This window comes from Pseudomonas sp. Leaf58 (genome assembly GCF_003627215.1).
In the GTDB taxonomy this organism is placed as follows: Bacteria; Pseudomonadota; Gammaproteobacteria; order Pseudomonadales; family Pseudomonadaceae; genus Aquipseudomonas.
The window spans coordinates 1,431,994-1,489,664 of the sequence record NZ_CP032677.1 but is presented as its reverse complement, the minus strand read 5'-3'; the positions used below and the strand labels follow the sequence as shown (position 1 = coordinate 1,489,664).

Below are 57,671 nucleotides of genomic sequence, written 5' to 3'. Positions count from 1 at the left end.
CGCTTCTGGCGGCGTAGCCGCATTCGCCTGCGCCGGGGGCGCGAGCTGAACCTGGCACCGCACCTGATGAAAAAGCATGATTGATCGTGTGTGTCGCCTGTGCGGGCCCCTTCGCGGGTAAACCCGCCCCTGCCGGGGAATCCCTGTACTGGCACAGGCTGCACAAGGCCCCACAGTCGCGTAAACTACGCCGCCCACGTGGAGGCATCATGCAAGACGACGATTTTTCCCTGTTCAAGGCCGAAGTGCGCGGTGTCAAACCGATCAAGCACGACCGCGCCGAAGTCGGCAAACCCAAGGCCGACCGCCAGCAACTGGCCGGTTTGCGCCAATCGGCGACCGTGCGCAGTGACAAGGCCCTGGTGATCGACGGCATGTCCGACCAGTTCGTTATCGACGTAGGTGCCGAAGACGAACTGATGTGGCGCCGCGATGGCGTGCAGGAAGGCCAACTGCGCAAGCTGAAGCTGGGGCAAATCCCGTTCGAGGGCAGCCTCGACCTGCATGGCATGACCGTGGAAAAGGCCCGCGAAACCCTGTGGGACTTCATTGCCGAAGCCACCAAGCTGGAAGTACGCTGCGTGCGGGTTACCCACGGCAAGGCGGCACGCCTGGACGGCAAGCGCCCGATGATCAAGAGCCACGTCAACACTTGGCTGCGCCAGCACCCGCAAGTGCTTGGTTTTGCCTCGTGCAGCGCCCGCCACGGCGGCACTGGCGCAGTGTATGTGATGCTCAAGCGAACCATGCTCGAAGGCCGCGACGAGTAACGCCGCGCTTGCAGCGCCGCCCTCACCGCCGTAACCTTCGTTTTTGCGATTTTTTCCCACAGGTAGATCCATGTCCCTGGAACAGAACTACACCGAGATCCTCAGCCAAATTGGCGAGGACGTCTCCCGTGAGGGCCTGCTCGACACGCCCAAGCGGGCTGCAAAGGCCATGAAGTACCTTTGCCGCGGTTATGAGCAAACCCTGGAAGAAGTCACCAACAACGCGTTGTTCAGCTCTGACAACAGCGAAATGGTGCTGGTCCGGGACATCGAGCTGTATTCGATGTGCGAACACCACATGCTGCCGTTCATCGGCAAGGCGCACGTTGCCTACCTGCCCAAGGGCAAGGTACTGGGCCTGTCGAAGGTGGCGCGCATCGTCGACATGTACGCCCGCCGCCTGCAAATCCAGGAAAACCTCAGCCGCCAGGTTGCCGAGGCCGTGCAGCAGGTAACCGGCGCCGCCGGTGTGGCCGTGGTGATCGAAGCCAAGCACATGTGCATGATGATGCGCGGTGTCGAGAAGCAGAACTCGACCATGATCACCTCGGTGATGCTGGGTGAGTTCCGCGAAAACGCCGCCACCCGCAGCGAGTTCCTCAGCCTGATCAAGTGATTGGCTGCAGCCCCCAAGCCGACCCTGCCGGGTCGGCTTTTTCATTTCAGGAGTTGCCCATGTTCGTCAAAGCCCTGCGGGTTGGCCTCGGCCAGCTCATCGTGTTCGGCGATTGGATCAGCCGCCCGGCCAAGCGCAAGCGCGACGCCGCAGCCCAGGCCCGCGTCGAGCAAGCGGCCAAGGGCCTGGCGCTGTACCAGTTCCATGCCTGCCCGTTTTGTGTAAAAACCCGCCGCACCCTGCACCGCCTGAACGTGCCGGTGGCACTGCGCGATGCCAAGAACGACCCGCAGCACCGCCAGGCCCTGCAGGACGGTGGCGGCCGGGTGAAAGTGCCGTGCCTGCGCATTGAAGAGGCGGGCAAGGTGACCTGGATGTATGAGTCCAAGGCCATCATTGCTTACCTGGATGAGCGGTTCGCGTCGGCCTGAGCGCTTTAGGCAGCCGGTACTGGCCCTTTCGCTGTAGGCGCGGGCTTGCCCGCGAAAGGGCCGGTACCGGTAACGATCAACCCACCATCGGCACATGCCGCGGGTGGCTGCTGACCCGCTCCAGCCAGGCCCTTACCGCCGGGTACTCGGCCAGGTCGAAGCCGCCCTGCTGCGCCACATGGGTGTAGGCATACAACGCCACATCGGCAATCGAATACTGGTCACCGACCAGGTACGGCGTCATCTGCAACTGCCGCTCCATCACCCGCAGCGCCTTGTAGCCGCCCTTGTGCAGCTTGCGGTACTCCTCCAGGCGGTCCTCCGGCAGCCCCAGGTAAAACTGGATGAAGCGCGCCACGGCAATGTACGGCTCATGGCTGTACTGCTCGAAGAACTGCCACTGCAACACCTGGGTGCGCAGGCGCGGTTCGCTGGGCAGAAACTCGCTGCCCTCGGCCAGGAAGTTGAGAATGGCGTTGGACTCCCACAAGTAGCTGCCGTCTTCCAGCTCCAGCACTGGCACCTTGCCGTTGGGGTTCATCGCCAGGAACTCGGGCGTTTCAGTCTCGCCCTTGAGGATGTCCACCGGGTGCCATTCATACGGCCGGCCCAGCAGGCTCAACATCAGCTTGACCTTGTAGCAGTTGCCCGACTGGTAGTCGCCATAAACCTTGTACATCGCCCCTTCACTCCCGTGCAGTTCTGCGTTTACGCCCAATAGTTGGCGACTGTACGGCTAAAAGCAATGGCCGCTGTATGGCAAGGATCAACCTTGCTCACGTTAGTCTGAAAAAACTGCTTACACCTTTACAAGGATTTTGTTCATGACCGACGCCACATCCGCACGCCTGCGGCCCCTGGCAGATACCTCCCCGTCAGCGGTCGTCGCCGGCTTCATTGCCATGCTTACCGGCTACACCAGTTCGCTGGTGCTGATGTTTCAGGCAGGCCAGGCGGCCGGGCTAACCACCGCGCAAATTTCTTCGTGGATCTGGGCGCTGTCGATTGGCATGGCGGTGTGCAGCATCGGCCTGTCGTTGCGCTACCGCACCCCGATCACCGTGGCCTGGTCCACCCCCGGCGCCGCCTTGTTGATCACCAGCCTGGGCGGGGTGAGCTATGGCGAGGCGATTGGTGCCTACATCACCTGCGCCGTGCTGGTGCTAATTTGTGGCCTTACCGGCAGCTTCGAGCGCCTGGTCAAACGCATCCCGGGTTCGCTGGCCTCGGCGCTGCTGGCGGGCATCCTGTTCAAAATCGGCAGCGAAATTTTTGTCGCGGCCCAGCACCGCACCTTGTTGGTACTGGGCATGTTCTTCAGCTACCTGCTGGTCAAGCGCCTGTCGCCGCGGTACTGCGTGCTGGCCGCGCTGCTGGTGGGCACGGCGTTGTCCGGCGCCCTGGGCCTGCTGGACTTCAGCAGTTTCCGCCTGGAAGTTGCCACGCCGGTGTGGACTACCCCGAGCTTCTCGCTGGCGGCGACCATCAGCATTGGCATTCCGCTGTTTGTGGTGGCCATGACCTCGCAGAACATGCCCGGCGTGGCCGTGCTGCGTGCCGATGGCTACCAGGTGCCGGCCTCACCGCTGATTTCGGCCACCGGCTTTGCCTCGCTGCTGCTGGCGCCGTTCGGCTCGCACGGGGTCAACCTGGCGGCGATCAGCGCAGCGATTTGCACCGGGCCGCATGCCCATGAAGACCCAGCCAAGCGTTATACCGCGGCGGTGTGGTGTGGGGTTTTCTACGGTATAGCCGGGGTGTTCGGCGCCACCTTGGCGGCGCTGTTTGCGGCGTTGCCGAAAGAGCTGGTGTTGTCGATTGCAGCGCTGGCGTTGTTCGGCTCGATCATGAACGGGCTGACGGTGGCCATGAGCGAAGCGCGCGAGCGCGAGGCGGCGTTGATTACCTTCATGGTCACCGCTTCGGGGCTGACCTTGTTCTCGATCGGCTCGGCGTTTTGGGGGATTGTGGCGGGGGTGTTGACCTTGCTGATCCTCAACCCGCGCAAGCTCTGAAGTTTTTCATAGCCTGAACCGGCCTCCTCGCGGGTAAACCCGCCCCTACACAGGTAGCACATCCCTCGTAGGAGCGGGTTTACCCGCGAAGAGGCCCGTACAGGCGACAACACGCGCGGGCCAGGCTCACAACCTGAAATGCCCGACCATCCCCTTCAGGTCGGTACCCAGCTGCGCCAGCTCGACACTCGACCGGGCATTGTCCTGCATCGCCAACGCCGCCTGGTCGGCACTGCCACGAATCTGCGTGACACTGCGGCTAATTTCTTCCGCCACCGAGCTTTGCTGCTCGGCCGCCGCGGCAATTTGCTGGTTCATTTGCTGAATCAATGACACCGCCGCAGCAATGCTGCCCAGCGCGCTTTCAGTTTGCAGCGCATCGGCCACCGCCAGGCGCACCAACTCGGTACTGCCGCGAATCTGCGTCACCGACTGTTGGGCATTGCCGCGCAAGCTGGCAACCAGGGTCTCGATCTGCTCGGTCGACTGCCGGGTACGCCGCGCCAGGGCGCGTACCTCATCGGCCACCACGGCAAAGCCACGCCCCTGCTCGCCAGCCCGGGCCGCTTCGATGGCGGCGTTCAGCGCCAGCAGGTTGGTCTGCTCGGCCACGCTCTTGATCACCTCCAGCACGTCGCCGATGGTGTGGATTTCGGCACTGAGGCTGTCGATACCCGCGCTGGCAGCCTCCGCCGCCACCGCCAGTTGTTCAATGCGCTGCATGCTCTGGCGCACCACCTGCTGCCCAGAGTCAACCTTTTCGTCGGCCACCTGGGCGGCCTGCGCTGCCTCTTCGGCATTGCGCGCCACATCGTGCACGGTGGCGGTCATCTGCTGCATGGCGGTGGCCACCTGTTCGGTCTCTTCCTTCTGGCTGCCCACCTCGCGGTTGGTCTGCTCGGTCACCGCCGACAACGCCTGCGCATTACCGGCCAGTTGCTCGATGCCCTGCTGCAAACCACTGACAATGCCCGACAGGCCCGCCGCCATCTGCTGCATGGCCTGCATCAGTTGCCCAACTTCGTCACGCCGTGGTGCCTGGGCGTCAAAGCCCAGCTCACCGGCAGCAATACGCTGGGCACGGCCAATCACCTGCTTGAGCGGCCCGACCACGGCACGGGTAATCAACCAGGCCGCCAGTACGCCCACCAGCAGCGCCAAGGCCGTGGCCAGGCCAATGGCCACGGCATTGCGTTGCAGGTCGCCCTGCAAGGCTTGCTCCTGCCCCTGGTAAGCCTGCTCGACCCGCCCGGTGACCTGCTCGGCGCTTGCCTGCAGCTGGGCCTTCAGCCCTTGCTCGCGGGCCAGCTGGTCGGTGTATTCGTTGAGCTTTTCCGAAAAGCTGCCAATGTGCGTCGCCACTTCGCCCAGCACGCTCTGGTAGCCGGCATCGCTAACGGCGCCCTGCAACTGGCTGACCAGGCTGGCCGCCTCGACGGTTTGGGCGATGCGCTCCTGGCTTACGCCCTCTTCGCCCTTGCGGCTTTTTTCTAGGCGTACGCGCGCTTCGTCCATGGCTTGCAGCATCAAGCGCGACACCTGCGCCACCTGCGCGGCCTGCTCCAGAAACGCACCGCCCTGCTGGCCCTGGGACTGCTTGAGGGTATACACACCATCGTCGGCCAGGCCGGCCTGCAACACATCGAGGTTGTTGGCCACGCTGGACACCGACCAGCTGGCCATGTCCAGCGCCAGCTCCTTGGCCTGCACCGTCTCGACGAAGGCTTCGAACGCCTGGCCATAAGCCGCCAGGTCGGTTTCGGCCGCCGCTAACGCCGGCAGCCCGCGGGCGCGTTCGGCCAAGCCCTGCAGGCCACTGCGCAAGGCGGCGGCCTGCTGCATGTCGGAGCGCAGGGCAAAGGCCTGCTCGTGCTGGCGCAAGCGCAACAGGTCGGTATTGAACTGCGCCAGCTGGCGCAAGCTGTCGAACCGCTGGCCCACGCTGTGCAGCGCCGCAACGCCGATGGCTGCCACCGCCAGGGTTAGCGCCAGCACCAGGGCAAAGCCCAGGCCGAGTTTGCGAGCCATGCCCAGGTTGGCCAGCACACCATGTTTGCTCGCGACCATTGCCGATCCCCTTTCAGCCTGTGAGGTTACCTCAAGCGCCAAGGGTGGCAACGTTGCCAGCCGCTGAACAAGGGGCTGGCGCCAGAATAGTGTCAAATAGCTATGGGCTGTCGCTTTTGGCTGGATAGAGGTCGGTTTTGATGTTCGCCGCCACTGCCCGTGGCAAGCCATTAATTTTAGTTGAGCAGTAGCGGGCGTATTAGCTAAGGGCTAATCAAATCGAAGCAAGCACAGCCGTAATTTATTCCAATCCTATATTTATAAAGTGACATTGACGCCATTAAATTTGCGCCAATAACGGGGCATTAAAAATTATTAAATAGCCACTATCGAATTTAAAAACACCGCTATCGTGATGCGTAACTGGCCCGCCCTCCGGACCCGTAGTGTGCCCCTGGAGTTCTTTATGAAAAGAGCCGCCCTTACTGCTGCGGTCGCCCCCTTGCTGCTCGTCATTGCCCCCAGTACTGGCCATGCAGCAACTTCCACAGCACCGCTGCTAACCGTTGGTGTGCAAGGCAGTTATACCTTGTTGGAACTTAATGGCCGTGGTGATGACACCGAACATATGCCCGAAGGCGGGTTGTTCATCAATTACGGCAACAAGATGACGGCCAGGGCGGGCCTGGTGTACCACGCGGAAGCCAGCGGTATGTACTCGAAAAAACAGAACCAGCGGCTCAAGGACGGCCAGGCCGAGCTAGACCTGGGCTGGCGGGTAGCACTGAGCGAGCGCCATTCGCTGGATGTACTGCTGGGCGCCGGCTACAAATGGAACCGGCTGCAACCCAATACCAGCCGCTATGACGTCGACCTTACCAACCGCACCCCGTTCGCCAAGATTGCCGCCGGTTACAACTACCGCTTCAATAATGCCACGCTGCGTTTCGAAGCCGGTATACGCCAAGTTATCAATGGCGATTCGCAACTGGAAATACATGGCATCAGCAGTGAAGACATGGATTTGAAAGATACCAGCAACCCCTTTGCCGAACTTAGCGTGCTGTTCAACCAAGACGGCAGCGTGCCTATACTCGCTTCGCTGTATTACAGCCGATACGACTATGAGCTGGACGGGCAGTTTCTGAGGACCGACTCAGACAAACAGACCCGCGATGAGTACGGGGTAAAACTGGGTGTCAGCTTTTAGCGCAACGGCTTCAGGCGTGCCCTGCCCATAAGCGACGGCCGCGGTAGGGCTGGCAGGGGCTCGCCGCAGGGTATTCAGCGCCTGTGAGGTCGAGCGCCGCCCGCGCGGCGCTTCGCGGGGCAAGCCCGCTCCCACATCTGTTTCAGGCGAGTTACTCCTGGGGCAGGTGGGTTGCAGCTTTGGTGCATGGCTGAAAATTGATGAAGAGCAGCGGCGCCCACTCGATATCGAATGGAACAAATAAGGCTGCCACCCACCTGACACAGGAATCATTTGCCCGAAACAAATGTGGGAGCGGGCTTGCCCCGCGAAGCGCCGCGCGGGCGGCGCTCGGTCTTAGAGACACCAAAGCGTGTGGGTTTAAGGTGGTCCGCATCATCACCCCACCGGTTGGGCTACCATGCCTGTCAGTGATGTTAAGGACCTGCCTTCATCAACAGGTTAGATTTACACGCTTAGCCCTCCATTGCCCCCAAGGACCCGCCATGACCCAGACCAACCGCCGTTTCCTGCTTGCCAAGCGCCCGGTCGGCAGCGTGCGCCGTGACGACTTCAGCTTCGAGAGCGTGCCTGCCGAACAACCCGGCGAAGGCCAGGTGCTGGTGCGCAACCTGTACCTGTCGCTAGACCCAGCCATGCGCGGCTGGATGAACGAAGGCAAGTCGTACATCCCGCCCGTGGCCCTTGGCCAAGTGATGCGGGCGTTGGGCGTGGGCGAGGTAATCGCTTCCAACCACCCCGGCTACCAGCCAGGCGACCATGTAAGCGGTGCCCTCGGCGTGCAGGACTACTTCACCGGTGAGCCACAGGGCCTGCACAAGATCGACCCGAGCCTGGCGCCCCTGCCGCGTTACCTGTCGGCGCTGGGCATGACCGGCATGACTGCCTACTTTGCCCTGCTGGACGTGGGCCAGCCCAAGGCTGGCGACACCGTAGTGGTGTCTGGCGCGGCTGGCGCGGTGGGTAGCATTGTGGGGCAAATTGCCAAAATCAAAGGCTGCCGCGTGGTCGGCATTGCCGGCGGCGCCGAGAAGTGCCAGTACCTGAAAGATGAGCTGGGTTTTGACGGGGTAATCGACTACAAAGCCGAAGACCTATTGGCCGGGCTGAAGCGCGAATGCCCCAAAGGCGTGGACGTTTACTTCGACAACGTTGGCGGTGACATTCTGGATGCCGTGCTAACCCGCATCAACTTCAAGGCGCGCATCGTGATTTGCGGTGCGATCAGCCAGTACAACAACAAAGAAGCGGTGAAAGGCCCGGCCAACTACCTGTCGCTGCTGGTGAACCGCGCACGCATGGAAGGCTTTGTGGTGATGGATTACGTCAAGGAGTACGGCAAGGCCGCGCAGGAAATGGCCGGCTGGCTGGCCAGTGGGCAGGTGAAGAGCAAAGAAGATGTGGTGGAGGGGCTGGAAACCTTCCCCGAAACTTTGCTGAAGCTGTTCAGTGGGGAGAACTTTGGCAAGTTGGTGCTGAAGGTTTGATTGGAGAGGGGTGTATTTGGGCTTTTAGGTGCATGCCTTGAGGTTTGGGGTGCATGCCTTGAGGTTTGGGGTGCATGCCTTGAGGTTTGTGGTGCATGCCTTGAGGTTTGTGGTGCATGCCTTGAGTTTGTGGTGCCTGTGAGATCGAGCGCCGCCCGCGCGGCGCTTCGCGGGGCAAGCCCGCTCCCACATCTGTTTCGGGCCAATTATTCCTGTGCCAGGTGGGTTGCAGCCTTGGTGCATGACTGAAGATTGATGAAGAGCAGCGCCCCCCTCTCGATATCGAATGGAACAAACAAGGCGGACAGAGGCGACCTAACAGGAGTGACTGGCCCGAAACAGATGTGGGAGCGGCCTTGTGCCGCGAAGCGCCGCGCGGGCGGCGCTCGATCTCACAGGCACCACAAACCTCAAGGCATGCACCTGTCAGCCCCAGCCATTTTCCAAATGGCGGACAGAGGCGACCTCACAGCAGTGACTGGCCCGAAACAGATGTAGGAGCGGCCTTGTGCCGCGAAGCGCCGCGCGGGCGGCGCTCGATCTCACAGGCACCACAAACCTCAAGGCATACACCTGTCAGCCCCAGCCATTTTCCAAATGGCGGACAGAGGCGACCTCACAGCAGTGACTGGCCCGAAACAGATGTGGGAGCGGCCTTGTGCCGCGAAGCGCCGCGCGGGCGGCGCTCGATCTCACAGGCACCACAAACCTCAAGGCATGCACCTGTCAGCCCCAGCCATTTTCCAAATGGCGGACAGAGGCGACCTCACAGGAGTGACTGGCCCGAAACAGATGTGGGAGCGGCCTTGTGCCGCGAAGCGCCGCGCGGGCGGCGCTCGATCTCACAGGCACCACAAACCTCAAGGCATGCACCTGCCAGCCCCAGCCATTTTCCAAATGGCGGACAGAGGCGACCTCACAGCAGTGACTGGCCCGAAACAGATGTGGGAGCGGCCTTGTGCCGCGAAGCGCCGCGCGGGCGGCGCTCGATCTCACAGGCACCACAAACCTCAAGGCATGCACCTGCCAGCCCCAGCCATTTTCCAAATGGCGGACAGAGGCGACCTCACAGGAGTGACTGGCCCGAAACAGATGTAGGAGCGGCCTTGTGCCGCGAAGCGCCGCGCGGGCGGCGCTCGATCTCACAGGCACCACAAACCTCAAGGCATGCACCTGTCAGCCCCAGCCATTTTCCAAATGGCTGAACCAGCCCCTTCAGAAAACGTCAGACTTTCCTGAACCTTGCCCCCACCGCTTCAACTCGACGCATCAAGCGAACTATCCTACGCAGCGGTCGGACGCAGCTGAATTGCCGGGGAAATCCCCCAGGTCTAACTTCACCGGGTCGCCATGTTGGTGACCGGGTGTGAGAACCTGTTGTGCACTGCTGCTCTACTGTTCAATGGCAGCCATTCGCGGGCAGGCTTCGGCCTGGCCGGCTTCAGTGCACCGGTTTCTCACCCCGCGCAATGGCTGCCACCTTTATCCGTGAGAAAGATCGAGGTGGTTGCTCCTATCACGCACTGGAGTGTCACCATGAAAAACAACGCCCCCTCCCCCGTCCTCACCGCAGGCATTGAGACCTTCCTGGAAGCCGGCAACCCCACCGTGGACCTGCTCCGCGTACAACCCGGCGTGCCGATCGATGATGCCTACGAGCACGTGTCAGTGCTGCTGGGCTACATCAAGCACCTTGTGCGTGAAGGCGACATGGAAGATGACCACAAGTTACTGGGCTCAGCCGACTACCTGCTGGCCATGGCCAAGGCCCTGATGAACGACATCGAGCTGGCCAAGAACAAGCTGCATTAAAACCGACAGGCTGCCGCGCCCGCAAAGTGCACGCCTTGAGATTTGAGGGGGTGCACAGATCGAGCGCGCGCGGTGTTAATTCACACCCTCCTTATTGCTTTGTTCGACCGCTTGACTGCGGCGCTTCTCGACCCGGATATCGAATTGGTCTTGCACCATTCTAAGCCCTTTAAATACGCCGAGGCTGCCGAATTTGTACATGGAATTTAGAATCCGGTAGCCCACGTCGGACGATGGCTTGAAAATGTCAAAGAGCAAAAACAAGATGAGCCCGAGCGCGAAAAAAAACAATCCGACGGTGAGAGACCAAATGAGCCGGATTATTGCGGTGATAATAAACAAGGCTTGATTCCTATCGTGTGTGTGGTGTGTGCATCAGGTGCTGGTGTTTCGTTCAAACAGGCTCAACAGGCGCTGGCACGGTCGTTGTAGGCGCGGGCTTGCCCGCGCCAGACACAGCACTTACCTCAATCGAGACATCGCGTCGGCCAGTACCTGGTCAGCACGGGCGGATTCCCCATCAGTGCCGGCCAAGGCCACTTCTGAAGCCCGCAGCTCATTGCGCGCCCCCTGGGCTTTCATCACGCGCCCTACGCAGTGGAGCGTGTCCTGGTAACCCTGCTCAATCCACGACGGGATCTTCTCGCCATCGAAACCGAGCATATCGCGAACACCCGCCACAGCCCCGGTTGCACGTGCCAGGCTTCGGGTGGGGCGAATCTCCAGGACGGTAGCGTTCGGAAAGCGCTGCCGGCTCCAGACAGAGCCGTCACTGAGGTGTGTGACGATAAGCAAATTACAGCCCGCGTCCAGCAAAGGGGTAATCGGCGTATTGCCCTGCATGGTTTGCCAGCCGCCCTGCCCGCCGTCTGACCAGCTTTGCCCGGCATGCCGACGTGTTTTGAACAGGACTGGTAGTGCCGCGGAGGCCAGCAGAACCCGCTTCTGCTCGGCCACATCAGCAATCGACTGGATATGAAAAAACTGCGACTGTGGCGTATCGCCCAGCCCAAGCTCCGCGCATACGGCACGGGCAATATCGGTGAACCCGCCCAAGCTTTCGTACAGCGAAACGTATAACGGCAGGCCCGTTGCCAGGTCTTTGCTGACCAAAAATTCATCCATCAATTGCTGCAGCGGCTTGTCATCCAGCACGCCGTCTTCCCAACCGTCCAGCCACTCGGGCAGTTCGACATCAAAGCGGCTGGCCAACTGCTTGGCACCCTGAGCTGCCGCAAAAATTGCACTGGCACCATTGATGCGTAGGCCTGCAGCCACCAGCAATGACACATAGCCAGGCATTTTCACGCTCAACGGCGAGCGTTCGGCCAAACGCCCCCACAACTGCTCCAGGCGCTCAATGGCAACATCCAATGAGGGCGCCGAGGCAAGAATGCCGCCGTTCAGCGCGCCGATACTGGCCCCCGAAACGGCGTCGATGCGAACACCTAGCTCACGCAAGGCTTTCAACACACCGACCTGATAGGCGCCTTTGGCGCCCCCGCCCGAGAGCACCAAGCCCACCTTCATGGCTGCGCTCATACGCAAGCCTCCAGGAACACTTCACTGACCAAGCCTTCCGTCATGCGCCGTGCAGACCCCAGCAACGGCACCTGCAGCGGTAGCTGTTCAGGCGACTGCGAAATGGCGTAGGTCATTGGCGAGCGATCAGGGCACGACCAGTCCCCCAGGTAAGCCAGGGTGTCTTCGCCAGCGCTCCACGGTTCGGCAAATGCTGGCCGTGCTAGCCAGCGGCTGCGCGTAGCAATACGCTCGCCCTGCCCCACCTGAGCATCCTGGCTCAACTGGATGATTGCCCGGTTAGCCAGGTCTTCCAGCAATTGCTGGCGTTCGGCCCCTGAAATGGCCAGGCAATGATCACCGAATGCCCCCCAGCGCAGTTCTTCCAGCACCGCATAGCAACGGCCGGTGAGGCTAAGGCCTGCAAACCGCCCGGCGCCCCACTTGCCCATCATGCTGTCAAGGTGCAATTGCGCACGTTGTGTGCTGTCAATCTGCGCAACCTTCAGCTCTAACGCGTTGCAGCGATCGCCCAGGTGTTGCGCAAGCCGTTCCAGCGCGTAGCGGGTATCGGCGGAGTAGTTGGCGACCGTAGCCAAGTCGTGCTTCAACCCATTGACCCGCAGCTGCACCTGATAAATCGCGCGGTTACTCTTGGCCAACGATTGAGTCAAATCGACCAGCCAATCCAACGCCCCCTCGACGCTATCGGTGAGGCTTGCATTGATTTCAGCCTGGTGTTGGGCGGCTTTGCCGGTAAACCCATCGTAAAGGCGGTCGAACAAGGCGGTGCGTGTCGACATGTGCCGCTGGCGCTCGCGCAGCACATCAATGCCGTTGGCGAAGTCCACCACGAACTTTTCTGGCAGGCAGGTAAACAGCCCGCTCATTTCGCCAAGCAGGTCTTGGTTGTGCGCATCGCTCATACCGACACCCCCGCATGGCTTACATCGCGCAGCAGTTCTTCACTGTCGCGCTTGATGGGCGCGACAACGCCTTTGCAATGGGTAAGCAAACCCGCCAGCGCGCTTTGCTCGTCCTGGCCGCGTTGCTGATCGCGAATACTTTGCTGCAGGTCGCTTCGAATACTCTCGATGCCGCCTTTAAGTTGCACGAAGAAGGTATTAAGCCCCTCTTGGAGCGGCTGGGCGATAGTGTCAGCGGCAGAGGCTTCCAGGTCTTTGAACAGTTGCTCGATTGACGCGTCGATGGCTGTGCGAACCTTGTTGATATCGACTGCGTAATAGCCCTGCTTGACGGTGTACTCTTCCCACCCCCAATCAGACGTACCAAACCAGCTGCACAGGGTGCCCCATGCACCTTTGCTGCGGCGACTACGGGTGACTTTGCGTTGCTTGCTGGCCACCGAATCACGCAGGATTTCACTGGCGGCATACTTAAGTGTCAGCGGGCTGGTGTCGGGGATTTTTACATCGATGGCGAACCCACCGCGATTAAGCCGTGCATTCAGGTCCGCAATCAGCTGGTTGGCTTTGGCTTCGATGTTTTCGGCGAATGACTTGCGGAAATCCTTGAGGATTTCGCCCATGCGCTTCACCAGTTCCACTTCACCTTCACTGATGATGCTTTGCACAGCGCTTTCAATTTTTTTCAGCAATGCTTCAGCCTGAGACTGCTTATCAAAATTGATAACAGGGCTGGCTTCATCAAATTCAAAGTCGAAACCTGTGCGCGCGGCACGTGCCCGCTCGCCACCAAACCAGACGTTAAGCGCGCCCTTGAGGAGCCCGCCCTTGCTCTGCCACGGCTGCTCCTGCATTCGCGCGGCGGCCTGTTTTTGCTCTTGTTGCTTTCCCGCCTTGAACCCTTTGCCGACCTCATCCTTGATGGCCACTGCCAGGTCGTTGAAGGCCAGGCTCATCTCGCCCTTGATTTCCGCCAGCGCGTCCTTTGAAGACGCTTCGCTGTCCTTTTCCAGGCGATCGATCCGGCCAATGTCGTCGCGCAGCGATCCAATCTGCTCTCGCAACTCTTCGGCACTCTTGGCCAGCGCGGTATCACGCACTTCCAAAAAGCGCGCCAGGCGGCTCGACGTGTCAACCAGCTTCGACGCCGCAGAAGACAACGCCATCACCGCTGCCTGCTTGTGGGCTTTGAAGATGACTTTTTCCAAGGGTTCGGCGAAATTGGATTTCTTCCACAGTATATTCGCGCCGCGCTGTACAGCATCCGGGTTGTGCAATGCGTCTTCCCAGTCCATGCCCAGTACCAGCTGGCCGAAGTCTTCGACCCACGTATTGCCCGCCTCCGTAAGCTCAGGCAATTTGCCATGGTTGGCAATTTCTTGCTGGGCACGGCTGGCCAAGTACCCCAGCCGCGAAGAAACGGGGTACACGTCTGCGGCATCGAGCCTGCCATTCATCAACGACTCGGCCACGAAGGCACGGGTTTGCTCGGCAGTGTCGCCGTTGCGGTCGCGTTGGTCGAATTTGTTCACCAAGGCAAACATGCGCCCTTCGGCGATGTCGGCAATTTCCTCCAACTCCTTTCGCACCTGCTCATCGGCGTCAGACTTAAGCTGCGTGAAGTCCATTACAGCCAGTACCGCCGAGGCCTTCTTCAACTGCTCCTTGAGCATTTTGCGCAGGTGCTGCTGGCCAGCTTCATTGGGGCCGGGTGTGTCGAGCAGGGCCAACTTGCCCTGGCCCGCCGCCTGCCCGATATGCGCGAACTCGATGCGGATGACCGGGTAATCTTCGATGCTGGAATAGCTGCCAAACGGGAACTCGACGCCCAGCCATGCAGCAAGCCGTACCAAGTCGTTAAGGCTTTTGAGGAACCAGAAGATGTTTTCTGACCCTTCATATAAGGCGTTGAAACTGCCGCGCTGGTCGATCAACCGCAACAGGTCAAGCATGTCATCGGTGCGTTCCAGGTTCTGCAACGCTGCGTCACCGCGCTCGGACGAGATCACCTTGCCCAACTGCACCATAAGGTCATTGATGGGCTTGCAGTTTTTCAGTTCCAACACCGGTTGGGTCTGGCCCGGGGTGTGTTCGATCAACGTCGGCAGGGCGGTCATCGGCCGGTTTCGGTTGGGCAGTACTTCATGCCCAACAATGGCATTGATGGTGGTCGATTTGCCGGCTTTCATGGTCCCTACAACCGCCAGCACCATCTTCAGTTCGCCGACCTTGGCCAGTTCCCCTTCGAGATAATCGATCTCTTTGAAGACACTGGTTTTGCTGAACGTCTGATGCTCATCACCCTGATCATCAGCCAGGACACCCCCGCTTTCCTGCAAGTGGTGCAGCAAGCCCAACCCCAAACTGAGAAGCCTGCGGGCTTCATCACGGAGCAGATCAATCGATTGTTCCTGCATCAAAAATCTCCTTGCATGAAGCCTCGAGGCCCCAGGCTGTCCCTATGTGCTCCCACAGCTAGCCAACTGCAGAAAATCTGGCAGCAGGATATCAAAATGATGGCACCAAGGCATGAGCCGATGATGCAGGCTGGCAGCCCGCTAGCCATGCCTGCAGGAGGAGATTGAGTGAGGCCGCGAGGGGTATGCCTACCGACCAACTGCCAATAAAAAAGGCCAGCACTCGCATGCTGGCCTTTCTCTACACCGCGGGCTAGTTACCCACGAATCTCCGCCACTACCGCAGCCAGCGCCTGCGCCGGGTCGGCGGCTTGGCTGATCGGCCGGCCGATCACCAAGTAATCCGAGCCGGCATCCAACGCTTGGCGCGGGGTGAGGATACGGCGCTGGTCATCCTGCGCACTGCCCGCTGGGCGAATGCCTGGGGTTACCAGTTGCAACGACGGGTGCGCCGCCTTCAGCGCCGGGGCCTCCAGCGCCGAGCACACCAAACCGTCCATGCCCGCCTTCTCGGCCAACGCGGCCAGGCGCAACACCTGCACTTGCGGGTCGACATCCAGGCCGATACCGGCCAGGTCTTCACGCTCCATGCTGGTTAGTACAGTCACGCCAATCAGCAACGGCTGCGGGCCGCTGCGCTTGGCCAGCTCTTCACGGCAGGCCGCCATCATGCGCAGGCCGCCGGAGCAATGCACGTTGACCATCCACACGCCCATCTCGGCAGCGGCCTTCACCGCCATGGCCGTGGTGTTGGGGATGTCGTGGAACTTGAGGTCCAGGAACACTTCGAAGCCCTTGTCGCACAGGGTTTCGACGATGCCCGAAGCGCTGCTGGTGAACAGCTCCTTGCCAACCTTCACCCGGCACAGCGCAGGGTCGAGCTGGTCAGCCAGCTTCAGGGCGGCCTCACGGGTAGGGAAATCCAGGGCGACGATCAGGGGCGTCTGGCAGGCGGACATGGGCAGGGTCTCTTGGCAAGTCGAAAACGGCGCGCATTGTAAACGAAGTGGCGCAGGCTTTGGGGGCCGCGGGTCATGGAATTGGCCCGACAATGGCCAAGTTCTATAATTGAACCAACGGACCGGGCAGCTGTTCAACATTTATACAGCACTGCCCATTACCCCCCCAGCAAGGAGAACGACAATGCCCTGGTATGCCTGGCTAATCCTTATCGTAGCCCTCGGTTCGATTGTCGGCGGGCTGATGCTGCTGCGCGATACCGCAAAAAAGCTGCCCCTGACCGACGAGCAACTGCGCAAGGTGCATGAGCGCAATGCCGAGGCCGATGCCAAGGATGCGCAGGACAGGTAGCCCACTCTGCTGCCGCTATCGCCCCGTATCGCCCACCCAAAAGGCTGGCGCCCTACCTGTAGGAGCGGGCTTGCCCGCGAACACCGGCAAAGCCGGTGCCAGCCACCACGCAGCCGTTTTCAAGGACTCACCCCGCCCCCACAATCCATCAAGCGCCTCCCTTACTCCACCATCACCTTATCCCGGTTACGCTCCAGCAACGCATTGCCAATCCCCTTGATCTCCAGCAACTCATCCACGGAAGCAAACGGCCCATTGGCCTCGCGATACGCCACAATTGCCTCGGCCTTGGCCTTGCCGATCCCGTTCAGCTCCTTCTGCAACGTCAACGCATCGGCCTTGTTCAAATCCAGCCGTGCCTGTTCAGGCGCTACCTGCCGCACCACCGGCACCGGCTCTGGCACCGCCGTGGCACCTGCAGGTGCTGCGTTGACAGAGAAGGACAAACCAGCAAACAGCGGCAACAGCAGGTAGGACAGTACGGTATTACGCATGGTGAACACTCCTTGGGTTTAGTCGTTTGAAGCAGCCGGTTTCCCTCGGCTGCGCAGACAACCCTAGCGCTCAAAGCCGTAATGAAACAGCAAGCATCAGCGGCGAATGGTTACTGAATTGGTCTACAAAATGCTGAGCTTTGCTGACCCAGAAAAACGGCCGACCTCTCTTTCCGCCACGCCAACCCAACGGTATCCGCGACAGGGTCCGTCGCTTGTAGCTACATACCCGACTGCATGAAGGTGGGTGCCTACCAAAGTCCACCGATTTGCCTACAGGTCCCGATGACAAGCGATTCAAACGCGTAAGGCGCCAGGCATAACGCCGCGCGCCGGAGTGAGTACTGACTTGCCTTCAAAACAGTGCGCACAGCGAGAGACCTGCAACTAACTAAATAACTTCATCCGTGCCAGCGCCAAGCATCCTTTGGAAACTCCAGTTATCATGTCGCGGTCCCGCTCGAAGTGCAGAGCGGCGACTGTTTCGGCGAAGACGGCATCGCCCTCTTCAAATGGCCAGTACAGTGGTTATGTGCCTGACCCAGGCCTTTACCGTCGGCCCACGGTTACCTCAGCGAAGTACAGTGCCAAAATTCATGCGGGTAATCATTTTGCCCACCATCCCCTTTTAGACGGTGCCTCCAGAAGGCGCCGCATTGAGAGATGTATGTACGCACCTATCCAGACCCGTTGCTTTAAAGCCTATGACATCCGCGGCCAAGTGCCGACCGACCTTAACGACGACATCGCCTATCGCATTGGCCGCGCTCTGGTGGCCCAGCTGGGCGGGCGCAGCTACGTGGTCGGCCGCGACATGCGCTTGGAAAGCCCTGGGCTGTCCCGCGCCTTGATCAAAGGCCTGACTGAAGGCGGTGCCGACGTGATCGACATCGGCCTGTGTGGCACCGAAGAAGTTTACTTCGCCACCAGCCATTACCAGGCGGCCGGCGGCATCATGGTCACCGCCAGCCACAACCCCAAGGGTTACAACGGCATGAAGCTGGTACGTGAGCAGTCGCGCCCGATCAGCGGTGACACCGGCCTCAACGACATCCGCCAGCGCGTCGAAGCGGGCGAACTCGGCACCCAAGCAGCTACCCCGGGCACCGTGCGCGAGGCATTCGACAAAACCGCCTATATCGACCACCTGCTGACCTACATCGATGTGGCCGCGCTCACACCGCTAAAGGTACTCGCTGACCCTGGCAACGGCGCTGTTGGCCCGGTGCTGGAATTGCTCAAAGCCCGCCTGCCGCTGGACATCACCATCATCAACGGCGAGCCGGACGGCAACTTCCCCAACGGCATTCCAAACCCGCTGTTGCCAGAAAACCGCGACCTTACCCGCCGAGCCGTGCTCGAAACTGGTGCCGCCATGGGTATCGCGTTCGACGGCGACTTCGACCGCTGCTTCTTCTTCGATAACCAAGGCCGCTTCATCGAAGGCTACTACGTGGTTGGGTTGCTAGCCGAAATGTTGCTGGCCAAGCACCCTGGCAGCAAGATCATTCACGACCCGCGCCTGACCTGGAACACTATCGAGCAAGTGGGCGCCGCGGGCGGCCAGGCCATACAGAGCAAGACCGGCCACGCTTTCATTAAAGAGCGCATGCGCGCTGAAGACGCGGTGTACGGCGGCGAAATGAGCGCCCACCACTACTTCCGCGATTTTGCCTACTGCGACAGCGGCAACATCCCATGGCTGCTGGTTGCTGCGCTGATGAGCCGCACTGGCAAGAGCTTGGCCCAACTGGTGGACGAGCGAATCGCAGCGTTCCCGTGCAGTGGCGAGATCAACTATGAAGTCGCCGATGTGAAGAGCACTATCGAGAAAATTCTGGCGTTCTACCTGCCGCAGGACCCAAGCGTTGATCGCACCGACGGGATCAGCGTGGAATTTGCTGACTGGCGGTTTAGCTTGCGTGGGTCCAATACCGAACCGCTGCTGCGGTTGAACGTTGAGAGCCGGGGTGATGAAGCGTTGGTTGCCCAGCGTGTCGCTGAAATTGCCGGGCTGATTCACGGTTAACTCTGCTGACATCCTCCGGGGCGCTTTGGAGCTGTCTAGCGTTAGCGTGCCTCACAAAAAACCGAAAACGGGGCTGTAAAGCAGCCCCTGTCAGGCCCCCTTGTAACTGGCGTCGCTCCACCTCACTGCTCCCGTGCGGGCGGCGAGCCCCCCTTATTTCAACGCGGCGCAATGTGAACCCGTTCACCTCAAAGTGTTAGAAACGTGGGTAAGCTGCGTCATACGGGAACCTCGAACCCCTTGAAGACCTACCCCTTCCCTTTTATAAGGCAATATGCCATCATCCATTCCACTGCCATTCGTCTCGAATATCGCTAATGGATTAGAACTTTCGGTCGCATTTGCAGCCCGTCCCTTGACGCTTATGCCCTCTCACGCTTACCCTTCCGCCCCTTAGAACAGGGAAGTTTCCGGAAGATCCGTCTTATATCGCCCACGGGCGAGGCTTTCCTGAAGATGAATTCCGGCGTGCTTAGGCGCGCTGCATTGCTTTGCGGTCGCCATCTTGAAAGCTCGTTCGTCTCTACAGATCCAGAAATCGGTTATCTTCGCCTTAGTCCTGCGCGAAGCACGTGCACGTGTTGGCGACACCCGCTTGGGCGCCTTGTGGATGTTGCTGGAGCCGCTGGTTCACCTCCTTCTTTTTTCCCTGCTGTTCGCGATGTTGCGCGGCCGCACCGTTTCCGGCGTTGAATACCCGGTGTTCATCCTGGTGGGCATGGCACCCTTCCTGCTGTACCGCAATACCGCCCTGCGCCTTATGGACAGCCTTCGCGAAAACCGCTCGCTGTTTGGTTACAAACAGATCAAACCGCTAGACACCTACATCGCCCGCGTCATCGTCGAAACCTGCATTGCGGTTACGGTATACGCCATCTTGGTGTTCGGTTTTGCCTGGGTCGGTTTCGACATGTCGATTCACAGCCCACTGCAATGGGTTGCCACTCTGCTGCTTGGCCTGTTCTTCGCATTTGGCTTGGGAATGCTCCTAGCCCTGATCACACACGCCCTTCCTAGCGTGAAAATCGTCATTCGCATGGCCTTCTTCCCACTGTACTTCATCTCTGGCGTGCTGATTCCCGCTTCCTATCTGCCCCAGGCCATGATGCCGGTGTTGCTGCTCAACCCGTTCCTGCACATCCTCGAATTGATCCGTGCCGAGGTACTGCCGCATTACACGCCGGTCGACGGTGTATCCGAGACCTACGTCATCAGCTTCACAGTGGTATTGCTGTTCCTATCTCTGGGCGCCTACCGCGCCCGCAGGATGCACCTGATTTCCACCAAGAACGGTTAAGTACAGGCCAAACGTGTTCGAGCTCAGAAACGTAACCAAGTCGTACCTCACGCCCAACGGCCGGCGGTATGTCTTCCGCAACCTGTCGCTGGCCATCCCGCCAGGGAAGAATATTGGGCTTATCGGTCGCAACGGTGCCGGCAAGTCCACGCTCATGCGCCTGCTCGGAGGCGCAGACGTGCCAGACTCCGGCACCATCATTACTGACCGCAGCATTTCTTGGCCGGTCGGTCTAACGGGTGGTTTCCAGGGCAGCATGACTGGTCGCGATAACATTAAATTCGTCTGCCGCATTTATGGTGCAACTGGCGAAGCGATGCGCGAGAAGATTCGCTACGTACAGGAGTTTGCCGAAATCGGTGACTGGATAGACGAACCGATCAAGACCTACTCCTCAGGCATGCGCTCACGGGTGGCATTCGGCTTGAGCATGGCATTCGACTTCGATTACTACCTGATCGACGAAGTAATGTCGGTAGGCGATGCGCAGTTCAAACGCAAGTGCAACGAGGTTTTCCAGGAAAAACTGCAGAAGTCCAACGTCGTGCTGGTAACCCACACCATGCCCGAAGTCGAAAAACTCTGCGACGTAGTCCTGCTGGTACGTAACGGCGAAATCCAGGTGTTCGAAGACGTGTCCGAAGGCGTCAAGGCTTACAGCAGCTGATCAACCCATTCCCAATTCAAAGCAGCACCGTTCGACTTCAAGGATGCATCCAACTATGAGCAGTACGGGTAAAAAGAAGGGCTGGCGCCTAGCGATCGCCATGGTGGTTTTACCAATGATCCTGGCGGCCGTGTATTACGGCGTATTCGCTGCTGACCGCTTCGTCAGCTCCGCCCAGGTAGTGGTACGCCAGGACGGCAGCAATCAGGGCGCCCAGATGCCTGGATTGGCCACCCTCCTCACTGGCACCAACCCGGCTTCGCGGGAAGAAACCCTTTACCTGCGCGAGTACATCACGTCGATGGACATGATGTTGCTGCTCGAAGACCGCGTCCAGTGGATTGAACAATACGCCGCCCAGCGCAGTGACGCGTTCTTCTGGCTCAACAAAGACGCCCCACGCGAAGAACTGCTTAAGTACTACCAGCGGATGGTATCGGCCCACTACGACGAAACCACCGGCCTGTTGCGCGTTGAGGTTCAGGCATTCACCCCTGAGCTGTCCGAGAAAATGCTGCGTGTGATTCTTCAAGCCAGCGAGCACTTCGTCAACGAAGTCAGCCACAATATTGCCCGCGAGCAAATGAAGTTCGCCCAAGGCGAGCTGGAGACTGCGCGCGTAAACTACTCCAAGCGCAAGACCCAGCTATTGAACTTCCAGAACGAAAACAAGGTACTGGACGGCGGCAACACCGCGCAAAACCGCGCCACCATCATTGCCGACCTTGAAAGCCAGTACACCAAGGAGCAGGCCGTTCTCACCGAGATGTCGTTCAAGCTACGTAGTGATGCCCCGCAAGTTCGCCAGCAAAAGCAGAAAGTAGACGCCATTACTCATCAGCTAGCCAAAGAAAAGCGCTTGCTGGTTTCCTCGCCTCAGGGCTCTCAGCTGAACGTGGTGGCTTCGCGCTTCCAGCAACTGACACTTGACGCCGGCATTGCCGAAGAAACCTACAAGACTGCCGTTGCTGCACTCGACAATGCCCGCGTAGAAGCGAGCAAGAAGATTCGCACCTTGGTAACAGTGGTCAGCCCCAACACCCCACAGCTCGCTCTGTATCCTGAGCGCTGGTACAACCTGGCAACTATCTTGCTTGGCCTTTTGATGCTGTACGGCATCACTCGCTTCATTCTGGCTTCGATTGAGGATCATCGTGATTAAATCCCTGGCTGTCTCCAAGACGTTCAATTTGAAAGTGGCAGCTTTGGCGCTGGCGACGTGGGGCCTGGCTGGTTGCAGCGGCACCATTTCTGGTGCTGGGCCATACAAGGGCACGATTGAGACCAAAAACGAGGCGTACAACCTCGTGGATATCAATGCGAGCACAATCGCCCCGTATCTGGCAGGCGCCCCGCGCGCCTCGCTAGCCACCGTTAGCAAGCCACAGCCACCAGAAGTGCGCTTGGCCGCAGGCGACACATTGAATGTGCTGATTGCCGATACAGCGCCAGCCGAGTCCGCCCTGTTTGCGCCTCTGGCAACTGGCGGCACCCAATTGAAGTCACGCATTGATGCGCAGGGCATGCTTTCGCTGCCATATGTAGGCCGGCAGTTTGTTGCAGGCATGACCCTCAACCAAGTTGAGACCATGATTCGCCGCGAACTCAAAGGTATTACCACGGACGTTCAGACCCATGTTGAGCTGGTCGGCGACCTTTCTGGCTCCGTACTGGTTGCTGGCGCCGTGAAGACTCCTGGGCGCTTCAGCACTCTACAGGGCCCACTGACCTTGCTGGATGCCGTGAACCAAGCAGGCGGCCCGGTATTGGAACCCCACTTGGTCAATGTGACCGTGCGAACAGGTACCCAAGTACAACAGTTCAACTATGAAGATGTGCTGGCCGGCAACAACATGGTGCTGCGCCCCAATTCTGAAGTAGTACTTGATCGTGCACGCCAACGCTTTGTAGCAATGGGTGCAGTGGCAGAACCAGGCCTAAAAGACCTACCAAGCCAGAACACAAGCTTGTTGGATGCGCTGGGCAGCGTAGGCGGCCTGCGTGAGGCAAACGCCAACCCAGAAGGCGTGTTCGTGTTCCGGATGGCGAGCGGTACAAATGCGAAGCCAACCGTGCTCCGCCTCAACATGCGCGATCCGGCGGCGGTCTTTTATGCACGACAGATTGCCATCAAACCTGATGACACTATTTATGTAACAAATGCAGCTGTATACGAATGGCAGAAGGTCATTTCTCCAATTGTACAAACTATGCTGCTCGGCCGCGCCACTGGCGCTTACAACTAACCTTTTTCATCGGCAATAGGGAAATTAAGATGATCCCCGTCGTACTTTCTGGCGGCTCTGGTTCGCGCCTCTGGCCACTCTCACGCGCTATGCATCCAAAGCAGTTCCTGAGCATTGGTGGCGAGCACTCACTATTCCAGTCAACGCTGCTGCGTTTGGCTAAAATTGAAAGCGTTTCGCTGACCCCGATTGTTGTAAGCAACGAGGATCATCGCTTCCTAGTCGCCGAACAGTGCCGGGAGCTTGGAGTTTCACCAAGTGCTATCCTGCTCGAGCCCTGTGGTCGAAATACCGCCCCAGCCATTGCGGCTGCTGTAGTCAAAGCGCTCAGCACAGGTAAAGACGATCTACTTTTGGTGCTGCCGGCTGATCACGCCATCGACAACATCGAAGCACTACAATCTGCATTTGAAGCTGGTGCGGTAGCCGCTAATAACGGAAACATTGTGACGTTTGGGATCGTCCCCAATAAACCTGAAACCGGCTATGGTTACATTCGCGTCGTAGAAAAATGTCAAACCGCACAACCCGTGGAAGCATTTGTCGAGAAGCCTGACTTCGAAACAGCACAAGGATACCTGGAGGATGGACGCTACTATTGGAATAGTGGCATGTTCCTTTTCAAGGCATCAGTCATGCTCGAGGAGTTGCGCGCTCATGCGCCACAGGTGCTTCAAGCTGTAGAGGCCGCTCTTGAAACTGCGACGAGCGATCTTGACTTCACTCGACTCAATGCTGAAGCCTTCGGGTGTGCAGAAAACATCTCCATTGACTATGCCGTCATGGAGCGTTCGGACAAGGTTGCAGTATTACCGTTAGATGCCGGTTGGAACGATGTGGGTTCTTGGTCGGCCGTTTGGGAAATCACGGAAAAGGACGCAGAAGGCAACGCGTTTCAAGGTGATGTGATCCTGGAAGCGACCCGCAATGCGTATGTTCATGCTGAACACCGCATGGTTAGTGTCCTAGGTCTCGATGATGTAGTAGTTGTCGAAACAGCTGATGCCGTGATGGTAACTTCAAAAGATAAGGCACAAGACGTTAAGCTTATTGTAGACCGGATCAAGAAGAGCAAACGCACGGAAGCAACCAATCACCGGAAAGTTTACCGGCCATGGGGCGCCTACGATTCGATTGATAATGGCAATCGCTATCAAGTCAAACGGATCACCGTCGCACCAGGCCAGAAACTATCAGTACAGATGCATCATCATCGCGCAGAACACTGGATTGTAGTAACTGGCACAGCAAAGGTTACTATTGGGGGAGAGGACGTTCTTTTGACTGAGAACCAATCAACCTACATTCCAGTGGGTGTCATCCACGCCCTGGAAAATCCGGGCAAAATTCCGCTTGAGATGATCGAAGTTCAATCAGGCACATATCTCGGCGAAGACGATATCGTGCGATTTGAAGATCGGTACGGCCGCACCACTGCTTAACACAACCTACATTTAACGCCTTAGATCCGCAGCAGGGAAAGATCTTGAATAAATTAGTGCTCGACTGGTTCCGTAATAAAGATGGCGACAACGGCGTTCTTCTTCGCAATGCGGGCTGGCTGCAGAATTTTCTGTACGCCACAGGCTTGATAGACAACTCGTCTGTAGAACCGTCTGAAAACATTCGCCGTGTGGAGTCGGTTTACAAAGCATCTGGCATGGCTATGAACCAACATAGCTGGGCTTACCTGTACGACAATCTTGAGCGCATTTCGATTGCTCATGACTTCTTCCTAGAGTCCTGCTCCTCGGAACTGGTGATAGGCTACGAACTGTCGCGAGCTCAATTGCAAGCCATTGATAAGGCAGGCAAAAGGTACATCAACCTTTGTACGCATCCCCTTCGATTCGCTCCAGATTATTTCCTCGCAGCCGCGACAAACGATCCACAGATTCACAACCGACTGAAATCAGTCGCCCCTACCCGCGACTACATTGATCAAAATGTCGGTCTGATGAAGGCTCGGGCTGCACGTCGCTATCACCGACGCATGAATCCGGAGCACGGCCTTGTATTTTTCGCACAAATCGCCGTGGATTCATCTCGAATCAAGAACGGCGAGATCATTGACGATTCCTACATCATTCAATCGCTCGAAAGAATGCTGGATGAAGTGAAGCCTAAGAACCTTTACTTGAAGCATCACCCCCACGAAAAGATGTCTCCTGCTCTCACCAGCGCCTTGGAGAAAATGAAAGGCAAAGTCATTCCTACCGAAACATATGACTTGCTAAGCATCGCTGGGCTGCGCCTCTGCGCACTCTCTTCTGGCATTTGTCATGAAGCCGCGTACTTTGGTTGCCAACCAACAAAGTTCTTGCCAAACCCTGAGCTTTTCCCAATCGTCGGCGAGGAGATTGCGCTTGGCCAATATAATATTCTCCCAAGCAACATTATCGACAAACGCTTCTGGGACTATGTACTGAAAGGAGCTGAAGGCCCAACTCCAGTATACCCATTGCCTAACACTCCGTACCGTACAGCATCTGGACTGTCATGGGGCTGACCATGATTTATTTAGATATCACTCGGATTTTTAATCGGGTCAATGCATCCTCTCCAACAGGCATTGACCGTGTAGAGTTTGAGTATGCGAAGAACTCGCTTGAAAAAGGTCACTTTTTTGCCTACCAAAAAAGAAGTGAGCTCTTTAGCGCCCCCCGCTATCTTGTAGAAAAGGTGGTCGCATACCTGGCTGAGCGCTGGGAAAAAGGCCGTGAAGAAGACCCGACAATTGAACACTCTATAAAAGAGTGGGCAAAATCTCTGCGTCTTAAGCCGATGCCAAAACCCACAGGCACTGTTAAATTCCTTCGAGAACTTAAAGGCAAGAAATTCAAGGAACGACTTGCAGCGGTGAGATCCGAAGCTGAGTTCATCAAAGCGAAGGCCCCTCAGGTTCCTAGCAGCATGGCGACCATCTTCGTTGCCTTGTTCCATGATAAAATCCTTAAGAAATTTGAGGCGGCGAATGCCGTTGATGCCCCAACGGGCATTCACTGGAACAAGGTATTTCACAAGTCATGCTATCTTAATGTCGGACATACCGGCTTAGAGAAGCGGGCACTCTTTGAGCACGTGAAGGCCAACGGCATCCAAGTTGCCCTCTATCTTCATGATTTGTTGCCAATGACGCACCCGCACTTGTTTGTGGAGGGCACAGACAAGACCCATAAAGTTCGCATGGACAACATGGCAGCATTTTCAGATTTAATTTTCGCCAACTCTTTTTACACCAAAGAGAAATTTGAAGAACTCTATGGCAAATCTTCAGTTGCTGGCGTGCTTGAAATCGGATCTCAAGAGCTAACTAAGAAGTCATCAGTCCCTGCAAGCCAACGAAAAAACTTTGTCTCGATTGGAACAATCGAGCCACGAAAAAACTACCTTTGGCTTGTTCGCGCGTGGGATAATTATTGTCAAAAGAACCCAGGAAGGGTTAAAGACGACAAGCTTATTATCTTCGGTAAAGTTGGCTGGCTTAAAGACAAGGAGCTCAATGAGCTTCAAAAGCTCGCAAAAAAGAATAATATTGAGATTATTAGTGGCGCCAGCGACGAGCTAATCCAGACCACCCTCTCCCACGCAAAGGCTTATGTCACCGCAGCGGAGGTAGAGGGCTGGGGAATGCCACTCGCGGAGAGCCTCAGCTATGGAACTCCCGTGATAGCTACTGATGTGGCTGCACACCGGGAAGTAACGAGGAACACCGCTCGCTTCTTCGAGTTCAATAATGTGGATGAGTTTCACGCCCACCTGGATGCGTACTACATCAAGCAACACTATGAGGTTGCGCTTGATGATGTGACACGCTACGCTCCGTGGCAGTGGAAATCTCACTTCGACCGCCTCGCTCAGCATATAAACGGTCAAGTTTCTTGATAGACCCCTCCTTCCTTGCGAAGGAGGACGTCAATTAAACAAGGCCTAGATAGATGCCAAATGATCAAACAGAACAACTACTACCCCTGATCAAAACCGAGGGTGAATACACAATAACAATCGGCGAAGTTCAACTAATACTTCATCTAACCAACAAGCACGAGCGGCAATACGCCGCCAACTGTGCTGCTGGCATCAGATACCCGCAAGCCGACATTGATAAACTTCTTTTCCAGCATTTCGTAAAACCCGGAGACTTCATCGTCGACGCGGGTGCAAACATAGGCTTTTCCGCACTTCAAATGCTTGCTGCGGGGGCGACTAAAGTCCACTGCTTTGAACCAGTGAAAGAGCTATTTACCCGACTTTCTCAACTACAGACAGAGAAAATTATTGCTCACAACTTTGGTCTTTCTTCGGCACGCGCTCACGCGGAGATAATTATCTCTTCGAGCCACAACCAAGGCTCGACATATTCAACCGAAATGCTCGAGCTTTTTCCTCAGGTTTTCGGCGATCAGCCAAGCAAACAAAGAAGCAAGGTACTACCTCTTGATTACTTCTTCTCGGACCGCGACGTTAATTTTATAAAAATTGACGTTGAGGGTCTCGAAACAGCGGTTTTGGTAGGCGCGCAAAAACTTCTGAGCCGACGGAGCCTGCGAACCATTGTGTTAGAGTCGTATACCGGCACCCAAGAAATTGAAAAGGTACTGGGCGATCGATTTCCGTTACGTTACAGAGTCTATCTGGACTCTAACACATACGAGCTCAAACTACAGCCTGCGGACGAGCCGATTAGCCCGAATGCAATAAAAACCAGCCCTACCTATCTATTTACAAATGATCTTGCGTCTGTATCCCTGCTTATGAAAGGCGAGACTCATCAATGCTGAAAGATAACAAGCTGCGATTCACAGACATCGGCGAATGTAGCGCGAACAATCTTGCGAATATTTTTTCTCACCTCGAGAGAAACGAAATATTCAAACCTGCAGACAAAAAAATTATTAAATCCGAAGAGCTGATATATGACACGCTCAAGGAGTTTGATAAGTCGAATCTCAACAACGGGAGGTTCAGAATCTGGCAGAATGAGGCTCGATTCGATTGCCTCTTCCATGAGAAATCCGATACTGAATACCTGTATGTCTTCCTCAACGGTTCCCGCGGCGAAGACTTGAATAGCTTTGCAGCTATCCCTCGATTTGGCAGATGGTCCTGGCATCAACTATTCAATGGAAGTACGCTTTTCATTGAAGACCCAATGCTTTATAAATATGATACATTGAACCTTGGCTGGTACTATGGCACCACTGATGAAGACTACCTTGAGTCCACATTAAATATTGTAAAATCTGTTCAGAAAAAGATTTCTGCCGCCAAGGTTGTTTTCTATGGCAGCTCCGGAGGCGGTTATGCTGCTCTACAGTTGGCAGCTCGGCTCCCGAACAGCTTTGCCATTTCAATTAACCCCCAAACACAGCTATGTAAATGGGGTTCAGCGCCAAGCTTCACAGAGCATACTGAGATTGACCTGACAGGCCACGATAAATTCCTGCGGAACTTTGCAGGTGAAGCCGTGATGAATAACAATACTTCTAAGTACTTTGTAATTCAGAATGCCTTATCTCATGATGACTGCTCTGATCATTTCTTACCTTTTTGCACACAAGTGGGCCATGACGCCAATTACGGCCTATCTACCAGCGCCAACATTTTAACTTGGCTCTACTCGACGCCAGGCGGACACAACAGCACCGACAATAAAGCCGTACTGTATTTTATCCTTGATTTAGCGTTGAGCTTTTTCAATAGTGAAAACTTTACTATCTCAGACAAAACATCTGAGCTATACAAGGTGGTAAATACGCTTTGGCACTCAAGCTTCCATCTTCAAGACTTGCTTAAAGATAGAAGTGAAAGCTGCACCCCAGAACCGGGCAGGGCAAAAGACAATTTCATCACTAGCAAAAAGTTAGCTCGTGCGAGCAAGCTAGACGACGCGTTGGACCTAGCGAGAAAGGCGGTATCATTGAATCCGTCGAACATAACCTACTTGGTTAATCTCGGTGATATTCAACGAAAAATCGGCAAAACTGAAGCGGCCCTTGAAACACTGCTACTGGCGCACGAAATTCAACCTGACCACCCAAATTTGAATTTTCAAATTAGTGCAACCTACAGTGTATTGAAAGATTTTGATGCCGCACTTGACCACGCCAAATCTTCAGTACTTGGCGACCCAAGCAACGTCAGTTTCAGGAACAACTACACTAACATCTTGCGAAATACTCAAGATTATGACGGGGCGATTGCAAATCTCGAAGAGACTTTTAGCATTGAACCAGACTCACCGTGGACGCATGTTCAGGCCAGCCGCCTATGGACTGATCTGAACGATCCTCGAAGAGCGATTAAGCACGCGCAAGTAGCCGCACAGCTTTCTCCCGACGTAAATGCATTCCAAAATCACCTCTCATACACCCAGAAATTGTTTGCCACAAGTGAATAAATACATGATCAAGATCAGCAACTCCATCTCTGTCTCCAATGATGCGCCGTTTGTATTGTTCGGCGGGGTTAACGTACTAGAGTCTGAAGACTTGGCGCTTAAAGCATGTGCTGAATACGTGCGAGTCACAAATAAACTTGGTATACCATACGTTTTCAAAGCCAGCTTTGACAAGGCAAATCGCTCCTCTATCCATTCCTATCGAGGGCCAGGCATGGAGGAAGGGCTGCGTATATTTGAAAAAGTAAAAGCTGAGTTCGGCGTTCCTATCATTACTGATGTTCATGAAATCTACCAAGCTGCGCCCGTCGCAGAGGTTGTAGATGTATTGCAACTTCCAGCCTTCCTCGCGCGACAGACTGATCTTGTAGTAGCGCTTGCTAAAACTAACAAGCCTGTGAACATTAAGAAGCCTCAGTTCCTGAGCCCTTCACAAATGCAAAATATTGTTCACAAGTTCAAAGAAGCAGGGAATGACCAGCTGATTCTGTGTGATCGTGGCTCCTGCATGGGCTACGACAACTTGGTTGTGGATATGCTTGGCTTCGGGGTTATGAAGCGTACCTGCGAAGATTTACCGATCATCTTCGATGTTACCCATGCACTTCAGAATCGTGACCCCTCCGGTGCCGCGTCGGGCGGCCGTCGTGAGCAAGTTGTTGACCTTGCACGCGCAGGTATGGCTGTCGGCCTTGCAGGTCTTTTCCTCGAAGCCCACCCTAATCCGAATGAAGCTAAATGTGATGGACCCAGTGCACTCCCACTCGACAAACTTGAACCATTTTTGACTCAGATCAAATCTCTAGACGATCTGGTTAAGTCCTTTCCTGCTTTGAAAATTTCGTAAGAAAGGTCTGAACGCAAGGATTGTGAACATGGCAAGTTCTTCGCAACGGGTTGCAATTGTTATTCCAGCACGCTACAACTCTACCCGCCTACCGGGAAAACCTTTGGCGGATATCGCTGGCAAACCAATGGTTCAGCATGTCTATGAGCGTGCACGGCAGGTGGCCAATACGCATATCGTCGTCGTTGCTACTGACGATCAACGCGTTGCTGATGCCGTTCATAGTTTTGGCGGTGAGTGCATAATTACTTCACCAGATCATCCATCTGGTACTGACCGTCTTGCAGAAGTCATGACTCAAATTGATGCAGATATCTACATCAATGTTCAAGGTGATGAGCCACTTGTCCGACCAGCTGATATCGAAGCACTGGCTGCAGGGATGCTCATCGATACTAGCGTCAGCATTGGCACACTCTGCCATTCTATTGACGCGAGCGAAGCGATGAACCCCAATACTGTCAAGGTAGTTCTAGGCAATAATGGCAATGCGTTATACTTCAGTCGCTCGCCAGTGCCCTACCCTCGTGACAGTAATGCAGCGACTTTCCTGAAGCATGTTGGCGTTTATGCGTACCGTCGCGAAGTATTGGCTGAGTACGCAACTCTGCAACAGCCAATGATGGAGCACGCGGAGAAGCTGGAGCAATTGCGCTTGCTTTCTGCGGGATACTGTATTCGCGCTTATCGAGTCGAGCCAACCGGCCCAGGAGTGGATACGCCTGAATGCCTAGAGCAGGTGCGTGCTCTAATCCAAGGCAAATCCCCTGCAGTAAAACCTGCTCTGGCAGATATCCGACTCGTGATCACCGATGTAGATGGCGTGTTAACAGATGGCGGAATTTACTACGATTCTACCGGAGAATGCCTGAAGCGCTTTCATGTCCGAGATGGTATGGGTATGCGTCTCCTCGAGGAAAACGGCGTAAGAGTTGCGGTCTTGTCTGGACGAGATTCTGCAACTTTACGTAAGCGGATTTCTGATCTTGGTATTTCGCTCTTTCAATTAGGTGTGAAAGATAAGCTGGCGGCCTGCAATCAATTGATCGCTGAGGCCGGCGTGACATCTGAGCAAACCGCCTGCATCGGGGATGACTGCATCGATTTACCAGCTTTCGCGGCGTGTCGACTGTCATTTGCGGTCGCGGATGCTCCCCATTATGTGAAAGCTGCTGCAACGCACACATTGACGAGCGCTGGTGGCACGGGAGCTTTTCGGGAAGTAGCTGACGCCATTTTGTTTGCCCAAAACAAAATGTCCAAAGTCACCACTGCGGAGGGATATATGAGCCTAATGAACAAGATGGCGCAATAAACGTAGTGTGGCAGCGAATACAAGCTGCCACCTTTCTTGCAGCCCTGAACTATTTTCATTTTAGAAAATCCAACATACTCACTTAGACCTTTTCAGAGATATGTGAGTATGCCTTTATTTTTTGAACGTAGAAAATTCCTCGGCTCTACAATTTTAGGGGTTGCGGCCACTAGCAGCGGGCTAGTAAGTGCGTCAACCTTGCTTGCGGACACAAAAAAAAACCCGCCAAACACCTTTCCTACCTGGGTAGGAGGCCAGACCAAGACAGCCAGCGACATTGGCATAATAGGCGACGGCCGATATCATGCTCTTTCCGAGAGATACTCAAGCTTACAGGAAGCAAAAAAATATTTCCCATTTATAGAATCATTAGAACACTCTATTGATTGGGCGACACTGCAAGATGAGTTAAATAAAGCCAAACAGCGGCCTAGCGTAATTGACTTACAGGATTTACATATAGTTCTGTCTGAGCCGCTTGTATGGAAAGGCGGCGCCTTTCTCAAAGGCCTCCAAGGTCAGTGCACTATCAGCCTAATGGACAATGCTAACTGCAGCGTCATAGAGAGTGACTCCTTTGAAGATTGGGACCAATGGAAAGCTGGGACTGACAGTAACTATACGCTTGACGGCGGAATCGATGGCATTATCATTGACGGCAATGCCAAAAATCAAAGTACGCTACCATCATCTGAAAAAGATCTAGCCTACGGCCTCAAGATACATTCACACAGATTTCAAATTGGCTGGCTACAGGTGCACAACATTAATGGTGTTGGCATCAGAATAGCGTTTAATAAAAACCTTGTTAGGTCATTCCGAAACACACAAGACACCAGCGCCCCACTCCAAGGCAGCCCCTTATCTCTCGCTGCACCTTACGACATAAAAAACATAAATATTTCAGACACTTTATATGAATCTTTTGTCTTTGATGGCCCAGCGGATATTCCGATATGGAATCTAACTACGAACTATTGCGGCTGGACTTCACGCGCAACCCCACCACCACCCAATCGCACTTCACTTTTATTTCCAAACGAAGAAATACATTCTGTCCGCATTCACTCTCCATGCAAAATATCTTATGCCAATTTAAATGGAGCCATATACGGAAGATCTTTATACATCGCAAAAAATACTAGATTCCATGCTGACTGCATAATCACGTCATCCTCATGGGGAGGCGTATTAATAGAGGGCTCTGCGTATGGCACGATTTCTAGCCTGCTACTACAGCAAAACAACTTCGCCCATAACAACCAAACAAAGCCATACCTCGAAGTTCGGCTTGACCCTAAATCCGATCGAAACAAATCAAAAATTTCCATCCTTCACGTCTCCACCCGAAGAACCAGTAACACGCCAAAAGGAACGGGTGACTTTATTTATGATGACGCCGGTATATTTATTGCTAGAATCGACTGTGTCGACAACAAATTTGTAATCGGTAACGGCTTGAGAATCGGTAAAAATAACATTGGCGGCCACTACAGCAGCGTAGATTTACGGAATTTACAAGACAGCGACAACACCACAAGCGCAGCGGTGATCATCGAAGCGGGGGCCAGGGATTGGCAAATAGATAGGATCTATTTAAATAATTGTGCTCGCGGAATTATAAATCTCGGAAAGAACATGCGCGGCAATGTTCTCAGCGGCCTCATTGAGGTAAAGAAAAATCAAATAGCTTTGGAGGGCATAGCAAAGGCCAGCTCGTCGAGCGCCGTCATCACTAACAAAAATTTTATTGCACTAGACAATATCAGCTCGTGGGCAATAGAAATCCTATCCGAAAAGAAGAGGCTTTATAATAGAACCAAAGCATCAATTTCTATAGATGTAGCGAAGTCTGGAAAAATAGACGAAGCGAAACTTGAGCACAAACTTTGGCGCATACCAACAGTGAAAGATATCCAGATCTCATCCCACTGGAAGGGTGATGGATATCCAATTTTCAATATCGGCATCCAACAAATATCCCAAAATTTTATTTCACTTACGGGGACAGTGCTAAGCGAAGAGAAGGGAACGCTTTTTATTACTGCTCATTTAAATTAAACTAAATAGATGACTGATCGAACACCTTCCCCCTGAGAATTAAAGCGATTTAGTACACCAGGATAAATATGACAGGCACTAGCCCAGACAAAACTCCTCCACCAGCACTAGGTGATTTCAGACTATCGAGAGCTGTCATCAAAAAAGCCGGGTGAAAAACCCGGCTTTTTCACTGATCTAGTCGAAGATTTCTACCACACCAACAACAGCTCCTTCAGCATCGGTCACAGCTAACGCTCGGATTTTGTTGTCGAGCATATAGGCTTCAGCTTCCGAAAGTTGTGAATCCTCTCGAATGGTGTGCGGGCTAGCAGTCATGAACTGTTCAACCGTGGCCTGAATAATGCTCTCATCCTCCAGCAATGCGCGGCGTAGATCCCCGTCAGTAACGATACCGACAAGCTTGTCGCCCTCCATCACAACTGTCATGCCCAGGCGGCTACGAGTCATGACCAGCAGGCAATCATGGAAGCTCGTAGACGGGGCAACCACAGGAGCCGGCGAGTGCATTACATCGCAAACACGAGTCAGCAACTTGCGACCCAGGCTACCACCGGGGTGGTAGCGGGCGAAGTCCATCGGCTTGAACTGGATAGCTTCGATCAATGCCACCGCTAACGCATCACCCATCGCCATCGTGGCCAAGGTGGAAGTGGTCGGTGCTAGGTTGTTCGGACAAACCTCCCGCTCAACCGAAATGTCTAGCCAGATGTCAGCGTGCTTGGCTAGGGTAGATTTGCCATTGCCGGTCATAGCGACGATCTTGTTGCCAAACGACTTCAGGCTCGGGATCAGCTTGATCAGCTCTTCGGTCTCACCGCTGTAGCTAATGAGGATTAGAACATCAATCGGCTTCAGCATGCCCAGATCGCCGTGGAAAGCTTCGGCTGGGTGTAGGAAGAAGCTAGGGGTACCCGTGGAAGCAAAAGTGGCGACAATCTTCTGGCCGATGAGGCCAGATTTGCCCATACCACACACCACGGTGCGGCCCTTGCAACCGAGGATCAGTTCGACGGCACTCTGAAACTCGCCATCAAGGCGGTCAGCTAGTTGAGTAACTGCTTGAGCCTGGGCGATTAGAGCTTCTTTGGCAATGTTAAGGTGATTCATTTTCGTCCCTGACGACAGCTAAATATTTACGAAGCGGGGAATGTTAAGGTTTTTGCACCGGGAAGCAAAGTGCAAGGACCTCAGTCTTGTAGTCAATCAGACTGGCGGAGGCGTCGCTTGAGAGGGAAAGGCACCAGGCACCTGGTTCGGGACGGGAGGATCGGCAGCATTGAACGTCTGACCTGCCTCCGAGGACCACGAACAAAGGGTGCCTTGTGACCAATAGCAGGTCGGACCTCCTCTTCATATCGCCCAGCCGAGGATATTGCTGCGCTACAGGGCAGGCGGGAGTGGGTAAATGGCCTGCCTTGCTTTTGTCACACTAGGCTTTTCAAAAATCTGCCGCCGGGCAGCCCTTTGACCACAGGGAGTTCGACCAGGTCGACCTACCAAATCAATGCCTTGTTGTAACTTTTCGTTGTGCACAGGCCTCTCATACAGCAGCATATCCACCTTTTGAAGCACTGAATCGGACGCATGGCACTGCCAACATGGATGTAACGGACCCCCCCACAAGCCAGCGCATCGTCAGCAAAACGCTCTACCGCTGGCGCCCCGCCTCTCTCGAAGACAACCTGCGCGCGCTCAAGCCCCAATGGCATGGGAAAGCACTAGAGATTAGTAGTGAGGTCCTCGGAGCGAACGCGTCGTTCGTAAACTACGTACGTCACCATCGTCTGCTGGACCCCTGCACTGGGCTCCCAGTAGAGGTGGTGGAAAAATCCATTCGCAAAGTGGCGTTCATCGGCAGCCAAGAGGCGCGCTTTCATCGTGCCGAAGGTATGCTGGCAGGTAGTGCCCACTTCAACTACCCCTCTTGCCTAGGGGTGATCGAGACCCCCTGGGAGAGCTTGATCTTCACCGAGTTCGTGCGTGGCAAACCACCCCACATGCATGCCATTGCTAGGGAGCTGGCATCTGGCATTGCCGAGCTAGAAAGTCTGAGCCATAGCTATCTCCAATCACAACCCTTGGGGAAGGCGCCTCTGCTATGGAGTATGGACTTCTATAGACCTTGGTTTCTGCTGCGCCCCCGCTTTAATTTTGCTCGCTGCCTTCCATCATTGGAAAAGCTTGGCCTCGAAGACGAAAGGTTTGCTGGCCTGGCGGAGCGCTTCAAGGCCTTTCTGCCATTGACGAAAAAGATGGCAGCCGAAGCCCGGCGAAGCCCCCACTGCATCAGCCACATGGATTACCTGCGCAAAAACCTTTTCGTCGAAAAGGGCCAGTTGCACTTGATCGACTGGAGCGAGGTAAAGATTGGCCGGATTGGATTCGACGGCGGAGCCTACTTGGGCAGCCTCTTCCGACGAAAAGACATGAGGGTTTTCTTGGCAGCGCAAGCTGAGTTCATCGAAGCTTACCGTACAGCGCTTGCTAAGAAATTCGATGTCGAGCAAGCGATCGAGAACCTCCGTTATGTGTTCCTGATCACAGCACTGTTCCATTGCTTGCGCCCAGAAACCGTCATGGAGTACCGGGAGCGGGATCGCATGGGGGTCTTGCACGAGAAATACTCATATTTGTTGGGGCTGGTGGAGGAGCCGTAGATAGGAGACCTCGGTTGCGGGCACAGATGGGTAGAAGTCAGCTTCTAACACGCAAGCGTGGAACGGGGCCTCGGAGGAGTTTGCTTGGAATGGATGGCATTTTGATGCCATACGTCAGCAAATGCGCAGATTGTCTAATTTCTTTTTGCGTTTTTTTACCTAACGGCACGCCTAGAAAACTGAATTTGTATTAAGATTGGTTCCCCCTTTATTTCCACCCGGACTCGCAAGACCCCTGGTTATTGCAGCCCGCTTGCTGAATGGATGCCGCTCCACGTTTATGGATGACGTTCCGCCTCGCCCTCGTCTATTGGTCCTATCCAAAGGCGCCCAGCGTCTAAGCACACTCCCTGCGCTGCTGCCTGACTACGCGCTGCAAAATGGTGCTGCACGTCATTTAGCCAATGCGGATTGCGTGATGGCCTGGGGGCGAAAGCCAAGTGCCCTCAAAGCTATTGCTAAAGCAGCCAAGGCGGGTAAACGCGTGGTTACACTTGAGGATGGCTTTGTTCGTTCGGTAGGCTTGGGAGCAGATGACCCTCCCCTGTCATTGGTCGTCGACGACGTTGGTGTCTATTACGATGCCACAGGGCCGTCACGGCTAGAACAGCTCATCGCCACCCCCCTCGACGCCAAACAGACCAAGCGCGCACTGGCTTTACGCATTCTGTGGCAGCAGCAGCGGGTTTCCAAATACAACAACGCCCGGATTGAAGTGCCAGCCCTACCGGAGGACTGCGTGCTTGTAGCCGACCAAACATGTGGCGATGCCTCGCTACAGGGGGCGAGTGCAGATGGCTTCCAGGCGATGCTTGATGCTGCATTGGCTCGCTATCCGCACAGCTCCATCGTACTGAAGGTACACCCGGATGTAGTTGCTGGGCATAAGACTGGGCATTTCGATCTGGCGGCATTAGCTAGCAACCCTCGGGTACGGGTGCTGGCACGCAACATCCACCCAGCCGATCTGCTACCGCGCATGCGTGCTGTGTTCGTAATGACATCGCAGCTGGGCTTCGATGCCTTGCTGTGGGGCGTGCCGGTGCACACCTGGGGCATGCCGTTCTACGCAGGCTGGGGCCTCACCGAGGACCGCTTGCCGGCACCTTCGCGCCGTAAACCGGTGCCATTGACGCAACTAATCCATGCCTGCCTGGTGGGTTACCCGCGCTATGTTTGCCCCGAGCGCAGCGAGCCGTGCACCCCGGAAGTGCTGATCAAATGGCTGGGCCTGCAACGGCGGCACCGCAGCGCTCTGCCCAACGCGGTGCAGATGCTAGGTTTCAGCCGCTGGAAAGAACCCTTGGTTGAGATGTTTTTCGATGGCGCCTCCATCCGCTTCGTCAAGCCAGAACAACCACTCAAGCAAGACCTGCCAGTGGTGTCCTGGGGCTGCAAACACGACACCGACCTCAGCACCCACCCCTTGCCGGTCAACCGGGTAGAAGACGGCTTTTTACGTTCCGTGGGCCTGGGTGCGGGCAAGGCGCGCCCGTTGTCGTGGGTGGTCGATGACCTGGGCATCTACTACGACGCCACCCGCCCTTCGCGCCTAGAACGCATTCTGGCCGACGAAGCGTTCGACCCGCAGCTGCTGGCCCGCGCGCACGCCTTGCGCCTGGCCATTTGCGCGGCGGGGCTAACCAAATACAACTTGCCTGGGGCCAGTTGGCACCGCCCGGCGCACGTGCAGCGGGTAATTCTGGTGCCCGGCCAGGTCGAGGGCGACGCGTCAATCCGCTTTGGCGGCAACCGTATCCGCAGCAACCTGCAACTGCTGCGCGCCGTGCGTGAGCAAAACCCCGGTGCGTGGATTTTGTACAAGCCGCACCCCGAGGTGCTGGCCGGCACCCGTGCCCGCGGTGATGACGAAGCGCAAACCGTGCACTGGTGCGACGAAGTGATTGGCGATACGCCACTGCAGCAGTTGCTGGAAGTGGTCGACGAATTGCATGTGCTGACTTCGCAGTCGGGCTTCGAAGCCTTACTGCGCGGGGTACCGGTGACCACCTATGGCCAGCCGTTCTACGCCGGCTGGGGGCTGACACGCGACCTGGACCTGCAACCGCATGTGCAGGCGCGGCGCAGCCGGCACCTGACGCTGGACCAGCTGGTGGCGGGGACGCTGCTGCTGTACCCCACCTACGTAAGCCTGGTGACCAACCGGTTTACCACCGCAGAACAAACCTTATACGAACTACAAAATTGGCACGCCTTACCGCAGCCTGGAGCCCCCTCCCGATGGCAGGACTTGAAACGACGCTTGAGCAGTTTGTTGGGCATGAAGCGCCCGACCAACTGAATGCGAGGGCGACGCGTGGTCCACTGCTGCGTATCCCCACCCACCATTTTTTGTTTCTGCAGGGCGTTAGCTCGCCCTTCTTCAGCCGCCTGGCCAAGGGCTTGCGTGATATCGGCCAGCAGGTGCACAGCGTGCGCTTCAACGTCGGTGACGCACTGTATGGCCCTGCTGGCGCACGGCTGACCTGCCCGCACCGCCCAGAAGACCTGGACGCCTGGTATGCCCAGGTGTTCGGCCAGCTGAACATCACCGACCTGGTGCTGTTTGGTGACTGCCGCCCGGTGCACCGCCCAGCGGTGGCCTTGGCGCGGCTGTCGGGTATTCGCGTGCATGTGTTTGAGGAAGGTTATTTCCGGCCGTACTGGGTCACGCTGGAGCGCGATGGGGTGAACAACAACTCGCGCCTGCCGCGTGACCCGCAGTGGTACCGCGACGTGGGCAAACACATACCGCGCTACCAAAATGGCAACCCGTTCAAGCTGTCGTTCATGGCCCGCGCCACCCACGACGTGCTGTACCACGCCGGTGGCGCGCTTAACCGGCTGTGCTTTCCGCGGTACCGCACCCATGCGCCGTTCAATGCGGCCAAGGAGTACGCCGGGTTCATCCGCCAGGGCATGCGCTTGTTGCGCGCGCGGGTGCATGACGACGCGCTGGTAGCAGAAGTCGCCCGCGAGCGCCACCCCACGTTCCTGCTGCCACTGCAGCTGGACAGCGACGCGCAAATCCGCGACCACTCGCCGTTCCAGAACATGACCCAGGTGATCGAGCATGTCATCGACTCGTTCTCGCTCAATGCGCCGTTCGATGCGCGGCTGCTGGTGAAAAACCACCCGCTGACGCCGGGGCTGGTCAACTACCGCAAGGTGACCGAGCAATTGGCGCAAAAGTACGATGTGGCCGAGCGCGTCGATTTCATGGAAAGCGGGCACATGCCCACCTTGCTGTCGCATATCACTGGCATGATCACCGTCAACAGCACCGCCGGCGCTTCGGCATTGCTGCACCACCGCCCAACCTGCACACTGGCCGAGCCGATCTATGCCATGCCGGGGCTTACGCACCAGGGCGGGCTGAACGACTTCTGGCAGCAGCCCGAGGCACCCGACAACACCTTGTTCCAACGTTTTCGCAATACGGTTATCCACACCACGCAAGTGAATGGCGGCTTCTATACGGCCTGCGGCATGGACATGGCCGTGGCCAACTGCCTGGAAGTACTGATGGCGAAAACCTCAAGAATCGAAAAGTACCTATGAGCTCGCTCGCTTCCCCCCGCTGCATCCTCATCACCGGCGCCACCGGCGGTATCGGCGGCGCCCTGGCGCCTGTCTACGCCGCGCCGGGTGTCACGCTGATCCTGCAAGGCCGGCGCCAAGACCGCCTGGACGAAATGGCCGAGCAGTGCCGCGCCCTGGGGGCCCAAGTGCTGCTGGAAGCCCTCGATGTACGCGACCTGGACGCCCTGCGGGCCATGGTGCGGCGCGTCAGCGAGGCGCATCAGCCCGACTTGGTGCTGGTGGGGGCCGGGCTGAATACGGCCGTGGGCGCCAATGGCGAGGCAGAAAACTGGGACGACAGCCGCGCACTGCTGGAAGTGAACGTGATGGCCGCGCTGGCCACCGTCGAGGCCGCACTGCCGGCCATGCGCAGCCGTGGCCATGGGCAAATCGCGCTGTTCAGCTCGCTGGCGGGCTGGCGCGGTTTGCCGGTCACGCCTACCTACAGCGCCAGCAAGGCGGCGATCCGCGTGTATGGTGAGGCGATCCGCGACTGGCTGGCGCCAGAAGGGGTGAAGGTGAATGTGATTGTGCCGGGGTATGTGGAGTCGAAGATGTGTTTCGAAATGCCTGGGCCTAAACCTTTTCTGTGGACCGCCGAAAAAGCGGCTAGGCGTATTAAACGCGGGCTGGCAGCGAACCAGGCGCGTATTAGTTTTCCGTTCCCGCTCAACCTGGGCACTTGGCTGCTGGGGCTTATCCCGCAGTGGCTTTCTTCGATGATCCTGCGTGGGTTGAAGTACAGTGATTGATGTTTCTTTATTGCCGGTTGCACTGATCGGCCTGGCGCTGACCGTAGGCGTTGAGCGCCTGCTGATCCCTCGCCCTGCCCTGCGCCGCCCGGCCGACTGCTGGCTGCTGCATGCGGGGCTGTGGTGTGTGGGCCTTGGGCTGTTGTATGCGCTGACGGCGCGGCCGTTGTTCAGTGGTGTCAACCTGCTGTTGCTGTGGCTGCTGATCGTGCTGGTCAGCAACGCCAAGTACCACTCGCTGCGTGAGCCGTTCGTGTGCGCAGACTTCGAGTATTTCAGCGATGCGGTGAAGTTTCCGCGCTTGTACCTGCCGTTTTTCGGCTTTGGCAAGGCGGCCCTGCTGGCGGTGGCGTTTCTGGTTTACCTGTGGGCGGGGCTGAGCTTCGAGGTGCCGGGCCCCCGCTTTGCGGCGCTGCTGCCGTTGGCGCTGGGCTTGGTGCTGTTGCGTGTGGGGCATCGCCGGGTGCAGCCGAGCTTTGATGCCGAACAGGATGTGCGTGGCTGGGGGTTGGCGGCCAGCCTGTGGCGGTACTTCTGGGCGGCGCGGGCGCCGGTGGACCGGGCGGGGTTGGGCTCGCCGTTTGCTGGCGTGCCTGTGCCGGCCTCTTCGCGGGACAAGCCCGCTCCCACACAGGCCTCTGCAGGCACCGAGGCAAACCTGTGGGAGCGGGCTTGCACCGCGAACCCGACCGGGCCGCAGCCGGACCTGGTGTCTATCCAGAGCGAATCGTTTTTCGATGTGCGCGGCTTGTGGCCCGGCGTGCGCCCGCAGGTGCTCGACCAGTACGACCTGCTGGCCAGCCAGGCCCTGGCCCGCGGCAAGCTGCAGGTCGCGGCGTGGGGGGCAAACACGGTGCGTACCGAGTTTGCCTACCTCACTGGCATCCCGGCTGACCGGCTTGGCGTGCACCGTTTCAACCCGTATCGGGTACTGGCCCGCCAAGGCCTGCCGAGCATCGCCGCGCGGCTGAAGGCGCAGGGTTACCGCACCATTTGCATTCACCCGTACGACGGCAGTTTTTATGGGCGCAACAAGGTGCTGCCGGCACTGGGCTTCGATGAGTTCATCGACGTGCGCGCGTTCAACGCTTCGCAAAAGGCCGGGCCGTTCATTGGTGACTGCGCCGTCGCCGAAAAAATCCGCGCCCTGCTGCAGGCACCGGGCCGTACCCAGCCGCTGTTCATCCACGCGGTCACCATGGAAAACCACGGCCCGCTGCACCTGGAAAGCGTGGCCGATCACGAGCTGCCTGCCTGGTTCAACCGCCCTTTGCAACCGGGCATGCAAGACTTGGCGCCTTACCTGCGCCACATCGGCAATGCCGACCGCATGCTGGGTATGCTGCGCGAAACGCTGATGGCCCAGCCGCACGAGGCGCTGCTGTGCTTCTTTGGCGACCATGTGCCGATTTTGCCCGAGGTGTACCAGGCCATTGGCGCGCCAGCGGGGGACACCGATTACTTGATCTGGTCCAACCGCCGCCAGCCCGGCAGCCGGGCCAGCGCGTTGGCCGTGCAGCATTTGTCCAGCACGTTGCTGGCCCATGCCCAGGCGCCCGCCACGGGCCAGCATGCGCCCAGTGCTGCTGCCGGGGTAGCCTGACACCGTGGTACGTATCGTGCTGGGATCGGACCTGGCGCCAGAGCGCGCCGCAGACCCTGCCCTGGCCCGCTTACTGGCCGAGGGGCGGGGGTCGTTGGCTTTTTTGATTGGCAATACTGCCTGCCGCCAGCGCCTGCTGGGTGCAGGCATTCACTGGGACCGTGTGCTGCTGGCCTTCGACGGTGAGCAGGCGCTGGGCTTTGCTGCGTTCAAGCATGGCCGGCGCGGGCCATTCGCCTTGCGCTGGCAGCCGTTCATTCGTGAGTTTGGCCTGCTGTGCGGCTGGCTGCGGTTTGCTGGCTTTTGCCTCAGCGAGCTGCGCGAATGGCGCTACCCGTTTTTGCTGTATGGGTTGCGGGTAAGCAAGGCTGCGCGCCAGCAGGGCGTGGGCTCGGCGCTGGTACAGGCGTGCTGCGCGCATGCGGCGGGCCAGGGTTTTACCCAGGTCGAACTGGAAGTGCCGCTGCGTAATCAGCGGGCCCAGCAGTTGTATTTGCACAATGGCTTTGCCCCGCGCCGCAAGCGCTGGGTGCCGTTCCCGCCGGTGCGCAACATGTGGCGGGCGGTGTGATGCCCCCTGTAGCCGCGGGCTTGCCTGCGAACACCGGTAAAGCCGGTGCCCTGCCCGCCCTGCCCCAGGCGTTCGTCCCCCCGCAAACCCTGGTGGGCGGCGTGGGCTGGGTGGGCATCATGTCCCAATGGGTGGCCTGGAAGGTGCAGCACCTGCCGCAGTTCCTCGGCCCCGAGGGCCCGCCGTTTTGGCTGTGGCGGCGCGGCCGCAAGGCGCCCAAGGGGCTCAAGGCCATTGCCGGCATTGGCTACAAGCAGTCGTCGGCCCATGCCCGGGTACTGTGCCAGCGCTGGGGGCTGCCGTACATTGCCCTGGAAGACGGTTTTCTGCGTTCGTCGTCGCTGGGCATCGAGGGCGATACGCCGATGTCCATGGTGGTTGACCCGGTCGGTATTCACTACCTGGCCGACCGGCCATCGCTGCTGGAAAACATTCTGCAGCAGCCCGAAGCCCTCAGCGAAGACGAGCTGGGCTGCGCCCGCCAGCTGATTGCGCTGATGCGCAGCAGTGGCATTGGCAAGTACAACAACGCCCAGGACCTGCCCGCGGATGACCCGCTGGGCCGCGAGCGGCCGTTGGTGCTGGTGGTTGACCAAACTGCCGGTGACTATTCGATCCCGGGCGGCGGGCTGTGCGAGGCCGACTATGTGCGCATGCTGGATGTGGCGCTGGCAGAAAACCCAGGCGCCGACGTGCGCGTGCGCATTCACCCAGACTGCCTGGGCGGTCACAAGCCTAGCTGCCTGCTGGCGGCGGCGCAGGCCCGTGGCGTAACGCTGGAGGCGCGGCCGGTGGCCTGGGCCTCGCTGGCCCGGCGTGCCCAGCGGGTGTACGTGGGCACTAGCCAGGCTGGGCTGGAGGCGCTGATTCAGGGGGTGCCGGTAACCTGCTTTGGGTTGCCGTTTTATGCCGGCTGGGGGCTGACCGATGACCGCATGGCCATCCCCCGGCGCCAGGCCCGCCCAGACCTGGTGCAACTGGTGGCGGCGGCCTATGTGCGCTACTGCCGCTATGTCGACCCGTTGACCGGGCAGCTGACCGATGCCCTCACCGTGGCCCGCCAGCTCGCCAACAAGAAGGCCCGCGACACCACGTTCGCCGGGCCGACCACGGTGCTGGGTGTGAAGCGGCACAAGCAGCACAACATTCGGCGCTTTTTTGCCAGCCGCTGGGGGCAGTTGCGTTTTAGCGTGGACGGGCCGCAGTTGCTGCGCCAGGTGGCGGCCGAGAACGGTCGCCTGCTGGTGTGGGCCGCGCGCGAGCCCGCCGGCCTGGCCGAGCGTGCGCGCCAGGCGGGTGTGCCATTGTGGCGGGTCGAAGATGGCTTCCTGCGTTCTACGGGGCTGGGCGCCAGCAACAGCCCGGCGCTGTCGCTGGTGCTGGACCGCACAGGCATCCATTACGACGCCCAATCGCACAGTGACCTGGAGCAGCTGTTGCAACACGCTGCCTTCGATGCCACCTGCCTGGCTGAAGCCGCGCAGTTGCGGGCGCAGATCGTGGCCAGCGGCACCAGCAAGTTCAATTTGCGCAGCGCTGCCCAGCCCAACCTGTTGGGCCGCCCGGGCCAACTGCGCGTGCTGGTGGTGGGGCAAGTTGAAGACGATGCCTCGGCGCTGTGCAGCGGTGGCGGCCCGGGGTGCAACCTGCGTTTGCTGCAACAGGTGCGCGCGCAGTTGCCGGAGGCCTGGGTGGTGTATAAGCCACATCCTGACGTAGAGGCGGGCAAACGGCGCGGCGTGGTTGCCCCTGCGCAGTTGGCCGGGCTGGCCGATCAAGTGCTGGCGGGTGTGGATATTGCCAGCCTGTATGGCCAGGTCGACGCGCTGCACACGTTAAGTTCCACTGCTGGTTTTGAAGCGTTGCTGCGCGGTGTGCCGGTGGTGACCTATGGCACGCCGTTCTATGCCGGCTGGGGCCTTACCCAGGACCACCAGTCGCTGCCGCGCCGCACCCGGCGCCTAACCCTGGACCAGTTGGTAGCCGGCGCCTTGCTGCGCTATGCGAGCTATGCCGACGCCCAGCACGACTTGCCCTGCGATGCCTGGCACGCCCTCGCCTGCCTCAATGCGCCTCACCCTGCGCGTTGGTCGGCACACCGGCGGGTGGCGCCGTTGCTCAACTACACCCGGACCATGCTCGGCTGCGGCCGGCCCCTGGCCCCATCAAAGGACTAGAACATGCCTGTTTCGATCAAGGACATCGGCCGTTACGCGGCACTTCCCTGGCATTGCTTGCAGCTGGCCACGCATGCGAAATCGTTCGAGAACAACCCGGTGCTTGGCAGTGCCCGGCTCAATGCCTTGGGCCTGCATGTACAGCGTCGCCAGCTGGCCATGGCGATGGCCGGTTACCGCCGCCAGGCGTTGGCGTCGCGGTTGGCTGCCCCTGAGCGCGAGCATTTTGAGCAGAATGGTTTTTTCATCCGTGAAAACGCCCTGCCTGCCGAGCAGTTTGCGGCTTTGCGCGCCGAGCTGGGGGCATTGCGCAGTACTGGTTGGGAAATGCGCCAGGGCCGGGCGGTCACCCGCCGGGTCAGCCTTGACCAGGATGTGTTGGCCCACAACCCGGCCAGCGCGGCGTTCGTGGTAGACCGTGGGGTGCGCGACCTGATTGCCTACGCGTCGTCCAATACCGGTGGCATTACTTACCAGTTGCAGTCGATTGTGATCGATGCGGCCAATGCCGACCAAGACCCGCAGACGCGTTTGCATGCCGACACGTTCCACCCCACGGCCAAGGCGTGGTTGTTTCTGGATGACGTTGAGGATGACCAGGGGCCATTCAGTTATGTGCCGGGCTCGCATCGTCTGACCCCGGAACGGCTGGCGTGGGAGTATCGGCAAAGTCTGGGGGCGGCGCGTTCTAGCGAACAGATGCACCGTGAGGGTTCGTTCCGCATTGACGAGCCCGAGCTGGCCGCCCTCGGCCTGCCCCCGCCCCGCCGCTTTGCGGTACCGGCCAACACCTTGGTGGTGGCAGACACCTCTGGTTTCCATGCCCGTTGCGCCAGCCACAAGGCTAGCCATCGCGTGGAAATTTACGCCAGCCTGCGGCGTAACCCGTTCATTCCGTGGCGCGGGGCGCACCTGTTTGCGCTGCCGTGGATCGCTAATCATCACATGCGCTGGGATATACGGCTGAAGCGGTGGATGGGGTTTGGCAAGAAGAGCCATTGGAAGTTTGTTGAGCAGTTGAATGCGTATGAGGCGCCGTATATCTGAGGGTTTTGATGTGGGTTGAGGTAGTGCCTGGCTTGGGTTATGTGGGGCTGCTGACATCGGGCGCCGCCCGCGCGGCGCTTCGCGGGGCAAGCCCGCTCCCACATCTGTTTCGGGCCAGTTACTCCTGTGGATTCACCTCTGTCCGCTTTGTTTGTTCCATTTGATGTCGAAGGTTGCGCGACTGCTCTTCATCAATCTTCAGCCATGCACCCAGGCTGCAAACCATTTGGCACAGGAATAACTGGCCCGAAACAGATGTGGGCTTGGGTGTTGTGGGGCTGCTGACATCGGCGCCGCCCGCGCGGCGCTTCGCGGGGCAAGCCCGCTCCCACATCTGTTTCGGGCCAGTTACTCCTGTGGATTCACCTCTGTCCGCCTTGTTTGTTCCATTCGATGTCGAAGGTTGCGCGACTGCTCTTCATCAATCTTCAGCCATGCACTCAGGCTGCAACCCATTGGGCACAGGAATAACTGGCCGGAAACAGATGTGGGCTTGGGTGTTGTGGGGCTGCTGACATCGGCGCCGCCCGCGCGGCGCTTCGCGGGGCAAGCCCGCTCCCACATCTGTTTCGGGCCAGTTACTCCTGTGGATTCACCTCTGTCCGCTTTGTTTGTTCCATTTGATGTCGAAGGTTGCGCGATTGCTCTTCATCAATCTTCAGCCATGCACTCAGGCTGCAACCCATTGGGCACAGGAATAACTGGCCGGAAACAGATGTGGGCTTGGGTGTTGTGGGGCTGCTGACATCGGCGCCGCCCGCGCGGCGCTTCGCGGGGCAAGCCCGCTCCCACATCTGTTTCGGGCCAGTTACTCCTGTGGATTCACCTCTGTCCGCCTTGTTTGTTCCATTTGATGTCGAAGGTTGCGCGTGATGTCGAAGGTTGCGCGACTGCTCTTCATCAATCTTCAGCCATGCACCCAGGCTGCAAACCATTTGGCACAGGAATAACTGGCCCGAAACAGATGTGGGAGCGGGCTTGCCCCGCGAAGCGCCGCGCGGGCGGCGCCCGATGTCAGCAGCCCCACATAACCCAAGCCAGGCAAACCCAACATCCAGCAATATCTCTAGCCCCCTCACAGCCTCACGCTCACCTATGTTTTCTTCACCCTTTAGTTGGAGAAATTCATATGGAACGTGCGCAATCCCATCTTCTACGTCGTGGCCGCGTCTCTGAACCCGGTAGGCTTTATCTACTGACAACCGTCACTCATAACCGAAAGCGGTTATTCACCAATCTGTGGTTCGCCCGCGCGGTAATCCAACAATTGCGTCAGGCGGAAGACGATGGTGCATGCCGGTCTTTAACCTGGGTTGCCATGCCAGACCATGTTCACTGGCTTATTGAGCTGAAGGACACCACGCTCTGCAGCTTGATGCGTAGGTTCAAATCACGCAGCAGCCATGCTCTTTATCAAAGGGGATTTCGCCGGGAGAGGGTATGGCAGTCCGGTTATCAGGATCGAGCACTGCGCCGAGATGAAGACATGCGCAGGGTGGCCAGATATGTAATCTGCAATCCGATACGGGCAGGTCTGGTGACGCGGGTGGGTGATTACCCACATTGGGACGCGATTTGGGTGTGAGGGAGTGTATTGCTAAACAAGGCCCTCGAATCTGATGAGCTTGGCCCTGCGGTTTTTTAAAGGCATTGGTTTTGTGGGGCTCTGGTGTGCCTGGCTTGGGTGTTGTGGGGCTGCTGACATCGGGCGCCGCCCGCGCGGCGCTTCGCGGGGCAAGCCCGCTCCCACATCTGTTTCGGGCCAGTTACTCCTGTGGATTCACCTCTGTCCGCCTTGTTTGTTCCATTCGATGTCGAAGGTTGCGCGACTGCTCTTCATCAATCTTCAGCCATGCACTCAGGCTGCAACCCATTGGGCACAGGAATAACTGGCCGGAAACAGATGTGGGCTTGGGTGTTGTGGGGCTGCTGACATCGGCGCCGCCCGCGCGGCGCTTCGCGGGGCAAGCCCGCTCCCACATCTGTTTCGGGCCAGTTACTCCTGTGGATTCACCTCTGTCCGCCTTGTTTGTTCCATTCGATGTCGAAGGTTGCGCGCGATGTCGAAGGTTGCGCGACTGCTCTTCATCAATCTTCAGCCATGCACCCAGGCTGCAACCCATTGGGCACAGGAATAACTGGCCCGAAACAGATGTGGGAGCGGGCTTGCCCCGCGAAGCGCCGCGCGGGCGGCGCCCGATGTCAGCAGCCCCACATAACCCAAGCCAGACACACCTAGCAACCACACAACACTCAAGCCAGACACACCTAGCAACCACACAACACTCAAGTCAGACCCACCCGGCCCCTAAAAAAGTAGAGCCAAGTTCACCTAAACCCAACCCTCACCCCAACCGCGCCACTTCCTCCGCCACCACCGCCACGGTATGCCGAATCTGCTCTTCGGTATGCTCGCAAGACACAAAAAACCGCACCCGCGCAGACTGCTCCGGCACCGCTGGGTACAAAATCGGCTGGGCATTGATGCCACGCTCGAACAGCGCACTGGACAACCGCCCGGCCTTGAACGAGCTGCCAGTAATCACCGGTATCACCGCCAACCCGGTACTGGTCGCCGTGTCCAAGCCCGCCTCGCGGGCAAGGCGCAGGAACAACTCACCCCGCGCCTGCACCTGGGCCACTCGCTCGCTGTCGTTGGCCAACAATTTCACCGCCGCCAACGCAGCAGCCGTAACCGCCGGCGGCATGCCGACGCTGTACAGAAAACCGGGCGCCAAAAACTTCAAATGCTCGATCAGCGCCGTGCTGCCCGCGATGTAACCGCCGCAACTGGCCAGGGTCTTGCTCAACGTCCCCATCCAGATATCAACATCATTACCCGCCAGGCCAAAGTGCTCACGGATACCTTTACCCGTCGCCCCCATCACGCCCAGCGAATGCGCTTCATCCACCATCAAAAACACTTTGTACTTGTTTCTAAGCTCAACGAACCGGGGCAGCTCGGGGTAGTCGCCGTCCATGCTGTAGATGCCTTCCACCACCACCAGCACCCGCTCGAAGTGCTGGCGCTGCTCGCCCAGCAAACGGTCCAGCGCCTGCCAGTCGTTGTGGGCGAAACTCAAACGCCGGGCACCCGACAGCTGAATACCCTGCAGTACGCTGTTATGGATCAGTTCGTCATGCACCACCAAGTCGCGCGGCCCGAACAGGTAGCCGATGGTCGTGACATTGGTAGCGTGACCACTCACCATCACCACCGCATCGTCCACGTCATACAGGCTGGCCAGTTCACGCTCCAGCTCACGGTGCAGCGGGCGGTCGCCAGAAACCGGGCGGCTGGCCGACACCGATGTGCCGTACCGGTCAATCGCCGCCTTGGCCGCTTCGGCCACACGCGGGTGGCCGGAGTAACCCAGGTAGTTGTAACTGGCAAAGTTAAGGTATTCGCGCTCACCAATCTGCGTCTGTGCACCCGCAGTGCCTTGGTGCAGGCGGAAGAACGGGTTGCTCAGCCCCAACCGCTGCGCACCCTGCTGGATAACCCGCAGTTGCTGGTAACCCGGGTGCTGGTCAAACCGATAAAACGCCTCGGGCACCTTCAGGGCAGCCTGCTGCACCTGCTCCAGGGTGGCGCCCTCGACGCCCTCGGCAGCAACATGGCGGCGACGTGCCAAGGCTTGCTGGATGAGGCGTTGCTTGGTATCGCCACCAAGGCCGGTCGGGGTTCTGGCTGTCATCTAGCGCTCTTAGTCAATCAATCGGTTGGGGGCCGTGCTGGTGTCGGCCAGGGCAGCGTTCAACTGCGCCAAGTCTTCGGCGCTGTGTTCGCTGCCATGACGGGCAAGCACATTCTGCGCCAGCTGGTCTTCATGGCTGCCCCCTTCACCGCGCAGCAGTTCCAACAACCGCGCGGCAAGCTTGTCGATGCTGGAACTGTCGCTCAGCTCCATCACCGGTAGGCGGATGCCGAAACGCTCTTCCAGGGCCACCACCAATTCCACGCTCATCAACGAGTCGAGCCCCAGTTCCTGCAGCGGGCGCTGGGCATCCAGGCGTGCCGGCGGCAGGCGCAGAATCTCGCACACCTCGTGCTTGAGCATTTCGGCAAAGCGCTGCAGCAACTCGGCGTCGTCCATTTCCGCCAGCATGCGCTGGATATCCTCGCTGTTGCCTTCGTCTTCCTGGTCGCCGCCATGGGCGCGGGCCAGTTCGGCGAAACGCGGCGTGCTGGCGCTTGGCAGGAAGCGCGACAGCGCCTTGAAGTCCAGCTCCAACACGCCGTGGCCGTTGTCGCCGTCCAGCAGCATGGCTTCGAGCTGCGCCAGGGCCGCCTCGGCCCGCAGCGCGGCGCCGCCCATGCGGCTTTGCAGGGCGTCCTTGATCTGGCTATTGCGCGCCAGGAAGCCGACATCGTCGATCGCCCCCCACAGCACCGCCGTGGCCGCCTGCCCTTGGGCACGACGGTGCCGCGCAAGGGCTTCCAGCCAGTGGTTGGCCGCTACGTAGTTGGCCTGGCCGGGGTTGCCGAACAAGGTGGTCGCCGAGGAGAACATCACGAAGAAGTCCAGCGCCAGGCCCTGGGCCAGTTCATGCAGGTATTGCGCACCTTTGGCCTTGGGTTCGAGCACGCGGCGCAACTGGTCGGCTTCGAGGTTGCGGATCAGCCCGTCGTCAATCACCGTCGCCGCATGCACCAGGCCACGCAGCGGCCAAGGGCTGGCGGCAATGCGCTCGAAGACCGCGCGCAATTGCTCACGGTCGGTAATGTCGCAGGCCACGGCCTGTACATCGATGCCCTGCGCCTGCCACAGCGCCAGCTGCGGCTGGGCTTCGGCACTGGCCGGGCCGCGGCGGCCCAGCAGCACCAGGTGGCGGGCGCCCTTGTCGATCAGCCATTGCGCCGTGCGCAGGCCAAAGCCACCCAGGCCACCGGTGACCAGGTAGCTGGCGTCGGCGGCAAGCTGCAGCGCCCGCGCCGGCTGTAGGCGGGTGTCGACGGTATTCTCGATGGGGTTGGCGTAGGTCACCACCACCTTGCCAATCTGCCGCGCCTGCTGCATGTAGCGGTAGGCTTCGACCACCTGGTTGGCGTCGAATTCGCGGAACGGCAGCGGGTGCAGGATGCCCTGGGCGAACAGCGCCATCATTTCGGCGAACAGGCGGCGGGTAAGTTGCGGGCGCTCGCTCATCAGCTGGTCGGCATCGATACCGAAGTAGCTGATGTTGTTGCGGAACGGGCGCAGGCCAATACGCGTGTTCTGGTAGAAATCGCGCTTGCCCAGCTCCAGGAAGCGGCCAAATGGCTTCAATACCTGGAAGTTACGGTTGATCGCTTCCCCAGCCAGCGAGTTGAGCACCACGTCCACGCCACGCCCGCCTGTAGCCGCCAGCACCTGGTCGGCATAGGCCAGCGAACGCGAGTCGTACACGTGCTCTACGCCCAGCAGGCGCAGGAAGTCGCGCTTCTCGTCGCTGCCTGCGGTAGCGTGAATTTCAGCGCCCAACCACTTGGCGATCTGGATTGCAGCAATGCCCACGCCGCCAGCGGCACCGTGGATCAGCACCTTCTCGCCAGGTTCCAGGCGCGCCAGATGGTGCAACGCGTAGTACACGGTGAAGAAGGTACTCGGAATGGTCGCTGCCGCCTCGAACGACATGCCCTCGGGGATGTGTGCCACGGCGTTGGCGTTGGTCACCAGGCGGTTGGCGAAGCTGCACGGGCCAAAGCCGACCACACGGTCACCCGGGGCGAAATCGCCCAGCACGTCGGCCCCTTTGCCTTGCACCACACCGGCGAACTCGAAGCCCAGGGTGGGGCCGGAGAAGCCGTTTTCGATCGCTTCGTCCGACAACAGGCCCAGGGCGAACATCACGTCACGGAAGTTCAGGCCGGTGGCACGCACGGCGATGTCCAGCTCGTCCGGCGCCGGTTGACGCGGCTCGCGCACTTCCCAGCGCAGGTTGCGCAACTGCCCTGGCAGGTCAAAGCCCAGGCATAGCCACTGCGCGGCGCCGTCAACCCGGCGGGGTTGCTCGGCCAGCACCCGCAGGCGCGGTACATAACGGCGGCCTTCGGCATCCAGGGCCAGTTCGGTTTCGCTGTCGGCGTGCAGCAATGCCGGCACTGCCAGCTCGACGGGCGCTGCGTAGGCCAGGTCGAGCTGGCGGATACGGCAGCTGGCCGACTCGTTGGCCAAGGTGCGGCCGAAGCCCCAGAACGCCGCATCGGCAATGGCGGCGACATCGGCAGCGCTGTCAGCGCCATACAGGTGTTCGGCAGCGCCACGGCTGAACAGCCAGCACTGCGGGGCGATAGCCAGCGACTCGCACGCCTGCACCAGCGCGGCAGCCTGCAGGCAGCGCTCAGCCTGGCCATCCAGGCCAGCGGGGCTGTCGAAACCGGCCAGGTGCAGTACATGCTGGGGTGCCTGGCCAAGGGCGCCCAATTGCGCCGCCAATGCCTGGGCATCGCCAGGCTGCAACAGGTCCACCTGCTGGCCGTGTGCACGCAGTTGCTCGGCCAGGCCCAGGGCCGCGCCCTGCCCGGCTTCGGCCAGCACGGCCCAGCGCTGTACCGCCACTTCGCCGGCGCCAGCACCGGCTGCTGCGGGCTTGTCGGCCAGCAACAAGTAGCTGCCACAGGCGCTACCCGGCAAGGCATCGACGGTGCGCAACCCAGTCAGGCCGTGGCGTTGCAGTTCATGTTGCCAAAACGCCGGGCCCTGCTGGCGCGACAACGCCTGCTGCGGGCCGGCCAGCCACCAGCCAGGCTGGCTGCCGAAGACAAAGTCTACCCAACGCGCCGGGTATTGCCCCAGCAGCGCCAGTTGGCCATGCGGGTTGAGCTGGGCGCTGGCCTGGCGCAGGGCATCGCCCACAGCGCCAAGCGCGGCAAAGTCGGTGGGCAGCAGTACCCAATCGAAGCTACCCGCTTCGGCCAGTTGCTCCAGGCCAAGCACGTTCAAGGCTGGGCAATCGTCGCGCAGGCGTTGCTCCAGCTCTGGCTCGGCGACGCAGTAGGCGTAGTCGATGCGGTCGAAATCCAGGCTGGCATACAGCAGCTCGGCAAACGAGGCACCGCCAAAGCCGATTTCCAGCACGCGCAGGCGCTGCCCGGCAGGCAGTTGCGCCAGGCGCTCGGCCAGGGTTTGGCCAATGCCGGCCAGCACCTGCTGCTGCCCTGCCGCACCCAGCACCAGGCGCGCCAGGCTGGCACCGCTGGTTTCCCGTGGTTGCAGGGTGTCGAAGGCCTGGTCGCCCGCTAGCAGCGCCAGCAGGTGACGGCCAATGCGGCCCACCGAATGGATAATCTGGAAATACTCGGGGTAGCTCTGGAACAGCTCTTGCCAGATGGCCTCCGACGCGGGGCGCTCGCCCAGGTCGGCCAGCTGCCAACCACCGTCGGCGCTGCGCAGCAAGCTGCCGTCCTGCTCGGCGTGGCGCAACAGCGCCATTAGGAAGTCGCCTTGGGCCTGCGACCACAGCGCGACTTGCTCGGCACTCAAGCGGCCACCGGCCTGCTCGACGGCATCGAGCACAAAGCTGACGCACAGCACGTCCAGCAGCGGCTCCACTTCATTCAGGTAACGCACCTGCGCCGGCTCGTCGGCCAGGCGCTGCAAGGCATCGGCCAGCGGCGTGCGGGCCACGGCATGGCGCTGCAGCGGCAGCACTTTGCCCGGTGCGGCCAGGCCCACATGGCCCATGCGCTTGATATCGCCACTGCGGTCGTACTGCAGGCGCACGGCACGCATGCGCGCGTCCTTGATCGCCAACACGGCAGCGCCGCTGGCATCGAACAGGGTGAAGTCGACCAGCAGCGAGTGCGCGGTGCGCTTGCGCTGGCGCACTTCGGCCAGCACCGGCAGGCCGCCGGCGTTGGTGAAGGCAATGCGCCCCAATTTGACCGGGATGAACGCCAGGCCGTCGTTACGGCCCGGGCGGCTGGCCAGCAGTTCGGTGATCAGCTGGAAAGCACCGTCCAGCAGGGCTGGGTGCAGGTGCAGGCCGGCCAGTTCGTGCTCGATGGCAGCCGGCACAGCCAGCTGGGCCAGCACGCGCTCGGCTTCGACCCAGGCGGCTGCCACGGTCTGGTAGGCCGGGCCGTAGTTCAGGCCAACGGCGCAGGTCAAGGCCAGGTGCTGTTCGCCGGTAAAGTCGGCTGGGCGTGCCGGCAGCGCCGGTGCACGGGCGCCCAGCAGCACGCCACGGGCTTCGCCCGGCAGCCGTGCGACCACGTGCTGTACCCAGTCTTCGCGCTGCGCCAGGGTGCGTGAAGTGATGCGCAGGGTGCCGTCGGCCTCTTCGACCTGCACGCGCACCTTCTTGCTGGCGTCGCTGCTCAGCAGCAGCGGGTTGTGGATTTCCAGCTCTTCGATGTCGACGAACTCACCCGGCTGGTGCAGTTGCGCCACGGCCAACGCCAGTTCGGTGAAGCCCGCGCCCGGGAACAGCACCGACTCGCCGACCTTGTGGTCGCCCAGGGTCGGGAACAGTTGCGTGTCCAGGCGGTTTTCCCAGGTCAGCGCCAGGTCGGGCACCGGGTAACCGAGCAATGGGTGCACCCGCTGGCGGCCCAGTGGGCTGAGGGTTTCGGCACTGACTGGGAGGGTGAAGTGGTCACGCTGCCAGGCATAGTTCGGCAGGCGCACCGGCCGCCCGGCAACCGGGAAGCGGGCCTGCCACTGCGGCTCGACGCCAGCAATCAGCAGGCGCGTCACCGTGCGCTCCAGCAGCTGCGGGCTGTGGTCGTTGCGCTTGAGGGTGGCAACCACCTGCCCCGCTTGCTCGCACTCGGCCAGTACATCGGTGACGTAGCTGCGCAGGATCGCATGCGGGCCCACTTCGACGAACAGGTTCAAGCCGCTGCGCACCAAGGCATTCAGCGCCCCCTGGAACAGTACCGGGAAGCGAATGTTCTGCCACCAGTAGTGGCTGTCGAGCCGCTCGCCGTCCAGCTGGCCGCCAACCACGGTGGAGTAGAACGGAATGTGCGTAGCGCGCGGGCGGATGTGCGCGAGGTCGGCGATTACCGCTTGCTCGATAGGGTTCATGGCCGGCGAGTGGAAGGCGTAGTCCAGGTCCAGGCGACGGGCGAACACCTGGCGCTCGCCCAGGGCCTCTTCAAGCAGCGCCAGGGCGTCGACTTCACCGGCAACGGTGGCGCCACGGGCGCTGTTTTCGCCGGCCACCACCAGGCGGCCGTCCAGTTTCAGTTCGCCAATCAGCTGCGCAGTGGCCTCGCCCGACAAGCCTACTGCGGTCATCTGCCCGCTGCCGCGGGTCAGGCCCTGCAGGCGGCTACGGTGGTAGATGACTTGGGTGGCGTCCTCCAGGCTCAGCGCCCCGCTGGCCCAGGCAGCGGCCACTTCACCGACGCTGTGGCCGATGACCGCGACCGGGTGAATGCCTTCGCTAGCCAGTACCCGGGTAACCGCCACTTGCAGGGCGAACAAGGCCGGCTGGGCGATTTCGGTACGGGCATAGCGGCCTTCGCCGTTGTCGCCCAGCAGCTCGGCGCGCAGCGAATAGCCCGCCAGGGGCTGGAACAGCGCGTCCACTTCATCCACAGCCGCCGCGAACAGCGGCTGGCCGAGCATCGCCTGGCCCATGCCCTGCCACTGCGAACCGTTGCCGGAATAGACGAACACCGGCGCCGAAGCGCCCTCCAGTGCCTGGCCTGCTTCCAGTACTGCGCTCAATTCGCTGAGCGTCGGGTCCTGGGCATAGTCATCCAGCGCCTGCGCGGCTTCGGCAGCGTTGTCACTGACCAGCAGCAGGCGATGGTTGTGCGCATCGCGGCGGAACATCGCCTGGTAGGCGACATCGTAATAATCGGCCTGGGGGTGTTCGGCCAGGTAGGCGGCAAAGCGTTCGGCCATGGCGCGCAGGCCCTGCTCGGTCTTGGCGCTGAGCAGCAGCGGCACCCGCTGCGCGCCTACAGCGGCAGGCGGCGCTGCTTGCGGCTCGGGGCTCTGCAGGATGACGTGGGCGTTGGCCCCACCGAAGCCGAACGAGTTCACGCCCACGGTCAGTTGCCCTTGCGCCTTCAGCGGCAAGGGTTCGGTAACCACCTGCAGGTTGAGGTCGGCAAAGGCGATGTTCGGGTTAAGCGCCTGGACGCCAATGGTGGCGGGCACAGTGCGCTCGGCCAGGCAGCTCAAGGCCTTCATCAGGCCCGCCGCACCGGAGGCCGCCTCCAGGTGGCCGAGGTTGCTCTTGACCGAGCCGATCGGCAGCGGGTTGCCGGCGCCACGCGCCTGGCCCAGCGCTTCGCCGATAGCGCGCGTTTCTATCGGGTCACCCACGGCGGTACCGGTGCCATGGGCCTCCAGGTAATCCAGCTGCTCGGGGGCGATGCCGGCCTGGGCGTAGGCCCGCTTGAGCAGCGCCGCCTGGGCCTCGGCGTTGGGCAGGGTAAGGCTGGACTTGCGCCCATCGGTGTTCACCGCACTGGCGGCGACCACCGCCAAAATGGTGTTGCCATCGGCCAGCGCCTGGTCATAGTCCTTGAGCAGGAACAGGCCGCCGCCTTCGGAGCGGGCATAACCGTCGCCGTTCTCGTCGAACGACTGGCAGCGCCCGGTGCGCGACAGCATGGTCGCCTTGGCGAAAATCATGAAACCGAACGGGTGCATGTGCAGGCTGATGCCGCCGGTCACGGCCTGGTCGACATCCCCGCTGAGAATGGCCTGGCAGGCCTGGTGGAAGGCCACCAGCGACGACGAACAGGCGGTGTCGATGGCCATGCTCGGCCCGCGCAGGTCGTAGAAGAACGACAAGCGGTTGGCCGCGATGCTCATGGTGTTGCCGGTGGCGGTGGCGGCATCGATGCTCGCCAGGTCCTCGATCACCCGGTAAGACTGCTCGACACCGGCGATACCCAGGTACACCCCGCAGTTGCTGCCACGCAGGGTGGACGGTTTAACCCCGGCGTTCTCGAAGGTTTCCCAGCACATTTCAAGCAGAATGCGCTGTTGCGGGTCCATCATCGCCGCTTCGCGTGGCGAGATGCTGAAGAACCCCGCGTCAAAGGCACTGATATCACCGAGGGTGCCGGAGGCGAAGGTGTAGCTGGTTGCAGGGCTGGCCTTGTCCGGGTGCAGGAATTCGCTTTTGTCCCAACGCGACGGGTCGACCTGGGTCACCAGGTCGCGCCCTTCCATCAGGTTTTGCCAGAACCCGGCATTGGAAGAACCCGGGAAACGGTAAGCACAACCAACGATTGCAACCTTTCTACGCTTGATCAAAACCTATTCCTTCAAATCTCATCTGGCACCATCCCATCCGTCGGACAGCCGGCTTGCCTGGCCTGGCCCTGTATCTGGCCGGTCGTTGTACGTTGTTGATGATTGTCTGGGTATCTGAAGCTGCTGTGCACGCAAGGGCGCAAGACTTTTGGTCTGGGGCTGGCGTGGGATTTTTCAGATTTGTCTGAGC

The 57,671-nt window shown here is 58.9% G+C and carries 43 protein-coding genes and 1 pseudogene (1 of these 44 running past the window's edge); 31 read left to right on the top strand and 13 right to left on the bottom strand.

Annotated elements, in window-relative coordinates:
* From DV532_RS06890 to DV532_RS06875, 4 genes are all read left to right on the top strand, one after another.
* Positions 1 to 84 carry the 3' end of a hypothetical protein gene (locus DV532_RS06890; RefSeq protein ID WP_056797494.1) on the top strand. The gene continues 237 nt to the left of window position 1, outside the view, so only the last 84 of its 321 coding nucleotides appear in the window; the start codon falls outside the window, past its left edge; it ends in the stop codon at positions 82 to 84.
* A gap of 125 nt (positions 85 to 209) precedes the next feature.
* Positions 210 to 770: a Smr/MutS family protein gene (locus tag DV532_RS06885; RefSeq protein WP_056797497.1), complete on the top strand. Its 561-nt coding sequence runs from the start codon at positions 210 to 212 to the stop codon at positions 768 to 770.
* Positions 771 to 840: 70 nt separating this feature from the next.
* The gene (gene folE, locus DV532_RS06880) at positions 841 to 1,386 is read left to right on the top strand and encodes a GTP cyclohydrolase I FolE (RefSeq protein ID WP_013971502.1); all 546 of its coding nucleotides are present in this window, start codon (positions 841 to 843) and stop codon (positions 1,384 to 1,386) included.
* Between the two features lie 59 nt (positions 1,387 to 1,445).
* Complete coding sequence (locus DV532_RS06875; protein ID WP_056797500.1) at positions 1,446 to 1,817, top strand: glutaredoxin; 372 nt, start codon at positions 1,446 to 1,448, stop codon at positions 1,815 to 1,817.
* A 76-nt stretch (positions 1,818 to 1,893) separates the two neighbouring features.
* Here the strand turns inward: DV532_RS06875 and DV532_RS06870 are convergent, their stop codons facing one another.
* Complete coding sequence (locus tag DV532_RS06870) at positions 1,894 to 2,496, bottom strand: glutathione S-transferase family protein (RefSeq protein ID WP_056797503.1); 603 nt, start codon at positions 2,494 to 2,496, stop codon at positions 1,894 to 1,896.
* 145 nt (positions 2,497 to 2,641) lie between these two features.
* Here DV532_RS06870 and DV532_RS06865 point away from each other — a divergent pair, with 145 nt between their 5' ends.
* Positions 2,642 to 3,832: a benzoate/H(+) symporter BenE family transporter gene (locus DV532_RS06865; RefSeq protein WP_056797506.1), complete on the top strand. Its 1,191-nt coding sequence runs from the start codon at positions 2,642 to 2,644 to the stop codon at positions 3,830 to 3,832.
* Positions 3,833 to 3,958: 126 nt separating this feature from the next.
* Here the strand turns inward: DV532_RS06865 and DV532_RS31155 are convergent, their stop codons facing one another.
* Together DV532_RS31155 and DV532_RS31150 are read right to left on the bottom strand one after the other, a co-directional pair.
* Positions 3,959 to 4,822 carry a methyl-accepting chemotaxis protein gene (locus tag DV532_RS31155; RefSeq protein WP_372339993.1) on the bottom strand — a complete coding sequence of 288 codons (864 nt, stop codon included), beginning with the start codon at positions 4,820 to 4,822 and terminating at the stop codon, positions 3,959 to 3,961.
* Positions 4,820 to 5,347: pseudogene (locus DV532_RS31150) on the bottom strand (HAMP domain-containing protein); the annotation flags it as partial. The gene DV532_RS31155 and the pseudogene DV532_RS31150, both read right to left, overlap by 3 nt.
* Positions 5,348 to 6,305: 958 nt before the next feature.
* Here DV532_RS31150 and DV532_RS06855 point away from each other — a divergent pair.
* The 3 genes from DV532_RS06855 (at position 6,306) to DV532_RS06840 (ending at position 10,348) form a co-directional block, all read left to right on the top strand.
* Entirely contained in the window at positions 6,306 to 7,049 is a 744-nt protein-coding gene (locus tag DV532_RS06855) for an outer membrane beta-barrel protein (RefSeq protein WP_056797512.1), read from the top strand.
* Between the two features lie 485 nt (positions 7,050 to 7,534).
* The gene (locus DV532_RS06850; RefSeq protein WP_056797514.1) at positions 7,535 to 8,536 is read left to right on the top strand and encodes an NADP-dependent oxidoreductase; all 1,002 of its coding nucleotides are present in this window, start codon (positions 7,535 to 7,537) and stop codon (positions 8,534 to 8,536) included.
* A gap of 1,536 nt (positions 8,537 to 10,072) precedes the next feature.
* On the top strand, positions 10,073 to 10,348 hold the full coding sequence (locus DV532_RS06840) for a DUF3077 domain-containing protein (RefSeq protein ID WP_056807220.1): 276 nt from the start codon (positions 10,073 to 10,075) through the stop codon (positions 10,346 to 10,348).
* A gap of 75 nt (positions 10,349 to 10,423) precedes the next feature.
* On the opposite strand, the gene DV532_RS06835 is transcribed toward DV532_RS06840, so the two are convergent.
* The 5 genes from DV532_RS06835 to pyrF all read right to left on the bottom strand — a co-directional run bounded on the left by DV532_RS06835 (position 10,424) and on the right by pyrF (position 16,171).
* Complete coding sequence (locus DV532_RS06835) at positions 10,424 to 10,690, bottom strand: hypothetical protein (protein WP_056807222.1); 267 nt, start codon at positions 10,688 to 10,690, stop codon at positions 10,424 to 10,426.
* Between the two features lie 120 nt (positions 10,691 to 10,810).
* Positions 10,811 to 11,890, bottom strand: coding sequence for a patatin-like phospholipase family protein (locus DV532_RS06830; RefSeq protein WP_056807226.1), 1,080 nt, complete (start codon positions 11,888 to 11,890; stop codon positions 10,811 to 10,813).
* Positions 11,887 to 12,795, bottom strand: a complete 909-nt coding sequence (locus DV532_RS06825) for a diguanylate cyclase regulator RdcB family protein (protein ID WP_056807230.1) — start codon at positions 12,793 to 12,795, stop codon at positions 11,887 to 11,889. The genes DV532_RS06830 and DV532_RS06825 overlap by 4 nt, the downstream gene beginning before the upstream one ends.
* Positions 12,792 to 15,212, bottom strand: coding sequence for a dynamin family protein (locus tag DV532_RS06820; RefSeq protein ID WP_056807233.1), 2,421 nt, complete (start codon positions 15,210 to 15,212; stop codon positions 12,792 to 12,794). The genes DV532_RS06825 and DV532_RS06820 overlap by 4 nt, the downstream gene beginning before the upstream one ends.
* 257 nt (positions 15,213 to 15,469) lie before the next feature.
* Positions 15,470 to 16,171, bottom strand: a complete 702-nt coding sequence (gene pyrF / locus DV532_RS06815; protein WP_056807236.1) for an orotidine-5'-phosphate decarboxylase — start codon at positions 16,169 to 16,171, stop codon at positions 15,470 to 15,472.
* 184 nt (positions 16,172 to 16,355) lie between these two features.
* Between pyrF and DV532_RS06810 the strand changes: the two genes are divergently transcribed.
* Positions 16,356 to 16,523: a DUF2897 family protein gene (locus tag DV532_RS06810; RefSeq protein WP_082477196.1), complete on the top strand. Its 168-nt coding sequence runs from the start codon at positions 16,356 to 16,358 to the stop codon at positions 16,521 to 16,523.
* Between the two features lie 161 nt (positions 16,524 to 16,684).
* On the opposite strand, the gene DV532_RS06805 is transcribed toward DV532_RS06810, so the two are convergent.
* A complete protein-coding gene (locus DV532_RS06805) occupies positions 16,685 to 17,017 on the bottom strand; it encodes a ComEA family DNA-binding protein (protein ID WP_056807238.1) in 333 nt (110 codons plus the stop codon).
* Positions 17,018 to 17,684: 667 nt separating this feature from the next.
* On the opposite strand from DV532_RS06805, the gene DV532_RS06800 reads away from it, so the two are divergent.
* The 13 genes from DV532_RS06800 (at position 17,685) to DV532_RS30185 (ending at position 33,879) form a co-directional block, all read left to right on the top strand.
* Entirely contained in the window at positions 17,685 to 19,046 is a 1,362-nt protein-coding gene (locus DV532_RS06800) for a phosphomannomutase/phosphoglucomutase (protein WP_056807241.1), read from the top strand.
* A gap of 505 nt (positions 19,047 to 19,551) precedes the next feature.
* On the top strand, positions 19,552 to 20,343 hold the full coding sequence (locus tag DV532_RS06795; protein ID WP_082477198.1) for an ABC transporter permease: 792 nt from the start codon (positions 19,552 to 19,554) through the stop codon (positions 20,341 to 20,343).
* Positions 20,344 to 20,356: 13 nt separating this feature from the next.
* The gene (locus tag DV532_RS06790) at positions 20,357 to 21,010 is read left to right on the top strand and encodes an ABC transporter ATP-binding protein (protein WP_056807244.1); all 654 of its coding nucleotides are present in this window, start codon (positions 20,357 to 20,359) and stop codon (positions 21,008 to 21,010) included.
* A 55-nt stretch (positions 21,011 to 21,065) separates the two neighbouring features.
* Positions 21,066 to 22,172, top strand: coding sequence for an ABC transporter permease (locus DV532_RS06785; protein WP_056807246.1), 1,107 nt, complete (start codon positions 21,066 to 21,068; stop codon positions 22,170 to 22,172).
* Complete coding sequence (locus DV532_RS06780; RefSeq protein ID WP_056807250.1) at positions 22,165 to 23,256, top strand: polysaccharide biosynthesis/export family protein; 1,092 nt, start codon at positions 22,165 to 22,167, stop codon at positions 23,254 to 23,256. Before DV532_RS06785 ends, DV532_RS06780 begins: the two co-directional genes overlap by 8 nt.
* Before the next feature lie 29 nt (positions 23,257 to 23,285).
* Positions 23,286 to 24,698: a mannose-1-phosphate guanylyltransferase/mannose-6-phosphate isomerase gene (locus DV532_RS06775; RefSeq protein WP_056807253.1), complete on the top strand. Its 1,413-nt coding sequence runs from the start codon at positions 23,286 to 23,288 to the stop codon at positions 24,696 to 24,698.
* A 44-nt stretch (positions 24,699 to 24,742) separates the two neighbouring features.
* Entirely contained in the window at positions 24,743 to 25,765 is a 1,023-nt protein-coding gene (locus DV532_RS06770) for a hypothetical protein (RefSeq protein WP_156676020.1), read from the top strand.
* A gap of 2 nt (positions 25,766 to 25,767) precedes the next feature.
* Positions 25,768 to 27,141, top strand: a complete 1,374-nt coding sequence (locus tag DV532_RS06765) for a glycosyltransferase (RefSeq protein ID WP_162241150.1) — start codon at positions 25,768 to 25,770, stop codon at positions 27,139 to 27,141.
* 53 nt (positions 27,142 to 27,194) lie between these two features.
* Entirely contained in the window at positions 27,195 to 28,037 is an 843-nt protein-coding gene (locus DV532_RS06760) for an FkbM family methyltransferase (protein ID WP_056807264.1), read from the top strand.
* Complete coding sequence (locus tag DV532_RS06755) at positions 28,031 to 29,656, top strand: hypothetical protein (protein WP_056807267.1); 1,626 nt, start codon at positions 28,031 to 28,033, stop codon at positions 29,654 to 29,656. The genes DV532_RS06760 and DV532_RS06755 overlap by 7 nt, the downstream gene beginning before the upstream one ends.
* Before the next feature lie 4 nt (positions 29,657 to 29,660).
* Positions 29,661 to 30,503 (top strand): 3-deoxy-8-phosphooctulonate synthase, encoded by an 843-nt coding sequence (gene kdsA / locus DV532_RS06750; protein ID WP_056807270.1) that lies wholly within the window; start codon positions 29,661 to 29,663, stop codon positions 30,501 to 30,503.
* 28 nt (positions 30,504 to 30,531) lie between these two features.
* Positions 30,532 to 31,818 carry a 3-deoxy-manno-octulosonate cytidylyltransferase gene (kdsB, locus tag DV532_RS06745; protein ID WP_082477200.1) on the top strand — a complete coding sequence of 429 codons (1,287 nt, stop codon included), beginning with the start codon at positions 30,532 to 30,534 and terminating at the stop codon, positions 31,816 to 31,818.
* A gap of 108 nt (positions 31,819 to 31,926) precedes the next feature.
* Positions 31,927 to 33,879: a hypothetical protein gene (locus DV532_RS30185; protein WP_156676021.1), complete on the top strand. Its 1,953-nt coding sequence runs from the start codon at positions 31,927 to 31,929 to the stop codon at positions 33,877 to 33,879.
* Between the two features lie 177 nt (positions 33,880 to 34,056).
* Here DV532_RS30185 and DV532_RS06735 read toward each other — a convergent pair whose 3' ends face one another.
* On the bottom strand, positions 34,057 to 34,989 hold the full coding sequence (locus DV532_RS06735) for an SIS domain-containing protein (protein ID WP_056807274.1): 933 nt from the start codon (positions 34,987 to 34,989) through the stop codon (positions 34,057 to 34,059).
* Positions 34,990 to 35,480: 491 nt separating this feature from the next.
* On the opposite strand from DV532_RS06735, the gene DV532_RS06730 reads away from it, so the two are divergent.
* From DV532_RS06730 to DV532_RS06695, 8 genes are all read left to right on the top strand, one after another.
* The gene (locus DV532_RS06730) at positions 35,481 to 36,539 is read left to right on the top strand and encodes a phosphotransferase (protein WP_177339559.1); all 1,059 of its coding nucleotides are present in this window, start codon (positions 35,481 to 35,483) and stop codon (positions 36,537 to 36,539) included.
* A 280-nt stretch (positions 36,540 to 36,819) separates the two neighbouring features.
* A complete protein-coding gene (locus DV532_RS06725; RefSeq protein ID WP_056807278.1) occupies positions 36,820 to 38,841 on the top strand; it encodes a capsular polysaccharide biosynthesis protein in 2,022 nt (673 codons plus the stop codon).
* Positions 38,781 to 40,100, top strand: a complete 1,320-nt coding sequence (locus DV532_RS06720; RefSeq protein WP_056807282.1) for a capsule biosynthesis protein — start codon at positions 38,781 to 38,783, stop codon at positions 40,098 to 40,100. Before DV532_RS06725 ends, DV532_RS06720 begins: the two co-directional genes overlap by 61 nt.
* Positions 40,097 to 40,873, top strand: coding sequence for an SDR family oxidoreductase (locus DV532_RS06715; RefSeq protein ID WP_056807285.1), 777 nt, complete (start codon positions 40,097 to 40,099; stop codon positions 40,871 to 40,873). The genes DV532_RS06720 and DV532_RS06715 overlap by 4 nt, the downstream gene beginning before the upstream one ends.
* On the top strand, positions 40,866 to 42,476 hold the full coding sequence (locus DV532_RS06710; RefSeq protein WP_056807288.1) for an LTA synthase family protein: 1,611 nt from the start codon (positions 40,866 to 40,868) through the stop codon (positions 42,474 to 42,476). The genes DV532_RS06715 and DV532_RS06710 overlap by 8 nt, the downstream gene beginning before the upstream one ends.
* Before the next feature lie 4 nt (positions 42,477 to 42,480).
* Positions 42,481 to 43,047: an N-acetyltransferase gene (locus DV532_RS06705; RefSeq protein WP_056807291.1), complete on the top strand. Its 567-nt coding sequence runs from the start codon at positions 42,481 to 42,483 to the stop codon at positions 43,045 to 43,047.
* 119 nt (positions 43,048 to 43,166) lie between these two features.
* Positions 43,167 to 45,224, top strand: a complete 2,058-nt coding sequence (locus DV532_RS06700) for a capsular polysaccharide biosynthesis protein (protein WP_306109956.1) — start codon at positions 43,167 to 43,169, stop codon at positions 45,222 to 45,224.
* A gap of 3 nt (positions 45,225 to 45,227) precedes the next feature.
* Positions 45,228 to 46,271, top strand: a complete 1,044-nt coding sequence (locus DV532_RS06695; RefSeq protein WP_056807293.1) for a phytanoyl-CoA dioxygenase family protein — start codon at positions 45,228 to 45,230, stop codon at positions 46,269 to 46,271.
* Between the two features lie 578 nt (positions 46,272 to 46,849).
* Here the strand turns inward: DV532_RS06695 and DV532_RS30180 are convergent.
* Positions 46,850 to 47,473, bottom strand: coding sequence for a hypothetical protein (locus DV532_RS30180; RefSeq protein WP_162948965.1), 624 nt, complete (start codon positions 47,471 to 47,473; stop codon positions 46,850 to 46,852).
* On the opposite strand from DV532_RS30180, the gene DV532_RS06690 reads away from it, so the two are divergent.
* Positions 47,401 to 47,856, top strand: coding sequence for a transposase (locus DV532_RS06690; RefSeq protein ID WP_082477202.1), 456 nt, complete (start codon positions 47,401 to 47,403; stop codon positions 47,854 to 47,856). The genes DV532_RS30180 and DV532_RS06690 overlap by 73 nt on opposite strands.
* A gap of 760 nt (positions 47,857 to 48,616) precedes the next feature.
* Here the strand turns inward: DV532_RS06690 and DV532_RS06685 are convergent.
* Positions 48,617 to 49,969, bottom strand: a complete 1,353-nt coding sequence (locus DV532_RS06685) for an aminotransferase class I/II-fold pyridoxal phosphate-dependent enzyme (protein ID WP_056807296.1) — start codon at positions 49,967 to 49,969, stop codon at positions 48,617 to 48,619.
* 9 nt (positions 49,970 to 49,978) lie between these two features.
* Entirely contained in the window at positions 49,979 to 57,481 is a 7,503-nt protein-coding gene (locus tag DV532_RS06680; protein WP_056807299.1) for a type I polyketide synthase, read from the bottom strand.
* Between the last annotated feature and the right edge of the window lie 190 nt (positions 57,482 to 57,671).

Excerpts from the sequence above, each read along its gene's own strand:
- DV532_RS06805 (WP_056807238.1), bottom strand. The coding sequence starts at position 17,017 with ATGCGTAATACCGTACTGTCCTACCTGCTGTTGCCGCTGTTTGCTGGT.
- DV532_RS06785 (WP_056807246.1), top strand. The coding sequence starts at position 21,066 with ATGAGCAGTACGGGTAAAAAGAAGGGCTGGCGCCTAGCGATCGCCATG.
- DV532_RS06720 (WP_056807282.1), top strand. The coding sequence starts at position 38,781 with ATGGCAGGACTTGAAACGACGCTTGAGCAGTTTGTTGGGCATGAAGCG.
- DV532_RS06735 (WP_056807274.1), bottom strand. The coding sequence starts at position 34,989 with ATGAATCACCTTAACATTGCCAAAGAAGCTCTAATCGCCCAGGCTCAA.
- DV532_RS06715 (WP_056807285.1), top strand. The coding sequence starts at position 40,097 with ATGAGCTCGCTCGCTTCCCCCCGCTGCATCCTCATCACCGGCGCCACC.
- pyrF (WP_056807236.1), bottom strand. The coding sequence starts at position 16,171 with ATGTCCGCCTGCCAGACGCCCCTGATCGTCGCCCTGGATTTCCCTACC.
- DV532_RS06825 (WP_056807230.1), bottom strand. The coding sequence starts at position 12,795 with ATGAGCGATGCGCACAACCAAGACCTGCTTGGCGAAATGAGCGGGCTG.
- DV532_RS06730 (WP_177339559.1), top strand. The coding sequence starts at position 35,481 with ATGGATGTAACGGACCCCCCCACAAGCCAGCGCATCGTCAGCAAAACG.
- DV532_RS06685 (WP_056807296.1), bottom strand. The coding sequence starts at position 49,969 with ATGACAGCCAGAACCCCGACCGGCCTTGGTGGCGATACCAAGCAACGC.
- DV532_RS30185 (WP_156676021.1), top strand. The coding sequence starts at position 31,927 with ATGCCTTTATTTTTTGAACGTAGAAAATTCCTCGGCTCTACAATTTTA.
- DV532_RS06700 (WP_306109956.1), top strand. The coding sequence starts at position 43,167 with ATGTCCCAATGGGTGGCCTGGAAGGTGCAGCACCTGCCGCAGTTCCTC.
- folE (WP_013971502.1), top strand. The coding sequence starts at position 841 with ATGTCCCTGGAACAGAACTACACCGAGATCCTCAGCCAAATTGGCGAG.
- DV532_RS06850 (WP_056797514.1), top strand. The coding sequence starts at position 7,535 with ATGACCCAGACCAACCGCCGTTTCCTGCTTGCCAAGCGCCCGGTCGGC.
- DV532_RS06820 (WP_056807233.1), bottom strand. The coding sequence starts at position 15,212 with ATGCAGGAACAATCGATTGATCTGCTCCGTGATGAAGCCCGCAGGCTT.
- DV532_RS31155 (WP_372339993.1), bottom strand. The coding sequence starts at position 4,822 with ATGGCGGCGGGCCTGTCGGGCATTGTCAGTGGTTTGCAGCAGGGCATC.
- DV532_RS06695 (WP_056807293.1), top strand. The coding sequence starts at position 45,228 with ATGCCTGTTTCGATCAAGGACATCGGCCGTTACGCGGCACTTCCCTGG.
- kdsA (WP_056807270.1), top strand. The coding sequence starts at position 29,661 with ATGATCAAGATCAGCAACTCCATCTCTGTCTCCAATGATGCGCCGTTT.
- DV532_RS06800 (WP_056807241.1), top strand. The coding sequence starts at position 17,685 with ATGTACGCACCTATCCAGACCCGTTGCTTTAAAGCCTATGACATCCGC.
- DV532_RS06830 (WP_056807226.1), bottom strand. The coding sequence starts at position 11,890 with ATGAGCGCAGCCATGAAGGTGGGCTTGGTGCTCTCGGGCGGGGGCGCC.
- DV532_RS06810 (WP_082477196.1), top strand. The coding sequence starts at position 16,356 with ATGCCCTGGTATGCCTGGCTAATCCTTATCGTAGCCCTCGGTTCGATT.
- DV532_RS06775 (WP_056807253.1), top strand. The coding sequence starts at position 23,286 with ATGATCCCCGTCGTACTTTCTGGCGGCTCTGGTTCGCGCCTCTGGCCA.
- DV532_RS06755 (WP_056807267.1), top strand. The coding sequence starts at position 28,031 with ATGCTGAAAGATAACAAGCTGCGATTCACAGACATCGGCGAATGTAGC.
- DV532_RS06760 (WP_056807264.1), top strand. The coding sequence starts at position 27,195 with ATGCCAAATGATCAAACAGAACAACTACTACCCCTGATCAAAACCGAG.
- DV532_RS06875 (WP_056797500.1), top strand. The coding sequence starts at position 1,446 with ATGTTCGTCAAAGCCCTGCGGGTTGGCCTCGGCCAGCTCATCGTGTTC.
- DV532_RS06855 (WP_056797512.1), top strand. The coding sequence starts at position 6,306 with ATGAAAAGAGCCGCCCTTACTGCTGCGGTCGCCCCCTTGCTGCTCGTC.
- DV532_RS06765 (WP_162241150.1), top strand. The coding sequence starts at position 25,768 with ATGATTTATTTAGATATCACTCGGATTTTTAATCGGGTCAATGCATCC.
- DV532_RS06840 (WP_056807220.1), top strand. The coding sequence starts at position 10,073 with ATGAAAAACAACGCCCCCTCCCCCGTCCTCACCGCAGGCATTGAGACC.
- kdsB (WP_082477200.1), top strand. The coding sequence starts at position 30,532 with ATGGCAAGTTCTTCGCAACGGGTTGCAATTGTTATTCCAGCACGCTAC.
- DV532_RS06690 (WP_082477202.1), top strand. The coding sequence starts at position 47,401 with ATGGAACGTGCGCAATCCCATCTTCTACGTCGTGGCCGCGTCTCTGAA.
- DV532_RS06865 (WP_056797506.1), top strand. The coding sequence starts at position 2,642 with ATGACCGACGCCACATCCGCACGCCTGCGGCCCCTGGCAGATACCTCC.
- DV532_RS06870 (WP_056797503.1), bottom strand. The coding sequence starts at position 2,496 with ATGTACAAGGTTTATGGCGACTACCAGTCGGGCAACTGCTACAAGGTC.
- DV532_RS06885 (WP_056797497.1), top strand. The coding sequence starts at position 210 with ATGCAAGACGACGATTTTTCCCTGTTCAAGGCCGAAGTGCGCGGTGTC.
- DV532_RS06725 (WP_056807278.1), top strand. The coding sequence starts at position 36,820 with ATGGATGACGTTCCGCCTCGCCCTCGTCTATTGGTCCTATCCAAAGGC.